At 62.7% G+C, this 43,223-nt stretch carries 29 protein-coding genes and 1 pseudogene; 20 read left to right on the plus strand and 10 right to left on the minus strand.

What is annotated here, in order from left to right:
- Positions 1–87 precede the first annotated feature (87 nt).
- A complete protein-coding gene (locus ZBI01S_RS04410) occupies positions 88–924 on the plus strand; it encodes an oxygenase MpaB family protein (protein WP_066056894.1) in 837 nt (278 codons plus the stop codon).
- Here the strand turns inward: ZBI01S_RS04410 and ZBI01S_RS04415 are convergent.
- Positions 911–1,663 carry a S1 family peptidase gene (locus tag ZBI01S_RS04415; RefSeq protein ID WP_066056897.1) on the minus strand — a complete coding sequence of 251 codons (753 nt, stop codon included), beginning with the start codon at positions 1,661–1,663 and terminating at the stop codon, positions 911–913. The genes ZBI01S_RS04410 and ZBI01S_RS04415 overlap by 14 nt on opposite strands.
- A 202-nt stretch (positions 1,664–1,865) precedes the next feature.
- Here ZBI01S_RS04415 and ZBI01S_RS04420 point away from each other — a divergent pair, with 202 nt between their 5' ends.
- Complete coding sequence (locus ZBI01S_RS04420) at positions 1,866–2,606, plus strand: hypothetical protein (RefSeq protein ID WP_066056900.1); 741 nt, start codon at positions 1,866–1,868, stop codon at positions 2,604–2,606.
- A 142-nt stretch (positions 2,607–2,748) separates the two neighbouring features.
- On the opposite strand, the gene thrC is transcribed toward ZBI01S_RS04420, so the two are convergent.
- Entirely contained in the window at positions 2,749–4,173 is a 1,425-nt protein-coding gene (gene thrC / locus ZBI01S_RS04425; protein WP_066056903.1) for a threonine synthase, read from the minus strand.
- A 179-nt stretch (positions 4,174–4,352) separates the two neighbouring features.
- On the opposite strand from thrC, the gene ZBI01S_RS04430 reads away from it, so the two are divergent.
- Complete coding sequence (locus tag ZBI01S_RS04430; protein ID WP_066056906.1) at positions 4,353–5,780, plus strand: DNA methyltransferase; 1,428 nt, start codon at positions 4,353–4,355, stop codon at positions 5,778–5,780.
- 125 nt (positions 5,781–5,905) lie between these two features.
- Entirely contained in the window at positions 5,906–8,926 is a 3,021-nt protein-coding gene (locus tag ZBI01S_RS04435; protein WP_245610535.1) for an FAD-binding and (Fe-S)-binding domain-containing protein, read from the plus strand.
- Positions 8,927–9,000: 74 nt separating this feature from the next.
- On the opposite strand, the gene trxA is transcribed toward ZBI01S_RS04435, so the two are convergent.
- From trxA to ZBI01S_RS04455, 4 genes are all read right to left on the minus strand, one after another.
- Positions 9,001–9,423 (minus strand): thioredoxin, encoded by a 423-nt coding sequence (gene trxA / locus ZBI01S_RS04440; protein ID WP_066056909.1) that lies wholly within the window; start codon positions 9,421–9,423, stop codon positions 9,001–9,003.
- A 91-nt stretch (positions 9,424–9,514) separates the two neighbouring features.
- Positions 9,515–10,420, minus strand: coding sequence for a PRC-barrel domain-containing protein (locus ZBI01S_RS04445; protein WP_066056912.1), 906 nt, complete (start codon positions 10,418–10,420; stop codon positions 9,515–9,517).
- A gap of 226 nt (positions 10,421–10,646) precedes the next feature.
- Positions 10,647–11,858, minus strand: coding sequence for a DUF4349 domain-containing protein (locus ZBI01S_RS04450; RefSeq protein ID WP_159421385.1), 1,212 nt, complete (start codon positions 11,856–11,858; stop codon positions 10,647–10,649).
- 159 nt (positions 11,859–12,017) lie between these two features.
- The gene (locus ZBI01S_RS04455; RefSeq protein WP_066056918.1) at positions 12,018–12,845 is read right to left on the minus strand and encodes an aldo/keto reductase; all 828 of its coding nucleotides are present in this window, start codon (positions 12,843–12,845) and stop codon (positions 12,018–12,020) included.
- Between the two features lie 394 nt (positions 12,846–13,239).
- Here ZBI01S_RS04455 and nrdH point away from each other — a divergent pair, with 394 nt between their 5' ends.
- From nrdH to nrdE, 3 genes are all read left to right on the plus strand, one after another.
- A complete protein-coding gene (nrdH, locus tag ZBI01S_RS04460; protein WP_066056921.1) occupies positions 13,240–13,476 on the plus strand; it encodes a glutaredoxin-like protein NrdH in 237 nt (78 codons plus the stop codon).
- A gap of 84 nt (positions 13,477–13,560) precedes the next feature.
- Positions 13,561–13,983, plus strand: coding sequence for a class Ib ribonucleoside-diphosphate reductase assembly flavoprotein NrdI (gene nrdI / locus ZBI01S_RS04465; RefSeq protein ID WP_066057036.1), 423 nt, complete (start codon positions 13,561–13,563; stop codon positions 13,981–13,983).
- 35 nt (positions 13,984–14,018) lie between these two features.
- Positions 14,019–16,118 (plus strand): class 1b ribonucleoside-diphosphate reductase subunit alpha, encoded by a 2,100-nt coding sequence (gene nrdE, locus ZBI01S_RS04470; protein WP_066056924.1) that lies wholly within the window; start codon positions 14,019–14,021, stop codon positions 16,116–16,118.
- Between the two features lie 219 nt (positions 16,119–16,337).
- Here nrdE and ZBI01S_RS04475 read toward each other — a convergent pair whose 3' ends face one another.
- Together ZBI01S_RS04475 and ZBI01S_RS04480 are read right to left on the minus strand one after the other, a co-directional pair.
- Complete coding sequence (locus tag ZBI01S_RS04475) at positions 16,338–17,894, minus strand: APC family permease (protein WP_083524496.1); 1,557 nt, start codon at positions 17,892–17,894, stop codon at positions 16,338–16,340.
- 87 nt (positions 17,895–17,981) lie between these two features.
- Positions 17,982–18,563, minus strand: a complete 582-nt coding sequence (locus ZBI01S_RS04480; RefSeq protein ID WP_159421386.1) for a TetR/AcrR family transcriptional regulator — start codon at positions 18,561–18,563, stop codon at positions 17,982–17,984.
- 205 nt (positions 18,564–18,768) lie between these two features.
- Here ZBI01S_RS04480 and ZBI01S_RS04485 point away from each other — a divergent pair, with 205 nt between their 5' ends.
- The 4 genes from ZBI01S_RS04485 (at position 18,769) to ZBI01S_RS04500 (ending at position 24,652) form a co-directional block, all read left to right on the plus strand.
- Positions 18,769–20,148, plus strand: coding sequence for an NAD(P)/FAD-dependent oxidoreductase (locus ZBI01S_RS04485; RefSeq protein ID WP_066057042.1), 1,380 nt, complete (start codon positions 18,769–18,771; stop codon positions 20,146–20,148).
- A 161-nt stretch (positions 20,149–20,309) separates the two neighbouring features.
- Positions 20,310–21,293 carry a class 1b ribonucleoside-diphosphate reductase subunit beta gene (gene nrdF / locus ZBI01S_RS04490; RefSeq protein ID WP_066057045.1) on the plus strand — a complete coding sequence of 328 codons (984 nt, stop codon included), beginning with the start codon at positions 20,310–20,312 and terminating at the stop codon, positions 21,291–21,293.
- Between the two features lie 212 nt (positions 21,294–21,505).
- Positions 21,506–23,842 (plus strand): ABC transporter substrate-binding protein/permease, encoded by a 2,337-nt coding sequence (locus ZBI01S_RS04495; RefSeq protein ID WP_066056930.1) that lies wholly within the window; start codon positions 21,506–21,508, stop codon positions 23,840–23,842.
- Positions 23,843–23,851: 9 nt separating this feature from the next.
- Positions 23,852–24,652 (plus strand): amino acid ABC transporter ATP-binding protein, encoded by an 801-nt coding sequence (locus tag ZBI01S_RS04500; protein WP_083524498.1) that lies wholly within the window; start codon positions 23,852–23,854, stop codon positions 24,650–24,652.
- A gap of 129 nt (positions 24,653–24,781) precedes the next feature.
- On the opposite strand, the gene hrpA is transcribed toward ZBI01S_RS04500, so the two are convergent.
- Entirely contained in the window at positions 24,782–28,828 is a 4,047-nt protein-coding gene (gene hrpA / locus ZBI01S_RS04505) for an ATP-dependent RNA helicase HrpA (protein WP_066056932.1), read from the minus strand.
- Between the two features lie 218 nt (positions 28,829–29,046).
- Between hrpA and ZBI01S_RS04510 the strand changes: the two genes are divergently transcribed.
- From ZBI01S_RS04510 to ZBI01S_RS04550, 9 genes are all read left to right on the plus strand, one after another.
- Entirely contained in the window at positions 29,047–30,828 is a 1,782-nt protein-coding gene (locus tag ZBI01S_RS04510; RefSeq protein WP_066056935.1) for a dolichyl-phosphate-mannose--protein mannosyltransferase, read from the plus strand.
- Positions 30,829–30,834: 6 nt separating this feature from the next.
- The gene (rsmI, locus tag ZBI01S_RS04515) at positions 30,835–31,677 is read left to right on the plus strand and encodes a 16S rRNA (cytidine(1402)-2'-O)-methyltransferase (protein WP_066056938.1); all 843 of its coding nucleotides are present in this window, start codon (positions 30,835–30,837) and stop codon (positions 31,675–31,677) included.
- Between the two features lie 102 nt (positions 31,678–31,779).
- Positions 31,780–33,336 carry a methionine--tRNA ligase gene (gene metG, locus ZBI01S_RS04520; protein WP_066056941.1) on the plus strand — a complete coding sequence of 519 codons (1,557 nt, stop codon included), beginning with the start codon at positions 31,780–31,782 and terminating at the stop codon, positions 33,334–33,336.
- 8 nt (positions 33,337–33,344) lie between these two features.
- Positions 33,345–34,295, plus strand: coding sequence for a TatD family hydrolase (locus tag ZBI01S_RS04525; protein WP_066056944.1), 951 nt, complete (start codon positions 33,345–33,347; stop codon positions 34,293–34,295).
- Between the two features lies 1 nt (position 34,296).
- A complete protein-coding gene (gene rsmA / locus ZBI01S_RS04530) occupies positions 34,297–35,148 on the plus strand; it encodes a 16S rRNA (adenine(1518)-N(6)/adenine(1519)-N(6))-dimethyltransferase RsmA (protein ID WP_066056947.1) in 852 nt (283 codons plus the stop codon).
- A gap of 48 nt (positions 35,149–35,196) precedes the next feature.
- The gene (locus ZBI01S_RS04535; RefSeq protein WP_066056950.1) at positions 35,197–36,138 is read left to right on the plus strand and encodes a 4-(cytidine 5'-diphospho)-2-C-methyl-D-erythritol kinase; all 942 of its coding nucleotides are present in this window, start codon (positions 35,197–35,199) and stop codon (positions 36,136–36,138) included.
- Between the two features lie 150 nt (positions 36,139–36,288).
- A complete protein-coding gene (locus ZBI01S_RS04540; RefSeq protein WP_066056952.1) occupies positions 36,289–38,145 on the plus strand; it encodes a dynamin family protein in 1,857 nt (618 codons plus the stop codon).
- Between the two features lie 66 nt (positions 38,146–38,211).
- Entirely contained in the window at positions 38,212–40,416 is a 2,205-nt protein-coding gene (locus tag ZBI01S_RS04545; protein ID WP_066056954.1) for an Hsp70 family protein, read from the plus strand.
- Positions 40,413–41,870: a dynamin family protein gene (locus ZBI01S_RS04550; RefSeq protein WP_066056957.1), complete on the plus strand. Its 1,458-nt coding sequence runs from the start codon at positions 40,413–40,415 to the stop codon at positions 41,868–41,870. Before ZBI01S_RS04545 ends, ZBI01S_RS04550 begins: the two co-directional genes overlap by 4 nt.
- A gap of 251 nt (positions 41,871–42,121) precedes the next feature.
- Here the strand turns inward: ZBI01S_RS04550 and ZBI01S_RS04555 are convergent.
- Positions 42,122–43,223 (minus strand): annotated as a pseudogene (locus ZBI01S_RS04555) (hypothetical protein); the annotation flags it as partial.

A 43,223-nucleotide genomic window follows, 5' to 3' on the forward strand; every position in this document is an offset into this window, starting at 1 on the left:
GAGTATGAGAACCCCTTGGTGGGTCCCGTTCGCGGGTGGCTCCGCGCGGGATTCGGTCGCAAGAGCCAGGGGTGCGACGATGGGGGCATGTCTTCCGAGCAATCACCACCAGCGCCGCCGGCTGAGCACCAGCCGAGCGAGGCGTTTCGCAAGTTCGCGGCCGAAGGCGTGGTGCTTGCGGGAGGTGGCACCGCAATCTTGCTGCAGCTTGCGCATCCACAGGTCGCCGCCGGCGTCGCCAACCACTCGAACTTCGCCGACGCACCCATGCGCCGACTCTGGGGCACCCTCGAATTCGTCACCGCCGAGGCATTCGGCAACCAAACCGAACAACAGTTCGTGCGCCGCCGCGTCAATGCCCAACACGCACGCGTGCAGGGCCTCGACGAACACCAACAGCGCTACGACGCCAACAACCCGCACGACCAATGGTGGGTTGCCGCAACCCTGTGCTGGTCGGCAATCCGTGCGTATCGCCGCGTCTACGGGCGACGATCGCTCACCGCAAACGACCTGGATGCGATCGTGCGCGATTTCGGACGCATGGGTACCGGCCTACGGATGCCCGCCGCATCCTGGCCGCAAACCGCCGCCGAATTCGACCGCAAGTTCGCCGCACAGCTTGTCGCCCTCGAAGTCGGTGACGCCGCACGCTTCGCGAAAGCCGAGCTCTTCGCCGCACGCCACGCGGCATGGTGGCTGCGCGCCATCATGCCGTTCGCGACACGAATCGCCGTGAGCTTGCTGCCGCCGCACCTCGCCGCAGCCTACGGACATCCACAAACCCGCGCATCCCGATTCATCGCAAATCTGTGCTGGATTCCGGTAGTACTCGCCGGGCGCATCCTGCCGCGAACTGTGCGTACGCTGCCAGCAACGTTGGTGCTCAATCGAGTGCGCACGCGCGCGGCTACGCGTCGGTGACTGAGCTGATCCAGTCGCGGTAGTGGCGCAGATCAATCGCCTTGGAACCGGCGTACGGATCAGTGGTGGACTGCGCGGTGCCAAGGACGTTTACTGCCACGAGGTCGCCGTCTTCGGTCATGATCGGGCCACCTGAATCACCGTGATTCGAACCACCGGTGATGCCACGCAGCGACACAACCTCGCCCGCGAGGTGCGATTCGTTCGTGGCAGTGACTTTGAGCGTGGCACGCTGCAGCCACGGTGTCTGGGCGCCTTGATAACCGCGGCCATAGCCGTACAGTTCTACGCGTTCGCCAGCAGTAAAGCGGTGGTTATCGGCGATGTCCGGGTAGCGTTCGAGCGGGGTTGCCGTCGCCACGTGCAACAGCGCAAGGTCGGCGTTGGGATGCACTTCGTACCGGTCAACGCGTGTGGCTGGTCCCGGGGTGGTTTCGTTATTTGAGTAGTAGACCGAGACCGCGGCGGGGGAGTGCTTGCCATCAATCGTTGCTGGCGAAACACAGTGCGCGGCCGTGAGTACCCACTGGCTCGAAATTGCGGTGCCGGTGCACTTCTCGATGCGGCCGTTGGTCGCATCCTGCACATGAATCTGCACGACGTCGGTGCGATATGCCTGTTCGCCGAATGAAATCGCTGCGGCAGGTTCCCCCGGGCCAAACGCAGTAGCAGTAATCGAGAAGCAAGAAGCAAGCGCGAGCGTCGCGAAAGCCGCAGTGCGGCGGATGCGTACCGGCATTGAACTCCTCACTGGCGATTAATCGTTCAACTTCGTTTGGGCAACTTGCTCGAGCCTAGCAACTGGGGGCCGTCACGTCGATGGCGGATTCAGGCTTGGGCAGTAGCCCAGAGGTTGACAGCGAACCCGTCGCTAGGTGCACGACGACGAAGCGACTGATGTGTAGCCTGGGGTAACCAACCGACCAACTAGGAGTCGAGCCATGACCACTGACAACCCCACTCCAGAATCGCAAGTCAATTCGGGCAACCAGGGCGTACCTGGCGGCTGGAATAACCAGAACTTCGAGCAGCAGACGCCGCAGCAGCCGCAGGCAGGCAACCCGCAGTACGGGCAGACGCCGAACGGCATGCCGCCACTCGGAACCCCGGCATCGTCCGGTCAGGGGCAGTTCCAGCAGGCTCCGCAGCCAGGCCAGTACGGTCAGCCAGGCCAGTACGGTCAGGACGGTCAGCAGCCGCAGCAGGGCACCTACGGTGCGCCCCAGCAGGGTGGCCAGCAAGGGTTCGACATGGATCAGCTCAAGGCACAGTTCGCCAACTTGTCCGACTTCCAGAAAATGAACCTCGGCGCACTCGGCGGCGCGCTGCTGACGCTCATCGGCTCGTTTGGCGCCTGGGTATCCGTGTCGGCATATGGCTTCTCGGTATCCGCCTCGGGCCTTCAGGGCAATGGCGTATTCACCCTGCTGCTCGCCCTCATCGTTGCCGGCTGCATTGTGGCGCCGATGGTTGCGCAGCTCGAACCGAATGTTCGCCGCATCCTGCAGATCGTGGCGATGGCTGCTGCTGGTCTCGCGATTCTCGTCGCCTTGATCTCGTTCCTTAACATCTTGACTGCAGCGAGTGCGGCGCTCGGATGGGGATTGCTCGTAACCCTCATCGGCACGGCCGGCATGACCGGGCTGACCGTCATGGGCTTCCTGAAGATGCCAAAGGCCTAACCCGCCACATTCGGATGCGGTACGGCCCGGTCAGACTGACCGCGCGGTACCGCATCGCCATGCAAACACCGCAGGGGTGCTCGAACCAGTGTCGAGCACCCCTGCGGTCATGTAACGGCTGCGACCGAGCGCGGCTCGGCAACTAGTTTGCGTGCACGGCGAAGTGCGCGATGTACGCACGCAGCTCACGCGCATCCACCGCCATTTCTTCGGTGCGCTGCGGACGTGCCAGCAGATCGGCGAGTTCCTGCGAAACCTCAGCTTCGAACCCGAGCGCCTCGCGCACCGTCTCAGCAAACTTTTGCGGCTTCGCGGTCTCGAGCACGAGCATCGGCACACCAGGTTCGTGCCAGCCGCGTGCCACAGTCACACCGTCGGCCGTGTGTGGGTCGATGATGATGCCCGACTTTTCGTGCGTGGCACGAATGGATGCGAGGCGATCTTCGTGCGTGCTCGTGCCGCTCACGATGCCGTATTCGGTGGCGAACTGGGCGCGGTACTGGCTGAGGTCGATCGAACCATTCGCATCCAGCTCGGCCCAGGCCGCGGCCAGTGCAACCGGGTTGCTGCCGAGCAGCAGGTAGACGAAGCGTTCGAGGTTCGACGCCTTCGAGATGTCCATCGACGGGGATGAGGTCGCCAGCGTGTGCTCGCGGGTGCGTGGCGTGTAGATACCGGTGCGGAAGAACTCGTCAAGGACGTTGTTTTCGTTCGTCGCGAGCACTAGCAGATACACCGGCAGGCCCATCTGCTTGGCGAGGAATCCCGAGAAGATGTTGCCGAAGTTGCCCGACGGTACCGAGAACGACACCTTGATCTGGCCGCGCTGGTCGGCGTCGACCACATCGGTGGCGCGCAGCCACGCCCAGACGTAGTAGACCGACTGCGCAATGACGCGGCCAAGGTTGATCGAGTTCACGGTGCCCAGCGAGTTGGCGGCCTTGAATTCGAGGTCACCGTTGAGCTCCTTGACGAGCTGCTGGCAGTCGTCGAAGACGCCGTCAGCGGCAATGTTGTGGATGTTCTCGTCGTCGAGCGAGTACATCTGTGCGCGCTGGAAAGCACTCATGCGTCCCTGCGGCGAGAGCATGAACACCGCGATGCCCGGCTTGGAACGGAAAGCGTACTCTGCGGCCGAGCCGGTGTCGCCCGACGTTGCGCCGAGGATGTTCAGCGTCTGGCCGCGCTTGGCCAGCACGTAGGGGATTGCTTCGCCAAGGAACTGCATCGCCATGTCCTTGAACGCGAGCGTCGGCCCCTCTGACAGGCCAACCAGCGCGGTGCGCTCATCGATCGCCGTGAGTGGTACTTCTGCGGCGAACTGGTCACCGTACGCACGCGCGCAGATACCTTCGAGGTCGGCGGGATCAATGTCGGTCCAGTACAGGCCGATCACCTGCGCCGCGAGCTTGGCGTAGCTGAGTTCGCGCCAGGCTTCGAGCTGAGCTGGACCGATCTGCGGTACTTCCTGCGGCATCACCAGCCCGCCGTCCGGGGCGAGGCCTTCGAGAAGGATGTCGCTGAACGATGCGGGAGCCATTCCTCCGCGCGTGGAGACGTACTGCATAGATATTGACCTCGTCGTAGCTGATTTGGTCTGTCTATTCTGCCAGCGGCTACAGTGAGCCGGGTACATGCCCGCGCAATTCGTGCGGTTTCCACGCGGATTACCGCAACACCAACGCGTGTTTGGGTCGGTTTTTGGCACCGACCGCACCCGCACCGCTGCAAGAAAGGTCAACGGAGATGAATGCATCCGCACTCTTGACCGAACTGCCGGCGCTGCTGGAACGAGCCCGCATCCAAACCGAGGCTGAGATTGCGCGCGCACGCGCAGCCGCTGCCAGCCTCATCATTCCCGTTTCGGCATCCGGATGCATTGCCCGCGGCGATAATCTGCAACTGCTGGCACAGCTCGTGGTCGCGGTCGAGAACGGCGCACAACCTGCCGCGAAACTCGTATACCTCGATCCGCCCTACGCATCGGACGCGAACTACCGCAGCCGCATCCACACCCAACTCGCCGACGGCGCACCGGTGGCACTCGAGCACATCGCGTATTCGGACCGGTGGCAGCGCGGCGTCATTGACTACCTCGAAATGCTCGCGCCCAGGCTCATGCTGGCGCAGCGCGTGCTCCGCGACGACGGAGCGATCTGCGCGCATGTCGATTGGCATGCGGCGCACCTCGTGCGGGTGCTGCTTGACGAGATCTTCGGCGCCGACAATTTCGTGAATTCGCTGGTGTGGAGTTACCGCTCCGGTGGTGCCTCCCGAACCACCTCGGTGCCGCGCAAACACGACGACCTCTTGGTGTATCGACGCAGCAGTGCGTTTCGCGTTAATGGTCAGCGCGAACGCCAATATCTCGATAAGCCGTTCATGGGCAGCAAACGTGATCCGCTCGGTCGTTTCTACGTCGATACGATTCTGCGCGATGTACTCGAAGGCGAGATCACGCTCGTCGACGAGACCGCGGCACCGGGCGACCCGGCCGCAACGACCACGACGCTGAGTGTGCGCCCGGTGCTCAACCTCTCGAGCGAACGCACCGGGTACGCCACGCAGAAGCCCGAAGGCCTGCTGACACTGCTGCTGCGCTGGTTCACCGCGCCGAGCGACCTTGTAGTTGATCCGTTCGCCGGGTCAGGGACGCTCGCGGTCATGGCTGAACAGCTGCAGCGCAAGTGGTGCACGATGGACGCGAGCCGGCAAGCGGTGGTCGTGCAGCGGCAGCGCCTCGATGCCTGTGCCAGCGACTACGCCTTCATCGAATGCGACGATATTGAATGCGCCGATGCCAGCATCGCCACGAAACTTGCCGCACCGAGCATCAACTACCGCACGGCAACACCCGGCGACGGCACCCGCGTGCACATCACGCTCGAGCGCGCCGCCGCGCATCCGGCACTCGCCGACGGTATTCACCCCGCACGCGGCGAAAACGTGGATGCGGTCACGCGGGTACTGCAGGATCCACTCGCGCACGTGGCGGGCTGGATGCTGTGGGCAGGGGAGTCGCGCGTGTGCGCAACCTGGCGCGACGCGCGCGGAGCACTCACGAACACGGTGGACCTTGCGGTCGATGCGGCCGCCGACACGGTTGAGATTGTGGACCTGCTCGGCCACCGTCAGCGCTGGGCGCTCCCGGCGCGCGAAGATGCCGCCACCTGAACCGGTCACGACTGACTACGATCAATACATCATTGATTCGGCACGGCGCCGGTTCGTGGCTGCCACCGCTGTGCCACCGCAACTGACGTTCGAACCGAGATCTCGCACAGGGCGCTGTCGGGATCATGACCCGGTACAGGAAGGCGACGGCAGCAGCTATGACGATCAGCGAAGCGCAACCCGAGACGAAACTCAGCGCCGACCAACGTGATCTTGCGGCGATGATCCGCGAACGCATCGAAGGCGAGGTCGATGCATCGACGCTGCGCCGCGCAGAATACTCCAGCGACGCCGGTAACTACCGCATTACGCCCGAACTGGTCGCCTTCCCCAAGACCGCCGAAGACCTCATTTCGATCGCCGATGTCTCTCGCGCAACCGGCACGCCGCTGCACATGCGCGGTGCCGGTACCTCGATCGCCGGAAACGCAATCGGCCGCGGCATCGTGGTCGACACGTCGCGCTACCTAAACCGCATCCACGAAATCGATCCCGAAACGAAGACGGCACGCATCGACCCGGGCGTCATCGTTGCGCAGCTGCAGCATGCGGCGAAACCGTACGGTTTGCGTTTCGGCCCTGACCCGTCGACGTGGACCCGCTGCACCATCGGCGGCATGATCGGTAACAACGCTTGCGGTTCGCACTCGCTCGCGTTCGGTCGCACGGCCGACAACATTGTCGACCTCGACGTGCTCGACGGCACCGGCCGCCGGTTCACCGCGGCCGATGACCTCAGCGTGGTGCCCGGGCTCGACGAATTCACCCTGCGTCACTTGGCGACGATCCGCACCGAGTTCGGCCGATTCGGCCGACAGGTCTCGGGCTATGCGCTCGAAGCCCTGCTGCCAGAGCGCGGGCACAACCTGGCGCAACTGCTCGTTGGTTCCGAAGGCACGCTCGGCGTGGTGCTCGGCGCCACGGTCAAGCTTGTTGATGTGCCATCGGCGCCGGTGACGATCGCGCTCGGCTACGAGTCGATGTTCGCTGCTGCCGACGACATTCCGGCCCTGCTGGCGCACAAGCCCGGCGCCATTGAGGGCTTGGATGCGCGCCTGGTTGAGGCCGTGCGCCGCAGCCACGGTGCCGGTGCGGTGGCGGCGCTGCCCGAGGGCGGTGGCTGGCTGCTCATTGAGATGCCGGGCGCGACCCAAGAAGAGGCGCTCGACCGTGCGCACAAACTGGTCTCCGCATCCGCCGCCGTGTCGTCGAACATCGTCGCCGACCCGGTCGAAGCCCGACCAATTTGGCGCGTGCGCGAAGACGGCGTGGGTCTTGCCAGCCGCACCCAAGAGGGCGAGCAGGCCTGGCCAGGCTTCGAAGACGCCGCGGTGCCGCCAGAACGCTTGGGCGAATACCTGCGCAAGTTCGACGAACTCACCGAATCACACGGCATCTCGGGTATGCCGTATGGACACTTCGGCGACGGCTGTATTCACGTGCGCCTGGCGATCCCGATGGAAAAGGACGGCGCGGCGCTGCGTCGTTTCATGCTGGATGCGGGGCGTCTGGTTGGCGAGTTCGGCGGTTCGATCTCGGGCGAGCACGGTGACGGCCGCGCTCGCAGTGAGCTGCTGCCGTTCATGTACTCCGACGAAGCAATTGCCGCGTTCGGTGAACTCAAGTCGCTGTTCGACCCGAACAACCTGCTGAACCCCGAGGTGCTGGTCAACCCGGCACCGCTCGATGCGGATCTGCGTCGCCCGCAGGCGCTGCCGACCCCGCGCATCCGCGGCGGATTCTCGTGGCACGAAGACGGCGGCGACTTCACCCGTGCGGTGCACCGCTGCGTGGGCATGGGTAAGTGCCGGGCCGACAACCGTGCTGCGGGCGGGTTCATGTGCCCGAGCTACCTCGCCACTAAGGACGAAACCCACTCGACCCGTGGTCGCGCGCGCGTGCTGCAAGAAATGACCAACGGCAAGCTCGTCAAGGACGGCTGGAAGTCGAAGGAAGTCGCCGAATCGCTCGACTTCTGCCTGAGCTGTAAGGCGTGTGCCAACGACTGCCCGGCGGGTGTTGACGTTGCCGCCTACAAGTCCGAGACGCTCTACCGCAAGTACAAGGGGCGCCTGCGCCCGATCAACCACTACGTGCTGGGACAGCTGCCACGGTGGGAGAAGATCATGTCGCCGCTGGCACCGCTGGTGAACGGCATGTTCAAACTCGGCTGGCTGCGCAAGGTGATGCTGCCGCTGGCGGGTGTGGATGCACGTCGCACGATTCCGCCGATCTCGCGTCGCACGTTCATGCAAGACCGCAAGCGTGCGCTGCGTGCCGGTCAGGCCGTGGCCGTGGATGCACCGCGTACCCAAGCGCCGCGCGTGATGGTGTGGGCTGACTCATTCTCGAACGGATTTGCCCCGGGCATCGACCACGATGTCGTGAAGGTACTTGAAGCTGTAGGCCTGGAAGTCGTCACGCCGCAGAACTCGGTGTGCTGTGGCCTTACTTGGATCTCAACCGGTCAGCTCGACGGTGCCCGTGCGCGCCTGTCGAAGCTCATGGATGAGTTCATGCCAATGGTTGCCGCCGGCATCCCAATCGTGGGCGTGGAACCGAGCTGTACGGCCGTGTTGCGCAGCGACCTGCTCGAACTCTTCCCCGACGACGAACGGGCTGCCGCAATTGCCGCCAACACGTTTACGCTTGCCGAGGTGCTTGCCGGTAAGGCACCGGTCGAGGTAACAACCGACGGCGTGCTGCCGCGTTTGGACGGCCTGGAGCTCGTGGTGCAGCCGCACTGTCACCAACACTCGGTGATCGGCTTTAACGACGACAAAGCCCTGTTGAATTCGCTCGGTGCCGAACTCACGCAGCTTTCGGGCTGCTGTGGCTTGGCCGGTAACTTTGGTCTCGAGAAGGGCCACTACGAGGTGTCCGTTGCCGTTGCCGAGAACTCGCTACTGCCGGCGCTGCGCCAAGCCAGTGATGACGCGATCTTCTTGGCCGACGGCTTCTCGTGCCGCACGCAGGCAGAGCAGCTTGCCGGTCGCGAGGGCGTGCACTTGGCGACGCTGTTGATCGAACGGATGCAGCCGGTTACGGAGGCATCTACGGAACGCGATACGACCGCATCCGACTCGACCGCATCCGACTCGACCGCATCCGATACGACCGCATCCAATACGGAGCCGTCTGCCTAACGCAGCACCGCTGAACAAGCAAACGCCGGGCCGCACCGCTGGTGGTGCAGCCCGGCGTTATTTAGCGGGTCGAATTAGACGACGGCGCCGTCGGCGGTTGGCTCGTTGCCGTCGTCGGCGTTTCCGTTTGCCATCTTGGCCTCGTTCTCTGCAACCTTGGCGCGGACATCGTCCATGTCAACGTTGCGAACGGCCTCAATGACCTGGTCAAGGGCGGGAGCTGGCAGCGCGCCAGCCTGCTCGAAAATCATGATGCCGTCGCGGAAGGCCATGAGCGTTGGAATCGAGCGGATGCCGAGGCTACCAGCGAGCTGCTGGTTTGCTTCGGTGTTCACCTTGGTGAAGGTAACGTCGCTGTACTTTTCGCTCGCGGCTTCGTACACGGGTGCAAACTGCTTGCATGGGCCACACCACGAAGCCCAGAAGTCGACAAAGTAGATGCCGTCTGCGGTTACGGTTTCGAGGAACTGCTCTTGGGCGAGATCGATTGTTGCCATTTGCTGATCGTACGACAGCGGCCTGCGCCATAGCTGCCAGCAGAGGTGCTGTTCGCCAGGGGCACAGGCCGTGTCGAAGTTGACGTTGTGGTTACGCCTTGCGGTCGAATTCCGAACCCGGGGTGTCCGAGTCAGCGTCGAGCAGTTCCTGCGGCATCTCTACCGGCGCATCTTCGGTCGCCTCGTCGGCGAACGGCGAGTAGCCGATCGGGTGCTGAGGTTCTTCCGTGGTCGGGGCGAATGCGGCGTCGTCGGGCGCATCGGTCGCCGCGGCTTCGGCGTTATCTGCTGCGGATGCGTCAGCACCCGTGTAGCTGCCGCTGTCATTCGCGTCGCCTGTGGGCATTGGTTCGTCGATCGGTGCAGCCGGGTCATTGAGTGCTGTGGCGTTGTCGACATCACCCGCCACGTCGATCGGTGTGGCTTCGGTGTTATCGAGCGCTGGCGCTGCGGCGTCAGCCGGTGCCATATCGGCGGTGCGGCCGGGCACCTGGTAGTACGCGTAGAGCTCGTCTTCTTCTTCGGGAGAGAGGTTCTGGTCAATTTCGGTCAGTGGCGCCGACGTGACCGTGGCCTTGTCGTAGGGCACGCGAATCTGGCGTTCGCTGCGCTCAGCCAGGTCTAGCGGCACAAAGTATTCCTTGGTACCGAAAATGCCGGTCTTAACCGTCACCCAGTTCGGTTCCTGGGTTTGGTCGTCGAGGTACACCTGGCCCACGCGGCCGATCTTCTCGTCGTTCGGGCCGAACACGGTCGACTGGAACAGCACTAGCAGCTGCGCCTCAGCTTCTTGCGCGCGGCGCTCTTCTTCGGTCAGTTCAGGTTCGGCGGATGCGGCGGGCACCGTCGCATCGTCCATGTCGACTGGCGTCGCGGTTTCGTCGTGCTCGGTTGCAGCTTCGAATGCTGAATCAGCAGCGGTCGTATCGTTGAGCGTTTCGTCAGGCACAACGTTGTTGGCATCGAGGTCGGCGCGTGATTCGTGTGATTCAGCCATGGGGGAACAATCCTCAGTTTGGGGACTCGGTCTTGTGAACTTCACGCTGGCGGCCGGGCAATGAAGTACGCGAACTGGGTTCGGGATATTCGGATGCACCAGCAGTGCTACTCGGGCAGCGCGCGGTCCGTTGCCTCGAACTGTATACGTTGCCGACCGGGAAACTCCTGACGTTGTGGGAGTTTTCAGATGCCCGCGCGGATCGTGCCCGCGCGGACAGACCCCACTACTGCGGTGATGCGGAACCGTCCGCGGAGGCGTCGGGTTCGCGGCTACCGGCATCCGGTGCCGGGCGGATTGAAGTCGGCGTCTCGGCCGGACCGGCTGCGGGTCGGTGTGGTTCCGCCTGGGGCACGAATTCGGGCAAGGGCGGCATGGCGCCACGGGTCGCGGCAACCTCGGCATGGTTGGCGGGCGCGGTACCGTCACCGGATGCATCCGACTGTGGACCGGTGTTGGACTGTGGTGTAGCGGGGGCGTTCCGGCGAGCACGGCGTGCCTTGGCGAATTCGTTGCGGATGCGGGCGACTACCTTGCGCAGGCCGGCAAACCAAGCCGCGACGAACAGGATGCCGATGAGCACGAGGCCGGGCAGCGCGTAGCCGAAACGCTCAATGAAGCGGTCGATCGACTTCATGAAGTCTTCCCAGCCTTCCTGCAGGCCCGCCCAGAATCCGGTGGCCTCGGGCTCGATCTGGCTGGAGTCGGTCGACATGGTGATGTTGACCGTCGAGTAGCTGACTTCGTCGTTGAGGACCTCGAGCTGTGACTTCAGGCTCGCGAGTTCTGCTTCGCGGTCGCCGAGCTCGCGCTCAATCTCGAGCATCTCGGTCGTGTTCGCTGCTTTTTCGAGCATGCCACGCAGCGACTTGATGGAACTTTCGAGGCTGGCGATGCGCGATTCCAAGTCCACCTTTTCGAGAGTGACGTCCTCAGCGTTGGTTTGCGTCGACTTCACCTCGCCGAGCTCGCCAATCTGGCCGACGAATTTGTCGTGGGCATCGGCAGGAATGCGCACAGTGAACTCGGCGCTTGCCCAGCTCGACCCTTGCTCTTCGGAGCGGTGGTCGAAGTGGCCAGCCAGCTCGGTTACCTGCAGTTCGAGCCGGTCGGTGGCATCGGCGAGATTTTCCACGCGGATGCGGATATCGGTGGTGACGCGGATCGCACGTTCCGCAATCGCCGGCTGATTGCCCTGCGCGCCGCCAGCACCGCTATCGGGTGCTGCCTGTTCCGGGACAGCCGCGCCGCCGCCGGGTTCCTCGACTCGTTCGTAGGCGTCTGGTGCTGCGCCGATGCCAGGTGAGTGGCTATTGCCAGACGAACAGCCGGCAACTAGACCGATGATCGCGAGCGCGGTGGTGACAGCACCGAGCAGTCGGGTTACCCGGGCGCGGGCGGATGCGGAGGTGGATGCGGAGCGAGGTGTTTCAGCCATGTGTTCAGCATCGCTGATGGTGCCGCGGCGGTCATCAGGCTTGCGGCCACGATTTCGTGCCACGGGTGCGCTGCAGAGTGACGGTGCATGCGACGAACTGATGACCGACTTGAAACTTGGACGGTACGCGCAGCCAATCCTGCGGTGCCCGCGCGCGGGCTAGGCGAAGGTGTCCGGGTCCTTGCCGGTGCGTACGCCCGTGTTGCAGGTGTCGATGGTGGCGATGTCTTCGGAGGTGAGCACGATACCGGCGGCGTCGAAGTTCTCACGCTGGCGGTCGGGGTCAGCCGACTTTGGAATAACGACATTTCCGATGGCGAGGTGCCAGGCGAGGACAGCCTGCGCCGGCGTGCATCCCTGACGTTTGGCAACTTCGGTAATGGCTGGGTGGTCGAGGTTGCGTCCGCGGTTCAGTGGTGACCAGGCTTCGGTGCAGATGCCGTGCTCGCGGTGGAACGCACGCAGTTCGGGCTGTGCGAATTCGGGATGCAGTTCGACCTGATTGATGGTGGGAAGTTCTCCGGTTTCGTCGAGCAATCGCTGCAGGTGGTGTTCCTTGAAGTTTGCGACACCGATCGAACGAATGCGGCCCTCATCGCGCAAGCGGCGCAGGGCCTCCCACGTCTCGACAAACTTGTTCTGGGTGGGGTCGGGCCAGTGGATGAGATAGAGGTCGAGTTCTTCGACGCCGAGCGCGGTGATCGATTCGTCGAATGCTCGCAGCGTGGCATCGAACCCGTGACTGTCCTGCCAGACCTTGGTGGTGATGAACACCTCGTCGCGGTTCAGCTGAGCGCGTCGCAGTCCTTCGCCGACGCCGGATTCGTTGTCGTAGAACGAAGCGGTGTCGAGGTGTCGGTAACCGATTTCGAGGGCGCGGCGCACGATCTCTGGTGCGGCATCGTTGTCGATCTTGTAGGTACCAAAACCTAGCTGCGGGATGCGGTGTCCGTCGGACAGTTCCAGGTTGAGTTCTCGTGTAGTCACGGCACCGACCCTAACGCCGTCACCTGGCCAATCCTGTATACCTCGCTGAGCGTAGTCGGGGTGGCGTAAATCGATGCCGGAGGGTCATGGTCAACTTCGTGGTGACGTGAATCGCGTCGCCGCGCGCACTGCATGTATGCGAGCGCATGGAGTTACCGGGTTGTGCACAGCAGCCGAACTCGAGGTGTGGAGGGGATGTGTACAAGTGCGGAAAAGCTGTGCAGACACGCCGGTTTTCTGTGGATTCTGATGTGGAGAACTACACGCTTGTAATCCGAGATGTAGTGGTGTTAAATTCATCAGGCACAACATCTTGTGGCCCCGTGCGGTTGACTGACACAGCAGTGGAAGTACCAATTGATCGTGCGGAGTTGATTTACCTGAGGGAAGAATTATGACCATTTCTGTGTACAGCAAGCCATCGTGCGTTCAGTGCACCGCTACCTACCGCGCCCTCGACAAGCAGGGCATCGAGTACGAGGTGTTCGATGTATCGGCCGATGACAAGGCACTCGCCGCGGTCAAAGAACTTGGCTACCTGCAGGCACCAGTCGTGGTGACCGAAGAAGACCACTGGTCGGGCTTCCGCCCCGACAAGATCAACGCGCTCGCGCAGCTCCGCAGCGCGTAGAACCTAGACGTCTATAGCCCGGGCCATGAATATTCTGCGCCCGGGCTTCGTTGCGAATCGGGCAATTTGCAAGGAGGGATGCAGATGAGTCAGCTCATCTATTTCTCGAGTGTCTCGGGAAACACGCATCGCTTCGTGCAGAAACTCGGTCGCAGCGCGCAGCGGATTCCGCTGCTCACTAACGACGAGACGATCTTGGCTACCGAGCCGTTCGTTCTTGTTGTGCCCACCTATGGGGGAGGGAATGGCCGGGGGGCTGTGCCCAAACAAGTGATCAAGTTCCTGAACGTGCCAGCAAACCGTGCACTTTTGCGTGGTGTGCTGGTCGGCGGGAACACGAATTTCGGTGCGGCCTATGGCCTCGCCGGAGACATCATCGCGGGCAAGTGCAACGTGCCCGTGCTGTATCGATTTGAACTATTCGGCACTCCAGAAGATGTGCAACGAGTAAACGAGGGATTGGACGAATTTTGGCGAGCGCAAGCGGCACTAACGACGGTGCAGTAACGGTTTCGGAACTTAAAGACGGTCACAGTTCGGGCATGGACTACCACGCGCTGAACGCAATGCTGAATCTGTACGACGCTGATGGCAAGGTGCAGTTCGAAAAGGACCGCGAAGCTGCACGCGAATACTTCCTGCAGCACGTGAACCAGAACACGGTGTTCTTCCACGACCTCGAAGAACGTCTCGCGTACCTCATCGACAACGAGTACTACGAACGCGAGATCATCGAGCAGTATTCGCTGGAGTTCGTTCGCCGCTTGCGCGATCGCGCATTCGCCGCGAAGTTCCGCTTCCCAACGTTCCTCGGTGCGTTCAAGTTCTACACCTCGTACGCGCTCAAGACGTTTGACGGCAAACGTTACCTCGAGCGCTTCGAAGACCGCGTGCTGATGGTTGCGCTCGGTTTGGCGCGTGGCGACGAAGCGCTGGCGACCAGCCTGCTCGACGAAATGATCGCCGGTCGATTCCAGCCGGCTACGCCAACGTTCCTCAACGTTGGTAAGAAGCAGCGCGGCGAATTCGTATCGTGCTTCCTGCTGCGCATCGAAGACAACATGGAGTCGATCGGTCGTTCGATCAATTCGGCACTGCAGCTGTCGAAGCGCGGCGGTGGCGTTGCCTTCAACCTCACCAACATCCGTGAGTCGGGCGCGCCGATTAAGCAGATCGAGAACCAGTCCAGCGGCATCATCCCGATCATGAAGCTGCTCGAAGACTCGTTCAGCTACGCGAACCAGCTGGGTGCACGTCAGGGCGCCGGTGCCGTCTACTTGAGCGCCCACCACCCCGACATCATGCGCTTCCTCGACACCAAGCGTGAAAACGCCGACGAGAAGATCCGCATCAAGACGCTCTCGCTCGGTGTCGTCATCCCAGACATCACTTTCCACCTCGCCAAGCGCAACGAGCCCATGTACCTGTTCTCGCCATACGACGTTGAGCGGGTCTACGGCAAGCCCTTTGGCGACATCTCGGTTACCGAGCACTACGAAGAGATGGTCGACGACTCGCGCATCCGCAAGACGAAGATCGACGCACGTCAGTTCTTCCAGACGCTTGCCGAACTGCAGTTCGAATCGGGTTACCCCTACATCGTGTTTGAAGACACGGTTAACAAGGCCAACCCAATCGCCGGCCGCATCAACATGTCGAACCTGTGTAGCGAGATCCTGCAGGTCAACTCGCCATCGACATACCACGCCGATCTCGGCTACGACCACATCGGCGAAGACATCTCGTGCAACCTCGGCTCGATGAACATCGCCCTCGCTATGGATTCCGACGACCTCGGTCGTGCCATTGGCACTGCCATCCGCGGTCTCACCGCCGTCAGCGACATGTCGTCGATTGACTCGGTGCCGTCGATCCGTAAGGGCAACTCGCAGTCGCACGCGATCGGCCTCGGCCAGATGAACCTGCACGGCTACCTTGGTCGCGAGCGCATCCACTACGGTTCCGAAGAAGCGCTTGACTTCACGAACATGTACTTCTACACGGTCGTGTTCCACGCCATCAAGGCATCGATGGAAATCGCGCGTGAGCGTGGCCAGCGCTTCCACGACTTTGAGAACTCGGACTACGCCAACGGTTCGTTCTTTGACAAGTACATTGACGAGGTTTGGGAACCACAGACCGAGCGCGTGCGCGAACTGTTCGCGAATCACCACATCCCGACCCAGGAAGACTGGCGCGAGCTGCGCAGCCTGGTGCAGGAACACGGTATGTACAACCGCAACCTGCAGGCCGTACCGCCAACGGGATCGATCTCGTACATCAACAACTCGACTTCGTCGATTCACCCGATTGCCTCCAAGGTTGAAATCCGCAAGGAAGGCAAGCTCGGACGCGTGTACTACCCGGCACCGTTCATGACGAACGACAACCTCGAGTACTTCCAGGACGCCTACGAAATTGGCCCCGAGAAGATCATCGACACCTACGCCGTGGCCACGCAGCACGTCGACCAGGGGCTCTCGCTCACGCTGTTCTTCAAGGACACCGCAACTACGCGTGACATCAACCGCGCCCAGATTTACGCATGGCGTAAGGGCATCAAGACCATCTACTACATCCGCCTGCGTCAGATGGCGCTGGAAGGAACCGAAGTAGAGGGTTGCGTAAGCTGCATGCTCTAGTGACCACTGCATCCGGTGTGTGAACACTGCGCAACCGGATGCGGATATCGCGGGACCCGCTCGATCTCCAGGATTGAGCGGGTCCCGTTTGTTTGATGGATGCAGCTACGGCTGGATGCGGTTACTGATGCAGTTGGGCCCCTCGCGCGTCTGCGTGACACGTACGAGGGGCCCAGGGTCAGTGATCTTCGTGCTTGGTGAGCGCGGCCACCACGCGGTCTAATACTCGTCGGGGACGAGCACCGGGGTGTTGCGGTTCAGGCTCTCGCCGCGGAAGAACGCGCGCGACTTCGGGTTCAACCGCCACCAGCCCATCAGCAGGAACCCGAGCAGCAGCGATCCGACGCCGACCACGAACGCGCCGCCCACGCCGAGCAGCACCGTGTAGCTGTAGTCGACGCTGATCATGTCGACCGCCGACTGGATGAACGCGTAGGTGAGCATGATGCCGCCGAGCAGCGGCAGCAGGCCCTGCAGCATGAAGTTGCGGAACGACTTGAACAGCTGGTCGCGGAAGTACCAGACGCACGCGAACGAAGTAATCGCGTAGTAGAGCGCCACGGCCAGACCCATCGAGGTAATGGAGTCGAGCAGCACGGCCTCGGAGATCAGCGACATGCAGCCGTAGTAGACCATTGCGGCGACACCCATCAGCGTGGTCGAGAACCACGGGGTGTGGTAGCGCTTGTGGATCTGCGCGAATTGCTTCGGTAATGCCCGGTACACGGCCATCGAGAGTGTGCCGCGTGCGGTTGGCAGGATCGTCGTCTGGGTCGATGACGCACCCGAGACGATCATCGCGAGAATCAGGAACCAACCCCACGGGCCGAACAGCAGGTCGCGAAGTACCGTAAAGACATCGTCGAGGTTGGCTTCGTTGGTGAGGCCAATTCCGGTATCGCCGAAGCCAGCGAACATCATCGTGGCAACCGAGACACCCACATAGGTGACCAGCAGGATGGCGATGGTCAGCATGGCAGCCCGGCCCGGGGTGGTGCGGGGGTTCTTCGTTTCCTCGTTCAGCGCGAGCGAGGTGTCCCAACCCCAGTAAATAAACAGGCACAGGAGTACTGCGGCAACGAAGCCCGACCATGATTCGATTTCGGCGGGGTTGAACCACTGCCAGTCGAACGCTGCGGGGGAGGGCGAGGTGCCGTTTGTGGCGCCAATGAACGCGAGCACACCGAAGGCAGCGAGCGCGGCGTATTGAATCACCATCAGGGCCATCTGCATCTTCTCGCCGATCTGCACGCCGAGTGTCGATACCACCGTCATGAGCGCGATGAAGGCCATGCCGGTGAGCACCACGATGGTGCGGTCTTCGGCAAAGTGGTTCATGCCAACCAGGTACCAGAGGTATTTGCCGCTGATCTCTGCCACATTGGCGAGCACCATGATCGCGGAAACCGCGACCGCCCAACCGCCGATCCAGCCGACGACCGGGCCAAAGGCCTTCGTACCCCACACAAAGGTGGTGCCGCAGTCGGGCATCTCGCGGTTGAGCTCTTGGTAGGCAAGTGCCGCGAACACCATGGGGATGCACGCGGCAAGGAACGCGACCGGTGCCTGTTCGCCGACCTCGAGGATGACCCAACCGAGGGTCGCCGCCAGTGAATACAGCGGCGCCGTTGACGCCAAGCTGATTACCGTCGAGCCGATAATGCCCAGCGCGCTCGAATTGAGTCCCTTACCCACATGAATGTGGCCCGTGTCGGTGATGTTGTTCGGGCCCGTTTCCGGCGCGGTGTGTCGGCCGGAATGGTTGTGCGTTGTCATAGCAATCTCCTCGCCGTTGAAGAAGGATTGCCCCGAAGCTACACCGTCCAGTTGGTCTAGTGCAACATATTCGCTTGGTTTCTCGGGTTAGCGTCGCAGCATGCGCATGCCGAGAATGTACTTGGCAAGCTTCGCCGCCGTTTCGGCTGACGAGAATCGCGACTGCCCGGCATTGGCGCCATCAACCTCGGCGCTGTGGGCGATGCCGTCGCCGATCAGCAAGACGGCGGTGGCGAGATCTGGGTCTTCGAGCTCGGCCTCGACGGGGGCAAGCCAGCGCTCGCGACACTCAACGAGTGTTGCACGCACCGGGTCGCCGTAGGCAGGAGCCAGGCGGATGAGCGTGTTGTGCGCGCGTTCGAGATCGCTCTCAAAATTGACCGACGTGCGCAGGTACCACTCGGTTGGCGATAGCTCGGATGCGGCAAGTTGCGCGAGATCGGCATCGACGAGTTCCCGCAGTCGATCGCACAGGCCCGCAACGAGTGCTTCGCGATTGGGGAAGTGGTAGAGCAGTCCGCCCTTGGAGACGTTTGCGGCTTTCGCCACCGCATCCAGCGTTGCGGCGCGGTCACCTTCACGCAATACGAGATCGCAGAATGCGTCGAGGAGGGCGTCGCGCCGAGACGGGCGCGATGCGGGCTGCGGGGCGTCGTTACCTTGCTGCATGGCCTCAACCATAGCGGGCGATGGCAACGGGGATGCGCGGGTGGGAGTGCGGGGTACCAGCGCGGTGCGCAGGCAGTCTGGATGCATCCTAGGGATTTGGCTCGTCGGCTTGACTTTTCCTAACTGTACCGACTAGACGGTTATTAGGCAGGTTTGTGTCGTGAGCAACGACGCCACGACGAGCACAATGAGCAAGGTGACGAACATGAGTAACGCAACCAACCGCATCCACGAAGCATTTTGGACCGACCGCGCCCCGACCCGGGCCCCGCAGCCGCGACTCAACGGCAAGATCACCGCCGACCTGGTGATCATCGGCGGTGGTTACACCGGACTGTGGACCGCGATTCTCGCGAAGCGGCGCGACCGGCAGCGTCGCGTCGTGGTGTTGGAAGGCAACACGATTGGCTTTGCCGCGAGCGGCCGTAACGGCGGGTTCGTTGAGCCGAGCATCGGCCACGGCATGGGCAATGTGGCATCGCGCTGGCCCGAACAGGCCAGCGATATCGTGCGTATCAGCCGCGAAAACTTCCGCGAAATGGAACAGGACATTCGCGACCTCGGCATCGACTGCGATTGGGATGAATCGGGCGCGCTGTGCTTCGCCCGCACCGAATCGCAGGTAGCCGACCTCGAAGCCGGGGTGGATGAGTGCCTGAAGTACGGCGAAGCGGCTGAGTTCATCCCGCCCGCGCGCATCCACGAAGTCACCAAGTCGCCGGAATACCTCGCGGCGATGTTCCAGCCCGAAGTCGCCACGGTCGATCCATACAAACTCGTTCGCGGCCTCGCCGACGCCGCCATGGAACTCGGCGTCGACATTTTCGAACACACCGTGGTGCGCAAGCTCAACGATGACGAACACGGCGTTCGCGCCATCAGCGACATTGGCGAAGTCGCGGCAGAGCAGGCCGTCTTGGCGACCAACGTCTACCCGGCCCTGCGCAAGCGACTGTCGCTGGTAACCGTGCCCGTTTACGACTACGCGCTCATGACCGAGCCGCTCAGCGACGACGACTTCGAAGCGATCGGTTGGACCGGCAATGAGGGCTGCTCCGATGCCGGCAACCGCTTTCACTACTACCGCAAGACCGACGACGGCCGCATCCTCTGGGGCGGTTACGACGCGATCTACCGCTACGGCTCGCAGCGAGGCGAGCGATTCACGCAGCGCGAGGCGACGTTTGCGCAGCTCGAGCGCAACTTCCGCGAGACCTACCCGCAGCTTGCCCACATCGGGTTCACGCACCAGTGGGGCGGCATGATCGACTCGTCGACGCAGTTCTGTGTGACGGCCGGCACGCTCGCCAAGGGGCGCATTGCCTACGCGATTGGTTTCACTGGCCTTGGTGTTGCCGCAACCCGCTTCGGTGCGAACGTCATGCTCGACCTGCTCGAAGGTGTAACCACCGAGCGCACTGAACTCGACATGATTCGCCGCAAGCCACTGCCGTTCCCGCCAGAGCCGGTTCGCGCAATCGGTATTGGGCTGACGCAGTGGTCGATGGCGCGCGAAGACGCCACCGGCAAGCGCAATGTGTGGCTCAAAACGATGGATGCGCTTGGGCTCGGCTTCGACTCGTAGCGGTAGGTACGTGGTCTGGCACGCGGCCAGTACGGTGCGGATGCGGTGACGATTCGGCTGTGAGCGTACGAGGTGGATTCGTCTCGACTCGCCCAGGCCTCCGAAACGAATTCGTCCTACCCTAGGGAGAACGTTGTTTGAGAGGACACAATCGCATCATGATGACTGAACAGACTCGGCCAGAGCCACACAACAGTGTGGTTGAAGCGATCAATTGGAACCGAATCGAGGACGACAAGGACCTCGAAGTTTGGAACCGCCTGACCAATAACTTCTGGCTGCCCGAAAAGGTGCCGCTGTCGAACGACATCCAGTCGTGGGCGACGCTTACCGAAGAAGAGCAGACGCTGACGATGCGCGTGTTTACCGGGCTGACGCTGCTTGACACGGTGCAGGGAACAGTTGGTGCGCTGCGCCTGGTGCCGGATGCCACCACGCTTCACGAAGAAGCCGTATACACGAACATCGCGTTCATGGAATCGGTGCACGCCAAGAGCTACTCGTCGATCTTCTCGACGCTGGCGAACACCCCGCAGATCGATGAGGCGTTCCGCTGGTCGCGCGAGAACACGTTCTTGCAGCGCAAGGCGCAGATCATCATGGAGTACTACAACGGCGAAGACCCGCTGAAGAAGAAGGTTGCCTCGACGCTGCTCGAGTCGTTCCTCTTCTACTCGGGCTTCTACCTGCCGATGTACTGGTCGGCGCACGCCAAGCTCACGAACACGGCCGACCTCATCCGCCTGATCATTCGTGACGAAGCGGTACACGGCTACTACATCGGCTACAAGTACCAGCAGGGCCTCGAGCGTGAATCGCAGGAGCGTCGTGACGAGCTGAAGGACTGGACGTTCTCGCTGCTCTACGACCTCTACGAGAACGAAGTGGCGTTCACCCACGACCTCTACGACGGTGTCGGTTGGTCTGAAGACGTCAAGAAGTTCCTGCACTACAACGCGAACAAGGCGCTAATGAACCTCGGCTACGAGCCGATGTTCCCGGCCGAAATGACCAACGTGAACCCCGCGATTGTCTCGGCACTGTCACCCAACGCCGACGAGAACCACGACTTCTTCTCGGGCTCGGGCTCGAGCTACGTCATCGGCAAGGCCGAAAACACCGAAGACGAGGACTGGGACTTCTAAACCCGCAGCCGTTGGCACCACGATTCGCACCCGCTCTGTTCACTCAGACCGGGTGCGAATCCGTTTCCTTGCGCATCCTCGCGCAAGCTGCCGCATCCAGCCGACCGCCCCGTTGCATGTGGTTTGTATAGTGGATGCACCGAGAAACTGAAATCGATTCAGTTTCGATGAACGGTTTACCCCCACTGCCAACGACGACAGAAGGAAGTCTCATGGACGCTGTACGAAGCGTTGTTGCTGCCTGGCGCCGTAATTGCAGTCCACTCGTTCTGGGAGTCGCGTTCGCACTCATCATGATGCTCAGCTTCGCCACCGTCGGCGGAGCCAGCAATGCGTACGCCACCCCGGGATCGGACCAGCACGCCGCCGAGGCCCCCGCCGCGCAAGCCGAGGGCGACAAAATCCCCGAGGTTGAAGGTAAGACCTACACCATTGCGACCGACACCACGTGGGCGCCCTTCGAATTCGAGAAGGACGGCCAACTCCGCGGCATCGACATTGACCTCATTAAGGCCGTTGCCAAGGACCAGGGCTTCAACGTCGAAATCGACGTGCTCGGGTTTGACGGCGCACTCTCTGCAGTGCAGTCGAACCAGGCCGACGCCGTTATGGCGGGAATGAGCATCACCGAAGAACGCAAGGCGAGCTTCGACTTCTCGAACCCGTACTTTGATTCGGGTATCCAGATGGCTGTTGCCAAGGGCGACACCAGCATCAAGTCGTTTGAAGACCTCAAGGGCAAGACGGTTTCGGCGAAGACCGGTACCGAAGGCTTTGCCTTCGCCGAAGACCTCGGCAAGGAGTACGGTTTTAAAGTCACCGGTTTTCAGGATGCGGCTGATGCGTATAACGACGTCACCAGCGGTAATTCTGTGGCCACGTTCGACGACTACCCGATCCTCGCCTACGCCATCAAGACAGGTAGCGCCGGTCTCGAAGTCGTCGGCGAAAAGGAAGCTGCATCCAGCTACGGCATGGGTGTTGCGAAGGGCAAGAACGAAGACCTCGTCAAGGCGTTCAACCAGGGACTGAAGAACCTGATTGACAGCGGCAAGTACCAGAAGGTTCTCGACGAGTACCTCGGCGAAAATGCCCCGGACGCGAAGACCGTCGGTAACGGTCAGGCCGCGCTGGGCAACGAACAGCTCGACCCGGGTAAGCCCGGTGAGCTGCCGAACAACCCGAATTTCAAAACCGACACCCCGGTCACCAACGGCAAGTTCACGATCGCTACCGACACCACGTTCGCGCCATTCGTGTTCAAACAGGACGGCGAGTACGTCGGTATCGACCTCGACCTGCTCAAGGCGATCGCCGCGAACCAGGGATTTGAAGTCGAACTCAAGCCGATCGGTTTTGACGGTGCACTCAACGCGGTGAAGTCCGGCCAGGCTGACGGCATCACCGCGGGTATGGGCATTACGGATGAACGCAAGCAGACGTTCGACTACGCCGATCCGTATTTCGAATCGGCACCCGTTATGGCCGTTAAACCAGACAGCGACATCGAGACCTACGCTGACCTCAAGGGCCAGTCGGTCGCTGCCAAGACCGGCACCACCGGCTACGACTACGCCGAAGAACTCGCGAAGAAGCACGGCTTCACCGTCAACGGCTTCGGCGACTCGGCTGATATGTACAACGACGTCACGAACGGCAACTCAGCCGCGGCGTTTGAAGACGAGCCGGTCCTGAAGTACGGCATCAAGGTCGGCAACCTCGACCTCAAGATTGCCGGTGAGCCCGGCGAATCCACCGAATACGGATTCGCGACGCTCAAGGGCAAGAACCCCGAACTCATCAAGATGTACAACGACGGACTCAAGGAAGCGAAGGAGTCCGGTGCGTACCAGCAGATCATCGATCGCTACTTGAAGACGGAACAGGAGCAGGCCGCCAACGGCTTCTTCGACGTCGTGGTGAAGGCCTGGCCGTCGCTGATGCACGGCCTGCTGCTGACGATGCTGGCGACGGTACTGTCGATCTTCTTCGCGATGATCCTCGGTATTGTCTTCGGCATCCTGAAACTGTCGGATAACCGCATCCTGCGCGGGCTCGCATCCGTCTATGTGAACATCTTCCGCGGCACGCCGGTCATCGTGCAGGCGTTCTTCTTTTACTTCGGTGTGCCCGCAGCGCTCGGCATCAATTTGGATGCGTTGACGGCGGGCGTGATTACGCTCTCGCTGAATGCGGGTGCGTACATTACCGAGGTTGTGCGCGGCGGCGTGCAGTCTGTAGATCCAGGCCAAATGGAAGCATCGCGCTCGCTCGGCATGAGCTGGGGTTCGTCGATGCGCAAGGTCGTGATGCCGCAGGCATTCAAGATCATGACCCCGAACCTGATCAACCAGTTCATCATGACGCTTAAGGACACCTCGCTGCTGTCGGTGCTCGGCTTTGCCGAACTCACCTACCAGGGCCGCATCGTGATCGCCGAGAACTTCAAGTCGTTTGAAATCTGGATCACCGTTGCGTTCATCTACTTTGTCGTGATTTGGCTGCTGACCGCGCTCAGCAACTGGGTCGACCGCAAGTTCAACAAGTAAGGCGAAATCATGGCGAACAACGAATCATTCTCAGAGAAAGCCGTCTACACCACGCCGATCACCGTCATCGACGAGGCGCTGCCACCGATCCAGGTGAAAAACCTGCACAAGTCGTTCGGCGACAATGAGGTGCTCAAGGGCATCGACCTCGAAATCGGCAACGGTGAAGTCGTAGCCGTGATCGGCCCCTCGGGATCGGGTAAGTCGACGCTCTTGCGCTGCCTGAACCGACTCGAAGAAACCACTTCGGGTGAGGTACTGATTAACGGCGAGAACATTGCCGCGGCAACCGGCAATGCGCTCGACCGGCTGCGTCAGAAGATCGGCATGGTCTTCCAGCACTTCAACCTTTTCCCGAACATGACCGTGCTCGACAATGTCGCGCTCGCGCCGCAAGAAACCAAAAAGATGGACCGGGCCGAGGCACGCGAACGCGGCAAGCAATTGCTCGAGCGCGTGGGTCTCGGCGACAAAGCCGATGCGCGTCCGGCACAGCTTTCCGGTGGGCAAAAGCAGCGCGTGGCCATCGCACGTGCGCTGGCGATGCGCCCGGGCATCATGCTCTTTGACGAGGCCACGAGTGCACTCGACCCCGAAATGGTTGGTGAGGTGCTGCAGGTTATCCGCGACCTGGCCGCATCCGGCATGACCATGGTGCTGGTGACGCACGAAATGGGCTTCGCGCGCGAAGTCGCCGACCGCGTGGTATTCATGGCCGGGGGAGTCGTCGTGGAGTCGGGCGACCCGGCAACACTCTTCGACAACCCGCAGCACGAACGCACCAAGGACTTCCTCTCGAAGGTGCTGTAACGCAAGCGGTTATGCAATTACTGCGGTGGGCTCGCGCCAGATGGCGCGGGCCCACCGTATATTTGGCCGGAACCGTTGTCGCCAGCTCCCGACCACAATCTGCAGGTGTTTCGCCGCAATCGGCAGCGGCTACGCCAGCAGCTTGCGCAGGCGTTTGAGTGAGGCGGGCGTTGCGGTACCGAGCTGCTGCGCAAACAGACTTACGCGCAATTCCTCGAGCATCCACCGCGCGTCACACATCGTGGCGGATGCATCGGGTTCCGGCGGCAAGGTGCCCCCGGCTTCTCGATACAGCGCGAGTGCGGTCACCATCTCGAGCGACCCAGCGCGTTCGGTTGCCGCATTCTGCGAGAGGCGTTCGCAGCGGTACGAGATCGCCCGCAGATACCGCTGCAGGTGGGGGAGCCGCGCGATACCCGTGCGCGAGATGAACCCGTTGAAGATCAAGGCATCCAACTGCTCGCGCATATCGGTCAGCGATCCCAAGAACGCCAGCGCGTTGGTGCGTTTCATGGCCGCGAGCGCTTCGCGCTGGGCGGTGAGTACCTGGGCGACGCCCTTGACCGCTTCGAACATGGCGTCGACGAGACCGGCATTGAATGCATCCCGCACTCGGTCGAATTCGGCCCGGGTACGGATGCTCGTCTCAGGTATTGCAGGAACCGCGAGCGCGAACAACACATCGTCGATGAGCGCATTGACCGATGGGTAGGGGCTTGCCGCGAGCGCGAGCTTTTCGGACGCAGTGAGGTGCGCCTGCACGTAGCTCGCGGGCGATGGCACCGAGCGTGCCAGCAGCGCGGCGACGGCGCGATCGTGTTCGCGGGCTTGGTCGGCGGCGGTGGTGGCGAGCACGAGGTCGATCTTGCTGGTTGCCGGATGCGCGGGGTCGCGCAGCTTGAGCGTCGGCCAGGCACGGATGACGCCGTGTTTGCGGCGAATGTCGAACGATTCAGGTAGGGAATCGGCGGGCCAGGCGGTGACGTCCTGCTGTTCGGAGACGCTGGCGGCATGCTGAGCTGCAGCAGTCCCGGCCGAGTCACGGTGCTTGCTGCCGGATCCGCCACGCGTGGCAGCGCCATGGCGCCCGGCATCGGCGTTGGTCGGAATGGCATGCACCAGCGCAGCTTCGCTCGCGCGCTTAAGGCGCTGTTGCAGGGCAGACAGGTTCATACCAACCCCGAGTTCGCGACCGCGATCGTCAACGACACGGAACCGCATCCGCAAGTGTGCAGGAACCCGTTCGAGGTCGAATTCGGCCTCGTCGAAGCGCATGCCCGCTTCGCGCTGCATGTGTTCGTGGAGCGTGCCGGTAATGGTGCCCGATGGCTGCGTGCCGGTGTGTGGATGCACGTCGCCCAGGAGCGCGAGCAGGCGCGCGGCCCAATCGGCTGCGGGAACGAAGTTTCGTCGTGTTGCTTTGGGAAGCGTGCGCAGGAGTGCGGTGACGAGTTCGGCGCGCAGCCCCGGCACCTGCCAGTCGAAGCCCTCGGGTTCGAGCATGGCCAAGAGCGGTAGCGGCACGATGGCCGTGACCCCGTCATCGGGCGCGTTTGGGTCGAACTTGTATTGCAGTTTGAGTCGCTGCTCGCCGTGTTGCCAATAGCGGGGGAACGCGGTTTCATCGACGGTGTCGGCGTCGTTGTCGAGCAGGTCGGCGCGGGTCAGGTTGAGCAGTTTCGGTTGGTGCTCGCGCGCTTCGCGCCACCATTTGTCGAAGGTGGGCTGCGATACGACGGTTTGTGGGATGCGTTCGTCAAAGAATTCGAGGATGCGTTCGTCGTCTTCGATGAGCCCGCGTTGGCGGGTGCGTTCTTCGAGTTCTTCGAGCTGGCGCCGCAGCTGCCGGTTGGCGCGGTCGAACGGGTAATTCGCGTTCCAATCGCCTTCGACCAGTGCGTGTCGAAGGAACAGATCGCGGCTCCACTGCGGGTTGATGCGCGCGAATCCGATGCGTCGATCGCGCACGAGCGGAACGCCGTAGAGCGTCACCGTTTCGTTGGTGACTGCCTGGCCCTGCTTGCGTTCCCAGTGTGGTTCGCCGTGCTGTCGTTTAACGAGGTCACCGGCGAGCTGCTCGGCCCAGGCCGGGTCGATCTTGGCGACGGTGCGGGCGAACAGTTGCGAGGTTTCGACGAGTTCGGCGGCCATGACCGCATCCGGTGCCGCTTTCGCGAGCCCGGAGCCAGGGAATACGCGAAAGCGGGTGTTGCGGGCGCCCTGGAAGTCGCGGCGCTGCTTGTCGTACACGCCAATGTGGCTGAGCAGCCCGGTCAGCAGCGCCTTGTGCACGGCATCGGCGTTGGCGCCGGGCTCGTTCGTGTGCGGTCGCGATACGGCAGCGTCGTCGGTTTTGGCAGTATCGGGCGCGGATGCGGTGCGCTTGGGTGGGCGGTGCAGCTTGAGTCCCAGGGGCGTTGCGAGTTCGCGCAGCTGGCGGAACAGGTCCTGCCATTCGCGGAAGCGCACCATGTTGAGGTACTCGGCGCGGCACAGCTTGCGGAACGCCGAGGATCCGAGCTCGTGCGAGCGGTCTTCGAGGTAGTTCCAGATATTCAGCAGCGTGAAGAAATCACTGCTCGGGTCGCGGAACCTGGCGTGGAGCTGGTCGGCGTGTGCGCGGTGTTCGAGCGGGCGTTCGCGGATGTCGGGCACCGTGAGACCGGCGACGATGATGAGGACTTCGCGCGCAACGTCGTGTTCACGAGCGGCAACCACCATGCGCCCGTAGCGGGGGTCGATGGGGAGCTTGGCCAGGTCGCGACCAACCCGCGTGAGTGCCACGCCCCCGCGTGAGGCGGGTGCCGCATCCTGACCGGCCCCGACCGACTTACTCGAACGCTGTGTGCTCGCACCGCGCTTGCTATTCCCGCGTGTGCGACGAATCGCACCGAGTTCGGTGAGTAGATCGAGGCCGTCTTTGACACCACGCTGATCTGGGGGAGTGAGGAACGGGAAGTCGCTGATTTCACCGAGTTGCAGCGACGCCATTTGCAGCAGCACGCTGGCGAGATTGGTGCGCAGAATCTCGGGGTCGGTGTATTCGGGGCGCCGCGCGAAATCCTGCTCGGAATAGAGGCGGATGGCGATGCCATCGCGGGTGCGTCCGGAGCGTCCCGAACGCTGGTTCGCCGACGCCTGGCTGATCGCCTCGATCGGTAGCCGTTGCACTTTGGCTCGGGTGGAGTAGCGCGAAATGCGCGCCAGACCCGAGTCGATAACGTAGGCGATACCCGGCACCGTAAGTGAGGTCTCGGCCACGTTCGTGGCGAGCACGACGCGGCGGCGGATTCCGGGTGTGCGCGAGGCTTCGAAGACCCGGTGCTGGTCGCGGGCGCTGAGCCGACCGTAGAGCGGAACGACTTCGGTGGTCTCGCGGGCACGTCCCGTGAGCGAACCGCGAATCGCGTCTTCCGCATCCCGAATCTCGCGCTCACCCGGAAGAAACACCAGCACGTCGCCGTCGGCTTCGGCCTCGAGCTCTCGCAGCGCCGCGATGATTCCCGTGAACAGGTCGCGTTCCTGGGCGAGTACCGCGTCACTCGCGTCGCCGTCGACATCGTGGTCGTCACCGGATACCGCATCGGGTACGAGCGGCCGATAGCGCACTTCGACCGGGAAGGTGCGGCCTGACACTTCAATAATTGGTGCGTCGGCAAAGTGCTTTGAGAATGACTCGGGATCGATGGTGGCCGAGGTCACAATCACTTTGAGGTCGGGGCGCTTCGGCAGCAGTCGGCGCAGATACCCGAGTAGAAAGTCAATATTGAGGGAGCGCTCGTGCGCTTCGTCGATGATGATCGTGTCGTAGCGGCGCAGTAACCGGTCTCGGCGAAGTTCGCCGAGCAGGATGCCGTCGGTCATCAACTTGATCTTGGTGTCGGCCGAGGACTCGTCGGTGAATCGCACCTGGTAGCCGACAAGGTCACCGACTTCGCTACCGAGTTCTGCGGCAACGCGCTCCGCAATCGTGCGCGCGGCGATTCGTCGTGGCTGCGTGTGGCCGATGGCGGTGCGGCCAAGCTCGAGACAGATCTTTGGCAGCTGGGTGGTTTTACCCGAACCCGTTTCACCGGCAACGATCACGACCTGGTGTTCGGCGATTGCGGAGGCAATCTCCTCACGTCGCTGCGATACGGGGAGATGCTCGGGGAAATGAATCGAACGTTCAGACATGCCAAGCGCAATTCTACTGAGACATGCGCCGAGCGGCGGTTGCCGGTCCGGATGCGGTGCCGCTCGCGAGTGCGACAGGTTTCGGGTGCAGGCGCCCGCAGGGATTGCCCGCAGCATCTGCAGACAGCCGTACACATGACGAGGGATTTTCGGTACGGGTATCCGATAGGTGAACAGGATTTCCAGTCAGCTACGCATCGAACCAATACGATGGACGGGTGCCAGCCCCATCGAAGCCAGCCTCAACCACGGCGACTCGTGACGCATCCGAGACTCGCCAACCTTCCGAGACTCGCAAATCCAGCAGTGTTCGCGCCGCAACCACACGCGCGGGTTCGACACGGTTCAACCCGCCGACCGGCTCATGGGCCGACGACCTATGGCAACGCTGGAACGCAACCGACCAGGGCCGCCGCCGAACCGAGTGGATCATTGTCGGGGTCATCACCCTGATTGCGGCGCTCGTGCGGTTCATCCGGCTCGGTGAGCCGGGGCGCATCGTCTTCGACGAGGTCTACTACGTCATGGACGGGTGGACGCTTTCAAACCTCGGCTACGAGGCGGAATGGCCCGAAGAACAGGGCAAACTCTGGGAAGCCGGCAACCACGACGCGTATCGACAAGACCCTTCGTATGTCGTTCATCCACCGCTGGGTAAATATCTCATCGGTTGGGGCATCCACATCTTTGGTGCCGAGAATGTCTTCGCGTGGCGCGCCGCCGTCGCAATCTTTGGCACTCTGGCCGTACCACTGCTCTACCTCGTTGGTCGCCAGCTCTTCCGCACAGTTGCCATGGCCGCGATTCCCGCGGCGTTCCTCGCCATTGACGGTCACGCCATCGTTGTTAGCCGCGTGTCGATTCTTGACGTTTTCGTCATGTTCTTCGCGCTGCTGGGCTTCTACTTCATCCTGCGCGATCGAGACACACAACGAACACAGATCCTCGAATGGGTGCGGCAATGGCGCATCCGCGAACACGCGAAGGACCCGTCCGTACCGCTCGAGAACACCCCGAGCAAGTGGTCGTTTACCGTCAACGCACCGAAGGAACGCCCAACCGGGCCGGACTGGGGACCCGTTCTGTGGCGTCGTCCCTGGCTAATTGCTGCCGCAGCCGCACTTGCCTGCTGCATCGCGGTCAAGTGGTCTGGTCTGTACTTCCTCGCATTCTTCTGCCTGTTCACCATTGCGCTGGATGCGGCAACGCGCAAAGAAGCAGGCATCACCCAGTGGCTCTCCGGCGCGGTATTGAAGCAGGGCCCGGTTTCGTTCCTGCTCACCATCCCGCTCACGGGCATTCTGTACCTGCTGAGCTACGCCGGTTGGTTCATTACCGGTAAGGGGTACAACGGCATCGTCGCGACCGGCGTGTGGGACGGTAATGGCAGCCTTTGGGACTGGTTGAAGCTCTCGTGGGAACACTTCATGAGCTACCAGACTCAAATTCTCGAGTTCCACTCGCGGCTGAGCGCCGGCCACCCGTACAACTCGAGCCCGTGGGAGTGGCCGTTCCTACTGCGTCCAACGGCATTCAGCTACAACTACATTGAGGCCGGTACTGCGCCGGAATGCATGGACGTGCGCTGCGTCGAAGCCGTGACCTCGATCTCGAACCCGATCATTTTCTGGCTCGGCACCATCTCGATCATGTTCCTGCTGATGCTCATGTTCGTGAAGCCGACCTGGCAGTACGCGGCAATTCTCGTCGGCTACTTTGCCGGCTACCTGCCGTGGCTGCTCACCGGCCGCACCTCGGTTTACCACTTCTACGTCATCGCCTGGCTGCCGTTCATGCTGCTTGCAAGCGCCTACGCCATCCAAACGGTGTTGGGTAAACCCACCGACGACCGGCGAGACCGAACGCGCATGATTAACATCGTTGCCGGGTTCTTCGTCGTGGTGATTCTCGTTTCGGCATTCTTCTACCCAACGTGGACCGGTATGCGCATTCCAGAGCCGTATTTCGAGCTCACGCACTGGCTCAAGGGCTGGAAGTAACCCGCCGTGCTGATCCTCGCCGGAACCCCAATCGGCAACCTTGCCGACGCCTCGTCGCGTCTGCGCGAGGTGCTCGGCAACGCCGAAATCGTTGCCTGCGAAGACACCCGAACGACGGCGAAGCTGCTGCAATTGCTGCAGATCGACCACCGTCCGCGGCTCATCGCGCTGCACGAGCATAACGAACACGAAGCCGCTAACGAGATCGCCGACCTCGCCGAAACACACGACGTGGTGTTGGTGTCGGATGCGGGCATGCCCGCGATCTCCGACCCCGGTTTCCGTGTGGTCCGGGCCTGCGCCGATCGTGGCATCACGGTGACCTCGGCACCGGGGCCAACCGCGGTCATCACCGCCCTGGCTGTTTCCGGCCTGCCAACCGACCGGTTCACCTTCGAAGGCTTTGTGCCACGCAAACACGGTGAGCGGCAACAACTCATCGCGCTATTGCAAGACGAGCCGCGCACCGCCGTCATGTACGAGTCGCCGCACCGCCTCGCGGCCACCCTGCAAGCATTCGCCCAGGCATGGCCAGCACGGCGCATCGCCGTGTGTCGCGAACTCACCAAGCTGCACGAAGAAATCATGCGTGGCAGCTGCCAGGCCGCTGCCGAATGGGCGGCCGAGGGCGTGCGCGGCGAGATCGTCATCGTGCTCGCGGGTGCGCAACCTGTCGAGATTGATCCGGATGCAGCCGTCGCGCAGGTCGTCGAATTGGTTGCGGCAGGCACCCCGCTCAAGGTCGCCGCATCCCGAATCGCCGAACAAACCGGGCTGCGCAAGCGTGAGCTTTACGAAGCCGCGCTCGCCAAACGATCCGCCGACAACCCAGGCCCGGTAGCCACCTAACGCTGCTGCGAAACCCGGCCAACATCATCCGTACGACCCATGTCGTAACCAGAAACGTACCGGTGGCACACGCACCAGCGCGCGCTCGGTAGACTGGCAGGTATGGCATCCGGCGAATCTTTCTACGTCACCACTCCAATTTTCTACGTGAACGACGTGCCCCACATTGGGCACGCCTACGCACAGGTCGCTGCCGACGTGCTCGCACGCTGGCACCAGCAGCGCGGTGAAGACACCTGGTTCCTCACCGGAACCGACGAACACGGTCAGAAAATCATGCGTTCGGCGATCGCCAACAACATGACGCCCCGCGAGTGGGCCGACAAGCTCGTTGACGGTGCCTGGCGCCCGGTGCTCGAGACGCTCAACCTCTCGAACGATGACTTCATCCGTACCACCGAAGACCGCCACGAAACCTTTGTTGCCGACTTCTTGAGCAAACTCAACAACGACGGCTACATCTACGAAGACGAATTCGAAGCGCTCTACTGCGTGGGCTGTGAAGAGTTCAAGCCCGAGGCCGAGATTGTTGACGGCACCGGCGACTACGAAGGCAAGAAGGTCTGCGCCATTCACTCCAAGCCCATGGAGCTGATGCGCGAACGCAACTACTTCTTCAAGCTGTCGGAATTCCAAGACCGCCTGCTCGAGTTTTACGAGGCCAACCCCAAGTTCGTGCAGCCCGAATCGGCTCGCAACGAGGTGCTGAGCTTCGTACGCTCGGGCCTGCTCGACCTCTCGATTTCGCGCACCAGCTTCGACTGGGGTGTCAAGGTGCCGTGGGACGACTCGCACGTGGTTTACGTGTGGGTTGACGCCCTGCTCAACTACCTCTCGGCGCTCTCGACCGTCGAAGGCGGCACCGAACGCTACTGGCCGGCGAACCACATCGTCGGTAAGGACATTCTGCGCTTCCACGCCATTATTTGGCCTGCCCTGCTTATGGCTGCGGGCATCGAGCCGCCGAAGCGCGTTTACGCGACCGGCTGGCTGCTCGTTGGCGGCGAGAAGATGTCGAAGTCGAAGCTCACCGGTATCGAGCCGGCTGAAATCACCAAGACGTTCGGTGCGGATGCGTTCCGGTACTACTTCATGCGCGCGATTCGTTTCGGCCACGATGGTTCGTTCTCGTGGGAAGACATTCACGCTCGCTACCACGCTGAGCTCGCCAACGGCCTCGGCAACCTCGCCTCGCGCACGATCGCAATGGTGAACAAGTACTTTGGTGGCGAGCTGCCCACCGAGATTCAGCAGCACGTTGACGACGAACAGCTGCTCAACATCGCTGCCGAAAGCATCCGCACTGCCGACGCTGCCATTGACGAATTCGCGATCGACCAGGCGCTCGCCGCGACCTGGAAGCTCGTTGACGCACTCAACCTGTACATCACCGAGCAAGAACCGTGGAAGCTCGCGAAGGACGAAGCGAACCGCGACCGTCTCGCCGCAGTGCTCGACACCGCGCTTCGCGGCGTCGGCGTCCTTGCCGTGCTCATCAACCCGGTCATGCCAGAAACCGCAGCAAAGCTGTGGACCGGGCTCGGTGCCGAAGGCACCGTCGACGCGATCGCACCGGCCGACGCGCTCAACTGGCCTTCAACCGGTCGCGTTGGCGAGCTCGCGCCGCTGTTCCCACGCATCGAAACCGAACAACAGTAGGGCGCCGTATGGCTGAGCACGCTGCCGACCACACGCATCCAACTCGCCGTGCCGCCACGGCCGAAACGGGTCACCGTCGAGACCTCAACTATCCCGACCTGCCCGAACCGCTGCGCATCCCGTGCTACGACAACCACACCCACCTCGAAATCGAAGATGGTGAGCAAGGGCTCACCATCGACGAACACGTACGCCTGGCCGAGTCGGTCGGCATTGCCGGTGCCATCACCGTCGGCGGCGATGTGTCGTCGAGCCGCTGGCAGGTGTGGGCAGCCAACCAATCGCCGAAATTGCTCGCCGCCGTCGCGATTCACCCGAACGAGGCCCCGCACTTTGCTGCCGCAGGCGAGCTGGATGCGGGCATCGCGGCCATCGACGAACTCGCGGCCGATGCGCGGGTCGCGGCAATCGGTGAAACCGGGCTTGATTTCTTCCGCACCGAAGGTGACGGCCCGATCGCTGCGCAATACGAATCGTTCGAAGCGCACATCGACATTGCCAAACGTCGTGGCCTGCCGGTGCAGATTCATGACCGTGAGGCGCATGACGAAGTCGTGGCCACGCTGCGCCGCGTCGGGGCGCCGGAGGGCACCGTTTTCCACTGTTTCTCGGGCGATGAGTCGCTCGGCCGCATCGCCGCCGACGAAGGCTGGTACTGCTCGTTCGCCGGAAACGTCACGTTTAAGAACGCCCAGAACCTGCGCGACGCACTCAAGGTCGTGCCGCTGGAGCGCATCCTGGTGGAAACCGATGCGCCGTTCCTCACGCCGGTCCCGTTCCGAGGTCGGCCCAACGCGCCGTATCTGATTCCGGTGACTCTGCGATTCATGGCCGCCGAACTCGGAATCGACGAAGACGAGTTTGCGGCGCAAATCGCCAAGAACACGCTCGAGCTGTACGGCCCGTTCGATCCCGAGCAGCGCGCTGCCTGGCAGCACGACACGAAGCGAGGGAGCTAGCGTGGCGACTGTTGAACTCCTGGGCCCAGCACTCGTGCGTGAGCTTGCCGCGCAGCTCGATGTGCACCCCACAAAGAAACTCGGGCAGAACTTCGTGCACGATCACGGCACCGTGCGCCGCATCGTCAAAACCGCCGGAGTACAACCGGGCGAACACGTCATCGAAGTTGGCCCCGGACTCGGGTCGCTGACCTTGGCGCTGCTCGAAGCCGATGCCCGCGTCACCGCCATTGAGATCGACACGCGTTTGGCGAAGCAGCTGCCGAACACGGTTGCCCGCCTCGCGCCCGATGCTGCCGCAAACCTCGAGGTCATCGAATCCGATGCACTGCTGGTCGAACAGGTCGAAGGCGTTCCCGTCGCGGTCGTGGCCAACCTGCCCTACAACGTCTCGGTGCCGGTGCTCTTGCACCTGCTCGAGCGCGTACCGTCGCTGCGCCGCGGCGTGGTCATGGTGCAGCGCGAAGTCGGCGAACGCTTGGCCGCAACACCCGGTTCGAAGGTCTACGGTGCGCCCAGTGTGAAAGCTGCCTGGTACGGGCGGATGCGCACGGCGGGGCTCGTCGGACGTTCCGTCTTCTGGCCCGTTCCGAATGTTGACTCGGTGCTAGTCGCGTTTGAAGCGCACGACGAACTTCCCGGTGACGACGATCTGCGCAGGCGCGTCTTTGCCCTCGTTGACGCCGCATTTGGTCAGCGCCGCAAGATGCTGCGACAGGCGGTCGCGAGCTGCTTCGCCGACGCTGCTGCCGCATCCGCCGCGCTCGAGGCTGCGGGCATCGACTCGACGGCTCGTGGCGAGGCCCTGGTGCTTGATGACTTTGTGCGACTCGCGAGCGTGCAGTCGCGTTAACTGTCGCGTTACAGATGCTCGTAGCCGAGGGCCGATACAGTGAATGTCATGGCTGCCGAAACCACACCGCTGCGCGAAGTTGTCGCCGTCGCACCCGGCAAAGTCAACGTCACGCTTGCCGTTGGTGCGCTTGCCGATGACGGGTATCACCCGCTGGCGACCACGTTCATGGCGCTGGATTTGTACGAACATGTGCGGGCGGTGGCAGCCGACGAGATCTCGTTGCAATACGCATCCGGTTCCATTCCTACCGACGAACTCAGCTGCGGCGAGGACAACCTCGCGATTCGTGCCGCGCGTGCGCTGGCCGAATTTACCGGCACCGAGCAGGGCGTAGCGCTGACCATCACCAAGCATGTGCCGATTGCTGGCGGTATGGGCGGCGGTTCGGCGGATGCGGCGGCAACGCTGATTGCCTGCGACCGGTTGTGGGGGACCAACCTCACCAACGAAGACCTGCTGGCGCTCGGCGCCACGCTCGGCAGCGATGTGCCGTTTGCCATTCTTGGGGGAGTCGCCATCGGCACCGGCCGCGGTGACTCGCTCGCACCAACCATGGTGAGTGGCACCTTCGAATGGGTGCTGCGCCTCAGCGACGAGGGCATGTCGACACCGGCAACGTACCGGGCGCTCGATGAGCATCGTGCCCGGCACCGCGCACACCTGAGTGTTGCGGCCGAACCCGAAGTTGCCGAAGACGCGGTGTTGGCACTGCGTGGTGGCGATGTGCATGCCCTCGCGCAGGCCCTCGACAACGATCTGCAAGCTCCGGCGCTCGGCCTGCGGCCTGACCTGGCCGAGGCACTTGAATTCGGCGAGACGCAGGGGGCACTCGCGGGCATTGTGTCGGGATCGGGGCCAACCTTGGCTTTCCTGGCCGAGAACGCTGCGGCTGCCGATGCCTTGGCGACACGGTTTGCGGATGCGGGCCACCGAGTCGTGCGGGCAAGCGGGCCGGTGCTCGGCGCCCGCGTCATCGAACAGCGCTAGCCACAATAACGCCGCCTCCGGTTTGGTGCGGAATCCTTCGGTCATCGACGTAGGTCGTTTGGTGCATGGGCATCCGTCGGCAGTTTGAACTCCGTGAAGATCTGCCTCGCGAAGTGGTCGCAATCGATCAGACCGTTTACGTTTGAACGTATGACTTCGACCGAAACGGCGAAAACCGCGCCTCGCAAGGACAACTCTGCGACCGCGGCATTTCGCGCGCTCGCGGTCGCCGCAAAAGAGCAGAACCTCGGCACTGAGTTCTCGGCGATTGCGCGCATGGTCAAGCAGTCCAGCGGCGTTCCCGCCTCGGTCGTGGTCGTTGGCGAAATGAACCGCGGCAAGTCGACACTCATCAACGCGCTGCTAGCAGCACCCGGCCTGGCACCGACCGCGCCAACCGAGACTACGGCACTGTCGGTGGCGTATCGTCCGGCGACCGAATCCTTTCCTGCCGGTACCGCCGAACTCGAATTTGCGAGCGAGCCGCGACTGCGCCGCATCCCCGCTCACGAACTCATGCAGTGGGTGCATATCGACTCGCCGGTCCTGCAGAACGCCGAAGAAATGCCGCTGCAGGCCACCTTCGGTGTTCGTCCGGCCTACGTACCGCGCGCGGTGCTCGTTGATACTCCCGGTTCGGGCGGACTGAGCGAGGCGTACGCGATGCGTGCGGTTTCGCGTGCGCAATCCGCATCCGTACTGCTGCTGGTGACGGATGCATCGGGTCGAATTACCCGTCCAGCGCTCGAGTTCCTGGTGCGCTGTAGTGCCACGGTCGATTCGGTCGTGCTCGCGGTGTCAAAGATCGACCTGTATCGCGCCGGTTGGCAGCAGATCGTGGAAGAGAACCGACAGATTCTGGCGGCCCGGGAACCACGGCTGGGGAACATCCCGATTATCGGGGTCTCGGGTACCTGGGGCGAGCGCGCCGCACGCGAAGAGGACCCAGCGCGTCGCGAGCGACTACTGCAAATGAGCGGAATTCCGGCACTCGCCGAAGCGCTCAACACACCGCTGCGTTTCGCCAACCAGCTACCGACGCTGAACGCGCTGCGCCGCGGTTCGGAAATCCTGCGTGAGCCACTGATTGCCCTGGAATCGGAGCGCGAGGCACTTGGCGGCATCGTCGAAGACGTGCGTGACCTCGAACGCGTCAAACAACACCGCGAACAGCTGCTGCGCACCTTTGAAGACGCCAAGTACGACTGGAGTGCCAAGGTCGACCGGGTGCGCGTTGATCTGACCGCTGCAAATGCGCGCCTGGCGCGTGAGTTCGGCGCCCACTGGCGCGAGCGGGCGCAAAGCTACGGTTCGGGTTTGAGCGCGCGCCAATCGATGGCGCTGCAGAACGAGCTCGCGGCCGATATGGAAGTGCAGATTCGTCGCGGCCTGAACGGCATGGTGCATCAATCGGGACGCCTGCTCGGCGACCTCTACGCCGCCGCTGGCATGAACCCGCAGCGGAACCTGCTCGCCGAAGTGCAGCGGCGTGCCGCGCAAACCGGTGCCTCCCAGAACGATCTGATTCGCCGCGAGGCGGCCTCGCTCGACCCGCGCACGCTGCTTAGCGGAACGATCATGGGCTCGGGTATCGGTTCGCTCGCGCTCGGCGCGGTGCTCGGCCCGCTTGCCGCTCCGCTACTCGGTATGGCGGTCATGGGAAGTTTTGGTGCGGTGCTGGCACACCGTCAGGCAAAGCGACAGTCAGTGTTGCAGACGATCGGCGACGCAACGATCGAATTGCGCGAGGTGCTCGACCGCGGTGTACGCAGCATCCTCGGTGTTGTTTCGACGGATGCGAAAAAGCTGTTTGATCGCGACCTACGGCAGTCCGCAAATCGCGCGAAAGAAGAGCTCGGCAAACTCGAAACGGCGCGCCGGGCATCGGAAGCTGAGCGCAAGGGACGGATCGCGAAACTTGATCCACAGATTGCGCGACTGCGGCAGGCAATTGACGCCGCTGAGGCAGAATGTGCACGGATTGCCGAAAAGGGCAGATCTGCGTAACGCATACCCCGTATCCTCGTTCTAATGATTACTCGGTAACTCTCACTCGATAAGGAAGCAACGTCTATGGCATGGCGACTCAGCATCGACTTCGGCACGTCGAACACAGCCGCGGCGATCGACGCTCACGGTCGAGTCGGGCCGATTTCGCTAGCTGATGGTTCGCTGTCGATGCCTTCGGCTATCGTGCTGACGCCGACGGGTTTCCGAGTGGGACAAGAAGCCATTAACGCCCAGCTGCGCCACCCGGACGGGTTTGAGCGCACGCCCAAGGCGATGATTGGTCGCGGTGAAGTGGTTCTGGCCGGCAAAATCGTCGAGCCCAAGGAAATTGCCCGCGAAGTGTACGCCTACGTGCGCGAAGCGGCGCTGCGCCGTCAAGACAATCAGGAACCGGCAGAAGTTTGGTTGACCCACCCGGTGGCTTGGGCACCATCGCAGATCGAAACGCTGCGTGATGCTGCGGTTGCCGCTGGATTTGCGAAGGAATCGATCCGCACGGTTAACGAGCCGATTGCGGCGGCTGCTCACTTTGCCCGCAACCACCAGGCAGCTCCCGGTTCACGCGTGGCCGTGTTCGACTTTGGTGGTGGAACCCTCGACATTGCGGTGCTGGAGCGCGCACCTCAGGAACCGCAGGGCTTCCGCGTGCTCGCATTCGGTGGCGACCCGGTACTCGGCGGTCGCACCTTTGATGCGCGCCTGCTCGACTGGACGCTCGAGACACTCGCTGGCCGCGGCCACGAGGAACTCACGAAACGACTGCACCAGCCAAAGACGATGTCGGAGCTGCGTGCACAGACTTCGCTGAGCCGTGCGGTGACGGCAGCCAAGATGGAACTGTCGACCCGCCCTGACGCCGACATTTCGGTGAGCCTGGGCGAAGAAGACGCGGTCGTGACGATTACTCGCCAGGAATATGAGCGGTTGATCAAGGACGACCTCGATCGCGCCGCAAAGCTCCTGACCGATGTCTTCGAGACGGTCAAGGGCCCCAAGCCTGAGGTGCTGTATCTCACCGGTGGCTCATCGCGCACCCCGTCGATTAGCTCGATGATCCGCGAGCGTACGGGTATCCGCATCGCGACCCTTGACGACCCCAAGCTCGTAACGGCCGAGGGTGCTCTGCACGTAACCCCGCTTGGCGCTAAGGGGCCGCGCGCTTCGGCAGCTCCGCGCTCGAGTGCGCGTTCGCCGCAGCGTCCGAATCCGCGGCCGGCACCCGCACCGTTTGCGAATCGCCCCGGTGTCCCGGGAGATTCCGGTATGTCGGCAGGTCGTTTCCCGCAGCAGTCCGGTCCGGTTCCTGGCGGCCAGTTCGCCGGGCCGCAGCACCGCGCCCAGCCGCTGGCGACGCATCCGGCACCGAATACGCAACGTGTCGGTACTGGCCGTCCGCCTGGCCCGAACCAGCAGGCTCCGAACCAACAGGGGCCACGCCCACAGGGTCCGAATCAGCAAGCACCAAACCCGCACGGGCCAACGAATGGGCAGCCGGCTCCACAGCCGAGCGCGCCGGTCCAGCACCGGCCCCAGCAATCGCATCCACAACCATCACGCCCACCGCAGCAGCATGCCCCGCGACCGGCGCACCAGCCGCAGCCGTTTGCGAGTGCTTCCAGTAGCGGATCGGCGCCGAAGAAGAAAAAGCGCACCATGCTGATTATCGGCGTGATCGTTGGTGCGCTCCTGCTCGGTGGTGGTATCTGGGGCGGTATTGCGCTGTTCAACCAGGGCCGAGTCGATCAGGTTAAGGATGGCAAGGTCGAACTGCCCGAGGTGGCTTCCGGCACCATTGAATGCTGGGACGGCACAACCGCAGCCAGCGGCAAGAGCTGCAGCGAGCTCACCGGTCAGTCGGCGCTTGAGTGGCTGGCACCGACCGATGGTGCAAGCTGCAAGTCGGCGTCGCTTGGTGTAAAGAACGCGCGTGAATGCACCTGGTACGACTACCCGGACACGTACTTCTACGCCATGGAGTTCGACTCGTATGACGAGGCACTGCAGTATGGCGAAGATGCCTATGCTGACGGCGGTCAAGTTTGGCAGATCTCCGGTGAGGATTCTGGCACCAAGTTCGAGGGCGACTTCACCGAAGGTAGCGGCGGCTACTCGCACTACTACGTGTATGAGGGGCTCCCGTATGGCATCTTCGTGCGTCTCGACAACGACTCCTCGGGTAAGCACGGCGCGGTGAGCGACATCGAATCGCGCGTGCACCCAAAGAGCTGGAATGACGTGGCCTACGCGGTCGCGAGTGCTGATCGATGACCTCATCGGTTGAAGCGGCCGCAATGATGCGTCAAGCGGTGCTTGACGCTTGCGACGCATTCGATCAGGTTGACCGCCGCGGTACCGGCCGCATCACCGACCGGGTACGCCGACAGCTCGGCGAAACGGTTCGCTTGGCGGTCGTGGGACGAGTCAAAGCCGGTAAATCGACGCTCGTGAACGCTCTGGTGGGCCGGATTGTTGCGCCCACGGGCGTCACCGAGTGCACCAAGATCTCGACGCACTACACGTTTGGTGCGCCCGAGCGGGGACTTGTGATCACTCGCAACGGGCAGCAGGTGCCGTTCGACCTGGTCAACGGCGGACTGCCGCAACAACTGCCGGTGCCCACCGAACATATCGCGCACGCGGTCGTGTTCTTGCAGTCGGAAGTGCTGCGCGACATGACGCTGATCGATACGCCGGGTCTGGCCACCACGTCGGGGGAGTACGAGGATGCGGCGCGCCGCACGGTACTCGGGCACGAATCCGTCCGCCAGGCGGACGCGCTCGTGTACGTGTTCCACGGACAAGTTCTGCGCGACGATGTCGACTTCCTGCGCGAGTGGGGATCAGTAACCGACACACCGGCAGAATCTGCATCGCATGCCGTCGGCGTACTCAGCCACGCCGACAACTTTGGCGGCGCGACCTGGGGGAGCGACGACCCGATTTCCCTCGCCCGCGGGGCTGCATCCGAATTTGCGAAGAAGCACGGCGCACAGCTCGGCACTGTGGTCGCGGTCGCGGGCAACATGGCGCAGGCATCGCGTGCGGGGCTTGTTCGTGAACAGGATGCGGCGATGCTCGCTCGGCTGTATGGCGTCGACGAACTCGATCTGGAACTTCGCGACCCGCAGAACCTCGGCGAACTCGTGCCCGGTGTGCTGAATCTTGAAGTGTCGCGACTGGCCGACATCATTGGCGAGTACGGACTTCGTTTCGGACGCGAACATGCCCAGCGTGGCGCTCGTGCACTGAGCGACTGGCTGACGCAGGCTTCGGGCATTGATGAGCTCCGCAAAGCGCTCGCAGTGCGGTACATCGGCCGCTACGCACACGTTAAGGCCCGTCGCGGACTGGACACGTTGGAGCAGCTGGCGTGGGCGAACGGTGCCCCGCCGCAATTGCGCGCGATTGTCTCCGAAGCCCGCTTGAAGCCAGCACTGCATCCGTTGCAAGAGTTGGATGCGCTGGAACGGTTGGCTGCGGTCGAACCCGACCACCCGCTGGTCGCGATGCTCGACCGCCAGCTGGCGGCACGTAATGACGCTGAACGGTTGGCGATGCCCGCATCGTCGACCGCGGAGCAGCTTCGCGAGCAGGCATTGAACTGGTCGGTTGAAGCTCGCCGGGCATCGGTTGTGGAGCCCTATCCGGAACGCCAAAACGCGTACCAAATCTTGGACCGCTCCTTCACCCAGATCGCGCTGCGCCTGACGCCGCGCCACTAGCGAACAGGCCCGCGCGACTCGCGACGCGGGCGAAGGCTTCGAGCATCGGATTCTTCGGCAGCGCGCGGCGCATCCGACTCAGCCCATCCCACGCAGCGCGACCGGTCAAGCTGCGCTGTGCCCGCCTGTCCTGTGCCAGCCTGTCCTGTGCCAGCCAGCTCCGTGCCCGCCCGCTCGTTACCTCGGAAACGCCCTGTGGGCCGACTCCCGAAGGAATCGGCCCACAGGGCGTTAGCCCGCTAACTTGATCGCTAGAGCGTGTAGTCCGCTACGCCGTCGCCGTCAACGTCGAAGGTGTCGACGATGCCGTCGCCGTCGGTGTCGGAACCGAATGCATCTGCTACGCCGTCGCCGTCGGTGTCCATTTCGATGGTCTCGGCAAAGCCGTCGCCGTCAGCGTCGATGGCCAGGGTCTCGTTGACGCCGTCGCCGTCCATGTCCATGCTGAACGCGTCGTTGATGCCGTCACCGTCGGTGTCGACCTCGGTGTAGCCGAAGGCGTCGTAGGTCGAGTCACCGGTCGGCTCGGTGACGCCCATGTCCTCGGTGCCGGTTGGCTCAGCCTCGGTACCCGAAGGTGCGGTGGCGTCGGTGCCGTCAAGTGGCTGCTCGCTGTCGAAGACACCGTCGCCGTCCGAGTCGATCATCTCGACGTCGTAAACGCCGTCGCCATCGGTGTCGATGACGCCCTGGTCGATGATGCCGTCGAGGTCGGTGTCCGTGCCGAATGCCTCGCTGATGCCGTCACCGTCGAGGTCGAACTCGGCCGAGTCGTTGATGCCGTCACCGTCGGTGTCTTCGGTGTAGGTCTGGTAGTCGCTGCCGCCCTCGTAACCTTCACCGGAGTCGTCCGTGTTCTCGACTGGTTCGGTCTCTTCGATTGGAGTTGGCGCGTCAACCGCGTCGTCCTCGATCGGTGCATCTTCAGCAGGTGCATCTTCGACTGGTGCGTCTTCAGCCGGTGCCGTCGAGTCGAAGCCGGGGATGTCGGCGTAGCCGTCGCCGTCTTCGTCGGTGTAGGTGGTGTCGGCGATACCGTCACCATCGGTGTCGACCGAAGCAACGTCAACCAGGCCGTCACCGTCGGTGTCCGTGCCGAGGGTTTCGTTTACGCCGTCACCGTCGAAGTCGAAGTAGGCCGAGTCAGCAACGCCGTCGCCATCAGCGTCGATGGTGGCTTCTTCAGTCTGCGAGATTGGTTCGCCGTTGTCGGTAGGAGCAGGAGTTGCTTCTGAAGGTGCTGGGGTCGATGGTGTGTCTTCCGAAGGAGCTGGAGCCGATGGCGCGTCTTCCGATGGTGCCGGTTCCGAAGGAGCTGGAGCCGATGGCGCGTCTTCCGATGGTGCCGGTTCC

It is taken from the genome of [Zimmermannella] bifida NBRC 103089 (assembly GCF_001570925.1).
In the GTDB taxonomy this organism is placed as follows: domain Bacteria; phylum Actinomycetota; class Actinomycetes; order Actinomycetales; family Microbacteriaceae; genus Gulosibacter; species Gulosibacter bifidus.

What these genes read in the sequence shown, in the direction of transcription:
- nrdH (WP_066056921.1), top strand. Translation starts at nt 13,240, where the DNA reads ATGACCATTTCTGTGTACAGCAAGCCATCGTGCGTTCAGTGCACCGCT.
- trxA (WP_066056909.1), bottom strand. Translation starts at nt 9,423, where the DNA reads ATGGCAACAATCGATCTCGCCCAAGAGCAGTTCCTCGAAACCGTAACC.
- nrdF (WP_066057045.1), top strand. Translation starts at nt 20,310, where the DNA reads ATGACTGAACAGACTCGGCCAGAGCCACACAACAGTGTGGTTGAAGCG.
- nrdI (WP_066057036.1), top strand. Translation starts at nt 13,561, where the DNA reads ATGAGTCAGCTCATCTATTTCTCGAGTGTCTCGGGAAACACGCATCGC.
- ZBI01S_RS04415 (WP_066056897.1), bottom strand. Translation starts at nt 1,663, where the DNA reads ATGCCGGTACGCATCCGCCGCACTGCGGCTTTCGCGACGCTCGCGCTT.
- ZBI01S_RS04410 (WP_066056894.1), top strand. Translation starts at nt 88, where the DNA reads ATGTCTTCCGAGCAATCACCACCAGCGCCGCCGGCTGAGCACCAGCCG.
- ZBI01S_RS04430 (WP_066056906.1), top strand. Translation starts at nt 4,353, where the DNA reads ATGAATGCATCCGCACTCTTGACCGAACTGCCGGCGCTGCTGGAACGA.
- ZBI01S_RS04525 (WP_066056944.1), top strand. Translation starts at nt 33,345, where the DNA reads ATGGCTGAGCACGCTGCCGACCACACGCATCCAACTCGCCGTGCCGCC.
- ZBI01S_RS04435 (WP_245610535.1), top strand. Translation starts at nt 5,906, where the DNA reads ATGACCCGGTACAGGAAGGCGACGGCAGCAGCTATGACGATCAGCGAA.
- ZBI01S_RS04445 (WP_066056912.1), bottom strand. Translation starts at nt 10,420, where the DNA reads ATGGCTGAATCACACGAATCACGCGCCGACCTCGATGCCAACAACGTT.
- hrpA (WP_066056932.1), bottom strand. Translation starts at nt 28,828, where the DNA reads ATGTCTGAACGTTCGATTCATTTCCCCGAGCATCTCCCCGTATCGCAG.
- ZBI01S_RS04485 (WP_066057042.1), top strand. Translation starts at nt 18,769, where the DNA reads ATGAGTAACGCAACCAACCGCATCCACGAAGCATTTTGGACCGACCGC.
- ZBI01S_RS04495 (WP_066056930.1), top strand. Translation starts at nt 21,506, where the DNA reads ATGGACGCTGTACGAAGCGTTGTTGCTGCCTGGCGCCGTAATTGCAGT.
- ZBI01S_RS04480 (WP_159421386.1), bottom strand. Translation starts at nt 18,563, where the DNA reads ATGCAGCAAGGTAACGACGCCCCGCAGCCCGCATCGCGCCCGTCTCGG.
- nrdE (WP_066056924.1), top strand. Translation starts at nt 14,019, where the DNA reads ATGGACTACCACGCGCTGAACGCAATGCTGAATCTGTACGACGCTGAT.
- ZBI01S_RS04500 (WP_083524498.1), top strand. Translation starts at nt 23,852, where the DNA reads ATGGCGAACAACGAATCATTCTCAGAGAAAGCCGTCTACACCACGCCG.
- thrC (WP_066056903.1), bottom strand. Translation starts at nt 4,173, where the DNA reads ATGCAGTACGTCTCCACGCGCGGAGGAATGGCTCCCGCATCGTTCAGC.
- ZBI01S_RS04535 (WP_066056950.1), top strand. Translation starts at nt 35,197, where the DNA reads ATGGCTGCCGAAACCACACCGCTGCGCGAAGTTGTCGCCGTCGCACCC.
- ZBI01S_RS04540 (WP_066056952.1), top strand. Translation starts at nt 36,289, where the DNA reads ATGACTTCGACCGAAACGGCGAAAACCGCGCCTCGCAAGGACAACTCT.
- ZBI01S_RS04545 (WP_066056954.1), top strand. Translation starts at nt 38,212, where the DNA reads ATGGCATGGCGACTCAGCATCGACTTCGGCACGTCGAACACAGCCGCG.
- ZBI01S_RS04550 (WP_066056957.1), top strand. Translation starts at nt 40,413, where the DNA reads ATGACCTCATCGGTTGAAGCGGCCGCAATGATGCGTCAAGCGGTGCTT.
- ZBI01S_RS04420 (WP_066056900.1), top strand. Translation starts at nt 1,866, where the DNA reads ATGACCACTGACAACCCCACTCCAGAATCGCAAGTCAATTCGGGCAAC.
- metG (WP_066056941.1), top strand. Translation starts at nt 31,780, where the DNA reads ATGGCATCCGGCGAATCTTTCTACGTCACCACTCCAATTTTCTACGTG.
- ZBI01S_RS04450 (WP_159421385.1), bottom strand. Translation starts at nt 11,858, where the DNA reads ATGGCTGAAACACCTCGCTCCGCATCCACCTCCGCATCCGCCCGCGCC.
- ZBI01S_RS04475 (WP_083524496.1), bottom strand. Translation starts at nt 17,894, where the DNA reads ATGACAACGCACAACCATTCCGGCCGACACACCGCGCCGGAAACGGGC.